Consider the following 57,671-nt stretch of genomic DNA (forward strand, 5'->3'; position numbering starts at 1 on the left):
ATGATGGCACTCTATCCCTAGAGTTGAACTCTAGAAGCCAACTCTAGTGAAATTGGTGGCGCTGATGCAGCCGATCGCCAACAAGCAGCAGGCACAGGCATGGAACGGCCCCGAGGGGGCCCACTGGGCCGATCACCACGACCGCTTCGACAGGCTGAACGGCGGTTTCGACGACGCCCTCTTCACCGCGGCGGCCATCAAGGAGCACGACCACGTTCTCGACATCGGCTGCGGAGCCGGTCAGACCACCCGCCACGCGGCCCGCCAGGCCACGTCCGGGCAGGTCGTCGGCATCGACATCTCCGCACCGATGCTGGAACGTGCCCGCGCCCTCTCCACCGAGGAAGGCGTCATCAACGCGGTCTTCGAACAGGGAGACGCGCAGGTGCACCCCTTCCCGCCCGGCGGTTCCGACGTGGTGATCAGCCGGGGCGGAGTCATGTTCTTCGCCGATCACGCCGCCGCGTTCGCCAACATCGGCCGCGCTCTGCGCCCCGGCGGCCGGCTCGCCTTCATCTGCCCCCGCATGCCCGACCCCCACGGGGAATCCGCTCAGGCGCTCGCGCCGGTGAACGCCCTCATGCGCGAGTCCTCCCCGGCCGCGCGAGGCATGATGTCGCTCTCCGACCCCGCCCACGTCCACGAGGTGCTCACCGCGGCCGGGTTCGCCGACGTGACGACGACGTCCGTCGAGGGGCCTGTCCACTGGGGGCGGGACGCCGGCGACGCCGCCGACTTCTTCTTCGCGATGAGCCCGGTCCGCTTCAACCTCGACAGCCTCCCCGAACAGGTCACCGCACAAGCCCGTGAGCAGGTGACCGCGGCGCTCCGGCGGTACGAGACCCCGGAGGGAGTCCGCCTGCGCGGCGCGGTCTGGCTGGTCACGGCCGCTCGCCCCTGACCCCACGACCCCGGACGGCGCGGCGGAGCGCCGAACCCGAGGTGAAGAGGTGGCTCTCCGCCCCGGCGCCTGCACCGGGCGCCGGGCGGACAGCGCCGAACTACGTCCGGTGACACGCCCGGGCCCGGCTCCGACGGGGGGAGGGGTCGTGACAGGGTGGATCGAACAGCGCACGAGTGTGCCGGAGACAAGGAGGAACGGAGTGGACGAGCGACTTCACGCGCACGCCGAGCGGTACGCCGCGGGCCACCAGGGCAGGCATCCGTTCACGGACTGCCGGATCCCGGCCGGCGGCATCGTCATCTGGGGCGCGGACGAGGACTGGCACATCGAGCACGCGATCACCGCGCTGACCGAGTCGATGCGCCTGTGCATGGCGCGCTACGACGTGGAGTGGCCCGACCTCGGCATCGACGCGGTACGCGACGAACTCGCCTACTGGATCACACCCGGGTTCCCGGCCGAGGAACCGGTGCCCGGCTCCTCGGTGTGGCCCGCCCCCACCGGCCCCTACGCCGCATCCTGGCACCGCCTCTTCCGGGAAGCGGACACCGACGCGGTGCTCCTGGCCGCGGCCAGGGTCGAGGAGGTTCTGGGCCTGTTGCTCGGCGAGGCCGACTGCCGCCATCCCGAGTCCCCGACGGTCTTCGGATGTGTGCTCAGGGAGTTCCGTCCGGCGGGCAGCCCGGCGTTCTTCGGGGTCGTCGTCGACCAGTGCCGCAACCGGGCCTCCTGACCGGGCCGTCGCTCCGTCGGTGACCCAGGGGCCCGGCCGCCCCCCTGCCCCGATGCGGCTGCCGCCGGTGCGGCTGAGGGCGCACCCCGTCATGGGGTGGAAGGTCCGGTCGTCACGGCCCGCCGGCTTCCGCCGTCCACCCGGTACACCGTCAGTCGGCGGTCGGCGATGTCCCCGCCGTCGAAGGCGACGCCGTCCGTGACGCCGTCGACGGCCGGCTGCTCGACGGCTCCTGGCAGCTTCGCCCGGACGCCGGCGGAGAGTGTGCCGTCCTCCGCCTCCGCGACGGCCTTCACCGCTTCGATGAGGGCCAAGGTCGCGTCATAGGCGTAGGGGCCGTACCAGCCGGGCGGCTGGGAGTAGCCCGCTGCGCCGTACCGGGTCAGGAAGTCCCGTCCCGCCGCCGACTCCGTCGCCGGTGCGCCGAGCTGGGTCGCGAGGTCGCCGTCGGCCTGAGGGTTCCCCGTGAGGTACTGCTGGCCGAAGAGGCCGTCGCCGCCCATCAGGGGGATCGTCACTCCCGCCTGCTCGAGCTGCTGGGACACCCGTGCCGCGGTGTCGTAGTAGCCGCCGAAGTAGACGGCCTCGGCGCCCGAGGACCGCACCCTGACGGCGAGGCCCGCGAAGGAGCGTTCGTCGGGATCCACCTGCTCGGTGCCGACGACGGCCCCCCCGAGCTTCTTCCACTCGGCCGTGAGGCCGGAGGCGAGGGCGATGCCGTGGCCGCTCGCGTCGTCGACGACGTAGAGCTTCGTCTTCCCGCCCTCGTGCAGGTACCGGGCGGAGAACGGCCCCTGGTCGTCCGTGCCGATCGTCCGGAACAACCAGAACACGAAGCCGAAGAGCAACCACCGGGCCGGAAGACCGATACTCAGGGGAACCCGAGCCCCGTCACCGTTTAAGGAGTAGGCGACGAGGGACCGAGAATCACGATCGGTTCCTCGGCTCGGGCCCGGGCGAGGGCAGTGGCGGCCTCCACCTCCTCGCGGGTGACCTCTTTGTAGAACCGTTCCCCGTCCGCGCCGGTGACGTCGATGACCATCTTGGTCCACTCCGCGGCGGGCGCCTCCGGAACATGTCCGAGGTGGTACTCGGCATTCTGGAGAAGTTCCTCTGTGAGCCGTACGCCCGTCAGACGCTCGGTGAGGGCAAGCACCGCTGCCTTGGTATCGGTACTCGGGCCTGTGCCGTCCTCGTCCTCGGTCAGGACGAAGCCGATCTCACGCATCATCGGTACCAGCTCGTCCGGGGCGCTGCCGTATCTGTTCGCGGGCCATTCGAAGCCGGTCCGCAGCTCACCGTCCTCGAACCAGTCGAAAAGGTCGATCGGTGCGCCCCCGTTGGTGGAATGCGACACGGCTCGCCCGTTCTGCGACAGGGACGGCATGAACCGTGACATCCCCACGCCCCCGTTGAAGTCGAAGACGAGCGTCCAGTCACCTTCCGTGCCCGGCACGACGAAAGCGCCCGCGATGAAGGAGTCGTCCCAGTAGTCCGTCGCAGAGCGATGTTCCAGATGCTCCTCGACCAGAGCGTCCAGTCCCTCACCCGTGCCCTTCGGCTCGGCCTCCATCAGACGCAGCACGTCGGTGGGGGCGATGCCGCGGACAAGGGCCAGGCCGTATCCGCCCGCCATCGCGTCGCCGAACATCCGGGAGGAACGTATCCAGGCGTAATCCCGTGCAGTCACCAAAGTCATGCACAGCAGTCTGCCTCCCAGCACTGACAGACCTGCGGCCCGAGGCCCCCACGACGGCACCGAGGGACGCAGCGCTTCAAGACTGCGGGCTCAGGTCAGCCGATCCAGTCTCGGAATCGGGCGCGTGATGGTCCGCACGCGCCGTCGGCCAGGGCATCCTCGTAAGCCTGCCGGGCTACGGCTTCCCTCTCTTCCGCCGAAGCGCCGGCGGACGTGAGGGACCCTGAGCCGACTGCGTAGGTCTTGCATCGTGGATGGACCGGCTGAACGGCGTACCACCCGAAGGCGATGACGGCAGCCAGCGTGGCCAGGGTGATGAAGCGGCGTCTGGGCGTGTGGAAGAACGGGTTGATCATCTCTGGATGGTACGGAGGGTGTCTGACCTACCGGCCCGCGCCCTGCTCCGTCACAGACAGGGCGACGATCCCCCGCAACTCAAAGGCAACTGCCGTGGCCCGCGTCGGCACCGGCCGGTCGGGGACCGTGGGGGTCGCCACGGACGGTGCCGAAGAGGGAGCCTGCTCCGGCATCATCGGGCGGAGGAGGGCTCCACCGCCACGTCCGGTGCCGTTCGGCTCTCGGACCGGGGGCGGGAACCGGCCGGCTGTCCGGCTCGGATTCCCGTACGGCGCCGTGCCCGTGGGTCGCGTCGGGGCTCGGCCAGGCGGACGTCAGTACGCCCCTGAGCATGTCAGCCGCTTCGGCGGCGCCCACGCGCCGTGCCGGGGACGGAAAGTCGGCTTGATCATGCCCTTTGAGGCGTAGGCGACGTCTGCACCGGCGCCGGCACCGCGCCATGGTCCGTGACCACCGGGCCGGCTACGCCCTCCGGCGCCCGGCGCCGCGGATCGCCGTCACGCGTCCGTCCCGGACATTGGAGTGGCCCGGGGGAGGACGGGCGGCGTGGTTCCCGTATCTTCCAGCGCCGCTTCCTATGGTCGGCGCAGGTACGGCGGTGGGCCGGCCACTCTGACCCGATGGGGAATCATGGTACGTACGACGGCCAGGTCCGGAACGGTGACGCTCGTGTCCTCGAGAGGGCGTGCCGCGTGGCGGAGGGCCCGTCGGCTCGCTGTCGCGATGGGCCTCGCGGCGCTGTGCGCGCTGCCCCCGACGACGGCAGGCGCGACCCCGCCGCAGGACGGCCGGCCCTCCGCGCACGCACTCCTTTACGTGTCCGACTACGGCAACAACCGGGTTGTCGCCGTGCCCACGAGAGACGGAGACCAGACACCCGTGCCCTTCGAGGGCCTCGTCCGGCCGACGGGCATGGCCGGGGACGCGTCGGGCCGCCTCTACGTGTCGGACACCGGCAACAACCGCGTGGTCGTGAGGGCGGCGGACGGAGGTGGCCAGTCCACCGTCCCCACCGACGGTCTGTCGCGCCCCTTGGGGCTCGCCCTCGACCGGGCCGGGAACCTCTACGTCGCCGACAGCTTCAACGACCGGGTCGTGAAGGTGTCCGTGGCGAGCGGCACCCAGACGACCGTCCCGACCACGGGACTGCTCCACCCCTGGGGGCTGGCGCTGGACGTCGCCGGGAACCTGTACGTCTCCGACTTCGTCAACGACCGCGTCGTCAAGGTGGCCGCCGACGGGAGCGGCCAGTCCACGATCCCCGTCCTCGGCCTCTCGCAGCCGACCGGCCTGGCGCTCGGCGCCACGGGGGACCTCTACATCGCCGACAGCGGCAACAACCGCGTGGTGAAGATCGCGGAGGGCGGCGGCCAGACCACCGTCCCCACCACCGGTCTCAGCGATCCGCTCGGCCTCGCGCTCGACGGCTGCGGCGGCCTGTACATCGCCGACGGCTTCAACAACCGGGTGATCCGCGTCCAGGAGACGGGCGGTGGACAGACCACCCTCCCGGCCACCGGCCTGAACACGCCGACGGGCCTCGCCTTCCCCCCGACGGGCACCCGCCCCTGAAACACGCAGGGCGAGCGCCGCTGGTCGTTCCGCCCGAACATTGACACCACTTCACTCGTAGTACTACGTTCAAACCACTTCGATCGGAGTGCTACGCAAAGGGGATCATGGTGCGCAAGCTCGTGTACTACATCGGTGTCTCGCTCGACGGCCGTATCGCCGGCCCCCGCGGTGAGTTCGACTTCTTCCCGCAGGGCGACGACCAGCAGGCCGCCGCCTACTCGGCCTGGATGAACGCGCTCTACCCGGAGACCGTCCCGACCGCGTACCGCGCGGCCGCCGGGGTCGCCGACGCGCCCAACCGGCGTTTCGACACCATGGTCATGGGCCTCGGCACGTACCGCCCAGCCCTCGACCAGGGGATCACCAGTCCCTACGCGCACCTGCGGCAGTACGTCGTGTCCAGCACCCTCGAGCCGGACACCGACCCGGCCGTCACCGTCGTGCCGGATGACCCGCTCGCCCTGGTCCGCGAACTCAAGGGCGAGACGGGCGCCGCCCTGGACATCTGGCTCTGCGGGGGCGGCCGGCTCGCGGGCGCACTGCTCCCCGAGATCGACGAACTGCTCATCAAGACGTACCCGGTCGTCGCCGGGGCCGGGGCGGTGGCGTTCGACGGTTCCTACGACCCCACCGTCTTCGACGTCGCGGATCGCACGGCCTTCCCCAACGGAGTCACCTTCACCCGCCTCACGCGACGCCACTGAAGGGAACGGAAGGGCGCGCCGTCAGTTCATCGCTTCGGCAAGGACCTTCACGCGGGCGCAGGAATGGCCGCCCCCGGACGCGCCGCCCGTACTCCTCGTCCTGGAAGGCCGGACGAGAGGGAGCTGCGGACGATCAAGTAGAAGGGTCTTCTAGAAAATCCATCTAGTATCAAATATCGTGGGCTCACCGAACCGGCCCCTCATGTGCGCGTCCTGAACGGGGTGGCCCCGGCCGCCCGTGGCGGCCGTGAGAGTACGGGGGAGCGATGACTGGCAGGTTCGCCGCGCTCGACGCCGACGATCCGGACACGGTCGGTGGATACGCGTTGAGGGCCCGTATCGGCGGCGGCGGCATGGGGCGCGTGTATCTGGCCTTCACCCCGGGCGGCAGGCCGCTCGCCGTGAAGGTCGTCCGGCCCGACTATGCCCACGATCCGGAGTTCCGGCGCCGATTCAAACGGGAGATCAAAGCGGCCCGCAGCGTCCAGGGCCTCTACACCGCCCCCGTGGTGGACGCGGACAGCGAGGCGCCTCTGCCGTGGCTCGCCACGGCCTATGTGCAAGGCCCCTCCCTCTCGCAGGCGGTCGCCGAGCACGGCCCGCTCCCGCAGTCCACCGTCTTCCGTCTGATCGCCGGCGTCGCGGAGGGCCTCATGGCCGTGCACGCCTGCGGGCTGGTCCACCGCGACCTCAAACCGGCGAACATCCTGCTCGCCGACGACGGCCCACGCGTCATCGACTTCGGCATCGCCCACGCCGCGAGCGCGACCGCGGCCACCGTCACCGGGCTACGGATCGGGACCCCCGCGTACATGGCACCGGAACAGGTGCGCGGCCGCTCCGCCGGACCGCCCGCCGACGTCTTCGCCCTCGGCAACCTCGCGGTGTACGCGGCGACCGGCCAGGCCGCCTTCGGCGAGGGCAACAACGAGGCGCTCTTCTACCGCATCCTGCACGAGACCCCCGAACTCGACGCCTGCCCGAAGCCACTGCGCGGCCTCGTCCGCCGCTGCCTGGCCAAGGACCCCACCGACCGCCCCGACCTCGCCCGCATCATGTCGTACGCCGCCGACCGCGCCGGGCGCGATCCCGCGGATCTCGCCCGCGGATGGCTCCCCGATCCCTTGGTCGGCACGCTGTCGGCGTACGACACGGCGAGGTACCTGGACTCCAAGGGATCGAAGGCGTCTCGGGGGTCCAAGGCCCCTGGGAAGTACGCGAAGCACAGCGCGACGGCCGCGACGGAGGATCTCCCCGCGCCGAAGCCGACGAAACACCTCCCTGACGACAGGAAGCCGCCGGAGACCGATACGAGCGCGAGGTCGGCCGGCCTCGTGCTCGTATCGGTCGCTCTCGTCGTGTCCCTCGCGATACTCATCGCGGTCGCGTGGAAAACCGGCAGGGGTACGGACGGAACCGAAGGGTCCTCCGGCTCCACGACCGCGGCCTCCACCGCCCCCACCAGCGAGCCCGCCGCCCCCTCCTTCGACGACCCGACGGACCGGCCCGGGGAGACCACCGAACCCACACCCGCTCCGCCGAGCCCCGAGGACGAGGCGTTCTCAGCCGTCGAGGTCGACGACTGCCTGAGCAACCACACGGGCGCCGGTGAGTGGAACTCCACCACGCCCCGGGTGTCCTCCTGCTCGGACCCCGGCTCGTACTACCGGGTGATCGCCGTCGCCGACACGGTCGACGAATGCGGCTCGGACGACATGACCTGGTGGCACGACAACGACGACGGCAGCGAGACCAACCTCTGCCTGAACCGGAACTACCTCGCCGGGCAGTGCATGTTCGCGGAGCGCAACGGCGAAAGGCTGTCGCTCTACTGGAACCGGGTGACAGGCTGCAAGGAGCCCATACCTGACGAGTACGGGTACATCGTGCAGATCACCAAGGTGTACCCGGACGGCGCGCCCGACGACGCCTGCGTCGACGAACGCGAATGGAGCACCGACAACGGCGGGGACATCTGCGGCGACTGGGTGAGGCGGCGCTCCGAGATGCCGGAGATCTGACCTCGGCACACAGAAGTCAGAGGGCACGGCGGAAGCGTCGCGTCGGACAGCGTCCGCGGGCGGTGTCCGGCCGAAACGCGCTGTTGCGAAGTCGTGGCTGATTCATGGCTTGCACCGAGGGGTGTCGCGGAGCGGACACAGCGTGCGGATGCCCGTGCTCATGGCCGGAAACGGCCGTTGTGTGCACATGGAGAAGCAACCGCGCGAACATGACGAGTACGTCTCCGGAGTCCGTTCCGAGCTTCTCGGCGACTGCTGGAACGAGACCCCGGGCGGCCGAGCCGCCGTCTGTCCCTTCTGCCGGCCCGGCAGTCCCGGTGACGGCGATGAGCCGCTGTGGTGGGGACAGGGCGCCGAGTAGTGGAGACCGCGGGCAAGGCCGCCGCGCATGCTCGACGGGTCGAGGCGCGTCGACGGAGGCTGCCGGTGCCGCGTGAGGCGGCGAGTTCCGCCCAGCGGCGCGGCGTCGTGACCGTGCCGGCCGGCCTCGGCGGACCGTCGGTGTGACGAGCCCGGTTCGGGAGTGCTCTCCGAGGTCGGCGCGGGAGAGGCGGGAAGCCCTGTGCCGCGCCCATTGCCGAGGGGCCGGAGCCTCGCTATGTTAATCGAAAATCACATCCGTGTGACGGGGGTACGCAGCACGTGCGCTGCTCGAACGGTAAGTCCACCTCGGCATCTTGAACCATCCGAGTCCTCAGGGAAGCAGGTAAGTCAATGGACAACCTCAGCAGGCGAAAGGCGCTGTCGCTCGGCGTGGCCCTCGGCCTCGTGAGTGCGGCGAACCCCCTCCAGGCGTGGGCCGCGACGGGCTCGGCGGCTCCGGCCGCGACGGGCACCGGCCCCGAGTGGATCTGGGACGAGGCGGCGGACCCGCTGATGGTCTCGATGCTCGAACAGGGCAAGGTGCCGGGGATCAACTCCGCCTGGGCGTCCTGGGTGAACAACGACGACCCGCTGCCCGCCGGCCTGCCGTCCGAGTTCGCCGCGTACCTGGGACGGGTCAATAGGCTTCCCTCCTGGGCCGATCCGGCCAAACTCGCCCGCGCCGCCGACTTCAACCGGCGCCGGGACACCTATCTCTTCATGCTGTACGGCCTCGGCAGCGGCATCATGAGCACGGTCATTCCCCGCGAGGCCAAGAGCGTCTACTGGTCCGCGGGAGGCGCGGACATGCAGGACCGCGCGGCCAAGACGTTCACCTTCGGCTACGACCTGGCGGAGCTGAACGCCTTCGAGCCGTCCGGACAGTTCGTCGTCACGGCCAACAAGACGCGCGTGGTGCACTCGGCCGTGCGCCACCTGCTGCCGCAGTCGCCGCACTGGCGGGCGGTGGCGGACGAGACCATCCCGATCAGCGCCGCCGACATCCTCGTCACCTTCCACAGCCTGGGCACGTACGTGTACCGGAAGCTGCGTGACTGGCGGATCCCCTTCCCGGCCGCCGACCAGGAGGCGTTCCTGCACTCGTGGCAGGTCGCCATCCATCTGCTCGGCGTGCCCGACGAGCACATCCCCCGGACCTGGGCCGAGGCCGAGCGGCAGTCGGCGCAGGTCCTCACCCCGATCCTCACTCCGTCGACCGAGGGCATCGCCCTGGCCGAGGAACTCCTCGGCCTGACCGCCCAGATCGACCTCGGCGTCACCCGCGGCTTCCTGAACGAGTTCGTGCGCTACGTCCTCAGCGACCAGGTCGGCGACTGGCTGGGGCTGCGGCGCGACTACGCGGCCGCGGCGCTGGTCCGCACCGCCTGGCCGGCCTTCATCCTCTTCCGCGAGGGGCTGTCGCCGATCATGCCGACCAGCTTCTACATGCTCGACCAGTTCGTGCGGGCCCTGGCCATGCTCTTCCTCAACAAGGGCTCCTCGGGCAGGACGACCCCCATCACGATCCCCACGGGGAACCGCGCGGCCTGAGCCCGGCCCGCCGGGTCCGTCCTTCCGGCGGCGCCGGCCGGGGCGCTCACAGACCCAGCGCCGCCATGGCCAGGCCGGTCGCGGCCGCCCGCTCGGCGGGGCCGTCCTGCCACCGCAGATGGCGGCCCGCCTCCACCACCACGCCGAACGCGGCGTGCGCCAGCGCCCTGGCCTGGCGCGAGTCCAGTTCCGGGCGGACCAGGCGCAGCTGCTGCTCCCAGACGCCGACGTGCCGCCGCTGTGCGAGGACCAGGGGGCCCCGCAGCCCGTCCGGAAGGCCGGGCAGCTCGGCCTCGGCGACGCTGTTGAGGTCGGTGTACTCGAAGCTGTAGGCGACGTACGTCGCCGCCAGCGCGACGAGGGCCTCCCGCGGCTCCGTCACCCCGTGGAGACCGCGCTCCACGCCCTGGGAGAGCAGCTCCGCCGCCTGGAGACACGCCGCGGACAGGATGTCGATCTTTCCGGGGTAGTGACGGTAGAGCGCCGACGGGGTCAGCCCCACCGCTTCCGCGATCTGTCCGTTCGTGACGTTGGCGAACCCGTCCCGGGCGAACAGGGGGACGGAGGCCGCGAGGATCTCCTCGCGGCGTGTGCGCGGCACCGGCCGCACCGGCAGCGCGACGGCGGGCGCGTCGCGCAGGCCGGCCTCCGGGTCGGTGGCGGCCACGCGCAGCGCGGACGCCACCAGCAGCTCCTCGGCCCGCCGGGGGGCGATCGAGGTGTGGTGCATCGTGATGGACCCGATCGCGCCGAGGGCCGCCGTGGCCCGCAGGCGCCCGTCGGACAGGGGGCGCTCGTGCTGCACGGCCGCGTCCACCCGCTCGACGAGGCGGTCGAACTTCACCCCGAGCCGTCGGCGGTCCTCGCGGTGGAGGTAGCGCGCCTCCCACCGGTACACCCCGCCCGACGCGCGATGGGCGACGGTGATGCGGGCGGCGGCGGCCAGGACCTCGGCCAGGGGCGCCTCGGGAGCCACCTCGTCGAGTGCCTCCACCAGCCCGTCCACCATGACGTCGGCGCACTCCGCGAACAGCGCGTACTTGTTCGGGAAGTGCCGGTACAGCGCGGTCGCGGTGATGCCCACGCCGACGGCGACCTCCTCCATGGAGGCGGCGTGGTACCCCCGCTCGCTGAACACCCGCCCGGCCGCGTCGAGGATCAGCTGTCTGCGGTTGCGCGGCCGGGTGGCCGCTACGGGGCGGGCGGACGGGGAGGCGGGAACCATGCCGATCAGTGAATCACACGCCACCGGACGGCAGGGAACCTTCCGCCGCGCCCCCCGTGACCTGCCCGCGCGCCCCTGCTGCCTGCCCCGTCGTCCGCCCGCGCCCGTCGTCCGCCCGCGGCCCCGGCACCGGTCCGTCCCTGAAGGCCGGCGGCGGACCGGTGACGGGCGCGGGGTCCAGGGCGTGGCTCACACGTCCTCTTCGGCCTCCGGTGCGCGTTCGAGGAAGAAGTAGAAGAAGGGGCCCTCGGCCGGCACCCCCTTGGCGTTCATGATCCCCATCAGGGTGGTGCCGTCCACCCGCTTGAAGTGGTCGAGGACCGGCTGCCCGTCGTAGACCATGGTGGCCGTCGTCTCCCCGCGGAACTCGACGCTCCACAGGCTGGCCTCGCCCTTGCCGAGCGCGCGGTCGGAGTAGAACGCCCCCTCGGCGTCCCGGCAGATCAGGGGTTTCGCGTCGTGCGGGGAGACGAACGTCTTGCCGTACCAGCCGGCCTTCGCCAGAGTGCCGTTCAGGGGATGGCCGGTGCGGAACTCGCCGCCCTTCCACGCACCGAGTATGTCCTCGGGGCGGACGGCGGCCAGCGCGGCCCAGATCGCGTCGAGCACGGCCGGGTCGACCGGTCCGTCCTCCTCCCGGAGCCTCTGCAGCTCCCGGAACCGGGCGCGGGCCTCGTGTACGTCCATGCGGGTGTCCTCTCGTCGGTGTCGGTGTCGGTGTCGGTGTCGGTGTCGGTGTCGGTGTCGTGTCGGCGTTGTGCCGGCGTCGGCGTCGGCGTCGGTCGATCAGGACCGCCCGGTGGCCGGCCCGGGGCCCCGCCCCCGCGGGTCGTGCGCGGTGGTGCGGAAGACGCGGAAGAGCGAGTGCCTGTACGGGAGTCGGGTCCCACCGCACCCAGATCAGGGCGGGGGGTGCGCCGGTATCGTGAGCGCCATGAGCACTGACACGGGCCACCCGGGGGGACCTGTCCGGGCGGAGGCGGAGGACCGCACGGCGCTGAGGATCCTCGACGCCGCCCTGGAGCAGTTCACCCTGCTGGGCCTGCGCCGCTCCTCCGTGGACGACGTGGCCAAGCGCGCCGGGGTCTCCCGCGTCACCGTCTTCCGGCGCTTCCGGACCAAGGACAGGCTCGTCGAGGCCACTCTGCTGCGCGAACTCGACCGGTTCTACCAGGTGCTGGACGCGACGGTGGCGCCGCTGCCGACCATGGAGGAGCGGGTCGTCGAGGGCTTCGTCGTCGCCCTGCGCCACACCCGCGTCCACCCCCTCTTCGGCGGGCTGCTGCGCCTCGAACCCGAACTGGTCCTGCCCCACCTCACCGTGCGGGGCAGCTCCACGCTCTCCTCGACCGTCGACTACCTGACCGTCCACCTGCGTCGCGCTCAGAAGGCCGAGGGCCGCCCCGACGAGGACCCCCGCCCGCTGGCCGAACTGATGGTGCGGGTCGCCGTGTCCTTCCTGCTCAACCCGGCCGGCTGCGTCGCGATGGACGAGGAGGACCAGGCACGGGCCTTCGCCCGTCGCTACCTGGCCCCGCTCCTGGACGCCTGAGCGGCCTGCCTGTCCCACCGGCGGGGGCCGGACACGCCGGCCCAGGGCTCAGCGGCGCCGGTGCAGGGACCGGGCCAGCCGCACCGCCCTTTCCCGGGCCGCGGCCGCGACCGTGAACGACGTCAGGGACAGGGGCGGGGCGAACCGCTGCACCGTCGTCGACTGCACGGAGCTGAAGGCCCGCAGGCCCTCCTGTCCGTGGATCCGCCCGAAGCCGGACTCCCGCGAGCCGCCGAACGGAAGCGCCGGCACGGCCGCGAAGCCCAGCACCGAGTTCACCGAGACCGCCCCCGCGCTCAGCCGAGCGGCGATCTCCGCACCGGCCCGCCCGCTGCCGCAGAACACCGCGGCCCCCAGGGCGTAGCGGGAGGCGTTGGCCCTGGCCACCGCCTCCTCCACGTCGGCCACCGGATTGATCGCCACGACCGGCCCGAAGGTCTCCTCCGTCATCGCGGCCGAGTCCTCCGGCACTTCGGTCAGCACCACCGGTGAGACGTACGGCGCGCGCACCGACGTGGGCCCGCCCAGCAGCGTCCGCGCCCCCTGGGCGACCGCCTCGGTCACGTGCCGCTCGACGACCGCGAGCTGCGCCGGAAGCGTCATCGGACCGTACGGGGAGTCCGCTCCGGAGCCCGGACGCAGCGTCCCCGCCCGCTCCACGACCCGCTCGCACAGCGCCGCGTGGATCTCCCGCACGGCGTAGACGCGCTCCACCCCCGCGCAGGTCTGCCCGGCGTTGCTCAGGGCACCCCACACGATCGCGTCGGCGGCGGCGTCCAGGTCCGCGTCCGCGGTGACGATCACCGGGTCCTTCCCGCCGCACTCGGCGAGGAACGGTGTCAGCGTCCGCGCGCACACCTCCATGACCTTGCGCGCGGTCCCCGGCGATCCGGTGAAGGCCAGCTTGTCCACCCCCGACCGGGCCAGGGCGTCCCCGGTGGACGCCGGACCGGTGACGGTGGTGAGCAGCCCGGCGTGCTCGGGTACGGCACCGTCGAAGAGCCGGGCCAGCAGGACCCCGGTGCCCGGGGTCAGCTCGGACGGCTTGAAGACCACCGCGTTGCCCGCGGCCAGGGCGTAGCCGATGGATCCCATGGGTGTGTAGAGGGGATAGTTCCAGGGGCCGATCACTCCGACCACGCCCAGCGGCCGGTGCACCAGGGAGGCCCGCTGGTGGATGGTGAAGAGGCCGGTGCCCACCTTCCGGCGGCGCAGCACGCGCCCGGCGTTGCGGGCGGCCCAGGCCAGGTGCTCCAGGGTGAGCACGACCTCCAGCGCCGCGTCCCCGGCGGGCTTGCCGGTCTCCTCGGCGATGACGCCCGCCACCGCGTCCAGTTCGGTGGCGAGCGCCCGCTTCCAGCGCAGCAGGTGGTCGCGGCGCCGGGCGGCGGGCAGCGCCGCCCACCCGGTCTGGACGGTCCTGGCCCGCTCCACGGCGCGGGCGACCTCCTCCGGACCGGCCAGCGTGTGCTCGGCGATCGGCTCACCGGTCGAGGGGGAGTGGACGGCGAAGACCGCGGCGGCCGCGGCGGTGTCGGTCATCAGGGCTCCTGACGGGAGGCACGGGAAGCACGGGAGGGGGACGGCGGTACGGGGGAGGGGGCGGGGGCCTGCCGCGGCGGGGCCTCGCCGGCGAGCGGTTCGGGCGCGCGGGAGTGCGCCCAGTGCGGGCCGAGGTCGTCGAGGGTCCAGCCGAAGGGGTAGGTGCGCGCCACGGGTTTGCGGGGCAGCCACTCCGGCCGGCCGGGCAGCAGCCGGATCAGCGCGGCCCGGACGCGGAAGGCGCGGTGGACCACGGCCCTCAGCCAGGGCGGCTCCGGGCGGAAGCCGAGCGCCTCCAGCAGCGGTTCGTCCAGGACGGCGAGCACGATCCGGGACGCCACCCGCCGCACCGGGGCCGGGTACCAGGAGGCCATGATCCGCAGCGTCGCCGCCGCGACCCTGCGGTTGGCGGGGTCGTACGCGAACATCTCGCGCTCGTAGTCGTCGTGGAGGCGCTCGAAGGCGGCGTAGGTGTCGGGCACCCCGGTGATGCCCATCATCTCGCCCATCCGCCGTCCCACCAGCGCCAGGCTCTCGGTCTCCTGCCGGGACAGCCGTCGCCATCCGTACCGGTCGATCCACCGCTTCGGTCCCACCACCGTGGTGGCCAGGACGTAGAGGAAGTCCTCGTTGGGGATGCGGTAGCGCCCGTGGATGCGGTTCAGGTGGCGGGCGGCCGACCTGCCGTGGTCCGAGTCCATCCCCTCGCGGACCATCTCGTAGGCGAGCAGCACCGTGTCGTCGTACCGCTTCTGGCCGGCCCGCTCGAACTCCTGGGTGCGGTCCAGGAGCCGGGAGACGCGCGGGACGCCGTAGTCGCGGAGGAAGGCGATCGACGTCCCGTGGAGGTAGTCGCGGGGGAACTCGTACTGGGTGATCCACCGGAAGATCAGCTCGTGGTCCTGCCGCGGGTCCATCCGCCGGATGCGGCGGAGCCGGCTGTAGCGGCCCATGGGTGGTCCCTCCTGTCGGCACCGCCGCCACCGGCGCGCGGTGCGAGTGAACGTGGGGAAGGGGCTTGTGTGGCGGTGTCGGGACGGCGACATCGGCGCGTGGGGCCGTCACGTGGTGCCGCGCGGGTCGTGGGCGGCGTGCCTGGGGCGGTGCGGGCCGTGCGGGGGCCGTGGGGAGCACCCCCTGAGAGTCGATGATACGGAAACTATTGACCCGTATCACGAGGCGTCAAGACTCCCGACGCGGCGGCGAGACTGAGCATCGGATGGGTTCGATGGCGTTAACTCTGTTTACAGAAAGCAGATTTGATGGATCGTCAATTTATTCTGATCTTGAACCGGGCCACGCTCCGCACCGGCGTCACCCGCCCGTCCCGGCGAACGCCGGTGCCGGACCGGTGCCGCCTGCGAACGCCCCCGACATCCGCTCGATCACCTCCCGCGCCTCGCGCACGATCCGCTCCACGAGCAGCCCGGCCGGGGCGATGTCCCGTACCAGCCCCTGGGAGAGGCCGACGGACCAGATCCCGGCGTCGAGGTCGCCGTCCTCGAAGACCCGGCGACCGCGCGCCCCCGCCACCAGCGGCCGGACGTCCGTGAACGCCCCGCCGGCCGCCAGGATCCGGACGACCTCCTCGCTGACCGCGTTGCGGGCCACCCGGGCCGTGTTGCGCAGCTCGCGGAAGATGAGCCGGGTGTCGAGCTCGGACGCCTCGACGATCCTCCGCTTGACGGCCTCCGCCACCGGCGCCTCCTCGGAACAGAGGAAACGCGTACCCATGTTGACCCCGTCCGCGCCCAGGGCCAGCGCTGCCGCCAGACCGCGCCCGTCGGTGAACCCGCCCGAAGCGATGAAGGGGACGGTAAGCGCGTCGGCGGCGGCGGGGATCAGCACCAGGCCCGGCACGTCGTCCTCGCCGGGATGGCCCGCGCACTCGAACCCGTCGATCGACACCGCCGCCACCCCGAGCCGCTCGGCCTTCACGGCGTGCCGGACGCTCGTGCACTTGTGGAGGACCCGCACACCGTGGTGCGCGAAGAACTCCATGTGCGGTTCGGGGCTGGAGCCCGCCATCTCGACGATCGTCACCCCGGAGTCGACGATCGCCCGCCGGTACGCGTCGTAGGGCGGCGGCGTGATCGCCGGCAGGATCGTGAGGTTGACGCCGAACGGCTTGTCGGTGAGCGCGCGCGTCTTCTCGATCTCCCGCACCAGATCGGCAGGGGTGGGCTGGGTGAGGGCCGTGACGATACCGAGCCCGCCGGCCTCCGAGACGGCGGCGGCCAGTTCGGCCCGCCCCACCCACATCATCCCGCCCTGTACGACGGGGTGCTCGATCCCCAGCAGTTCCGTGAACCGGGTACGCAGGCGCGGAGTGGCGGCGGCCTCAGGCATAGGTCTCGCCCCGCTCGGCGCGCTCCACGAGCGACGCGGGCGGCAGGAACCGGTCGCCGTAGGCCGCGGCCAGCTCGCGCGCCCGGGCGACGAAGCCCTCCAGGCCGCCCTCGTACTGGTTGACGTACTGCAGGACGCCGCCGGTCCAGGCCGGGAAGCCGATGCCCTGGATCGAGCCCACGTTCGCGTCCGCCACGCTGGTCAGCACGCCCGTGTCGAGACAGTCGATGGCGTCGAGGGCCTCCGCGAACAGCATGCGCTCCTGGAGGTCCCGCAGCGGCAGGACGAGCCGCCCCGACCCGTACCGCTCGCGCACGCCCGGCCAGATGCCGGTCCGCCTGCCGGAGGCGTCGTAGTCGTACCAGCCCGCGCGCTCGCGCCGTCCGACGCGGCCCTGCTCCAGCATCCAGTCGACGACGTCCTCGGAGGGATGCGCCACCCATGCCTTGCCCTCGGCCTCCTCGGCGGCCCGGGTCTCGACGCGGATCTTCTGCGTCAGGGAGAGGGTCAGCTCGTCCAGCAGCTGGAGCGCGCCCGCCGGGTAGCCCGCCTGGAGCGCGGCCTGCTCGACGCTGGCGGGTTCGACGCCCTCGCCGACGGCGGCGACGGCCTCGGCGATGAAGCGGCCGATCACCCGGGAGGTGAAGAAGCCCCGGGAGTCGTTGACGACGATCGGGGTCTTGCCGATCTGCAGGACGTAGTCGAAGACCTTGGCCAGTGTCTCGTCGGAGGTGTGCTCGCCCCGGACGATCTCGACCAGGGACATCTTGTCGACCGGACTGAAGAAGTGGATGCCGATGAAGTCGCGCTCGCGCGCCACTCCCTTGGCCAGCAGGCTGATCGGCAGGGTGGAGGTGTTGGACCCGAGCACGGCGTCGGGTTCCACGACGTCCTGGACCTCCTGGAAGACCTGCTGCTTCACGGGCATCGACTCGAAGACGGCCTCGACGACGAAGTCCACCCCGGCGAGATCGGCGGCCTCCGCCGTGGTGCGGATCCGTGCCAGCAGCGCGTCGGAGCGCTCCCGGGAGGTCCGGCCCGAGGCCAGGGCCTTCGCCTCCAGGGTCCGGGAGTAGTCCTTGCCCCGTTCCGCGGCCTCGGGTGTGACGTCCTTGAGGACGACGTCGATGCCGGCCCTGGCGCTCACGTAGGCGATGCCGGCGCCCATCATGCCCGCGCCGACGACGCCGACCTTCCGCGCGGTGAAGCGCGCGCATCCGTCCGGGCGGCCGGCACCGGAGTTGATCTGCTGCAGATCGAAGAAGAACGCCTTGATCATGTTCTTGGTGACCTGCCCGCCGAGCAGATGGACCAGGTACCGGGTCTCCACCAGCGAGGCGGTGTCGAAGTCGACGTGGGCGCCCTCGACGGCGGCGGCCAGCGCGGCGCGGGGCGCCGGCACTGGCGCTCCGCGGGTCCGCTTGCGCAGCAGCCCCGACAGCGCCGGCAGGGTCCCCGCGACCTCCGCGCCGCTCACCTCGCCGCCCGGAAGCCGGAAGCCCTTCACGTCCCACGGCTGCGTCGCGTCCGGATGCCCGGCGATCCAGGCCCTCGCCCGGGTCTCGGCCGCCTCGGCGTCCGGGGCCAGCTCGTCGACGAGACCGGCGGCCAGCGCCTCCCGGGGGTCGAACTTCCGCGCGGACAGGATGATGTCGGACAGAGCCTTGTGCAGGCCGAACATCCGCACCGTACGGGTGATGCCGCCGCCACCGGGCAGCAGACCGAGGCCGACCTCGGGCAGGCCGAAGCGGCTGCCGGGCAGGTCGACGGCGATCCGGCGGTGGGCGCAGAGGGCGACCTCCAGGCCGCCGCCCAGGGCCGTGCCGTTCAGCACCGCGACGACCGGCCGGCCGAGCTTCTCCAGCCGGCGCATCCAGTCCTTCATGCGGTCGATGTAGGCGGTCTCCTCCGCCGCCCTGTCGGCGCTGCCCGCGCGCAGCCGGTTCAGGTCGCCGCCCGCGAAGAAGGTCTTCTTGGCGGAGACGAGCAGGACGCCGGTGATCTCGTGGCGTTCGGCCTCCAGCCGGGGGACGCACTCCTCCAGACCGGCCATGAAGGCGTCGTTCATGGTGTTGACCGAGGAGTCGGGGTCGTCCAGGACGAGGGTGACGACGCCGTCGGCGTCGCGCGCGTAGGCGATGGCGGATGCGGTCATGTCGGTGGTTCCCTTTCGTCGCGCGGGGTCAGAGGCGTTCGATGACGGTGGCGATGCCCATCCCGGCGCCGACGCAGAGCGTCGCGAGTCCGCGGCGGCCGCCCGTCCGCTCCAGCTCGTCGAGGACGGTGCCGAGGATCATGGCCCCGGTGGCGCCCAGCGGGTGGCCCAGCGCGATGGCCCCGCCGTTCACGTTGACTCTCTCGTCGGGCACCTTCAGATCGCGCTGCCACTTCATGACGACCGCCGCGAACGCCTCGTTCAGCTCGAACAGGTCGATGTCGTCGGCCTCCAGGCCCGCTGCGGCGAGGACCTTCCTGGTGGCCGGCGTCGGACCGGTGAGCATGATCGTGGGCTCGGCGCCGGTGACGGCCGTCGCCACGATCCGGGCGCGCGGGACGAGTCCGAGGCGCTCGCCGATCTCCCTGCTGCCGACGAGGGTGAGCGCGGCGCCGTCGACGATGCCGGAGCTGTTGCCCGCGTGGTGCACGTGCTCGATCCGTTCGAGGTGGTGGTACTTCTGCAGCGCGACCGCGTCGAAACCGGCCGTCGCGCCGACGCCGGCGAAAGCGGCGGGCAGCGCGGCGAGGCTCTCCACCGTGGTGCCGGGCCGACGGTGCTCGTCGTGGTCGAGGAGCCTGACCCCGTTCATGTCGCGGACGGGCACGACGGACCTGCTGAAGCGCCCCTCGCGCCAGGCGGTCTCGGCACGCTCCTGCGAGCGGGCCGCGTAGGCGTCGACGTCCTCGCGGGTGAAGCCCTCCAGGGTCGCGATCAGGTCGGCGCCGATGCCCTGGGGCACGAAGTACGCGTCGTAGGCGGTGGTGGGGTCCTGCGCGTAGGCGCCGCCGTCCGAGCCGATGGGGACACGCGACATCGACTCGGCACCGCCCGCCAGGACGAGGCTCTCGTACCCGGAGCCCACCTTCTGCGCGGCGAGGTTGACCGCCTCCAGACCGGAGGCACAGAAACGGTTCACCTGCACGCCGGCCACCGTGTGCGGCAACCCCGCCACCAGCGCGGCGGTACGGGCGATGTCGCCGCCCTGCTCACCGACCGGCGACACCACGCCGAGCACGATGTCGTCGATCCGCTCCGGGTCGAGCGACGGATTGCGCTCCTGGATCGCGTGGATCAGCCCCACGACCAGGTCGACCGGCTTGGTGCCGTGCAGCGCGCCGCCGCGGTTCCTGCCGCGCGGCGTCCGCACGGCGTCGTAGATGTAGGCGTCGGACATGACGCTCCCTTTCCTGGGACGGGAAGGCTCCGGACGGGGTCCGGCCGGGTGTGTCCGGACGGGGCCCGGACACCGGGTGCTCGACAGGGACGGAACGCCCCGGAGCGGAGAAGAGGACCTAGAGGCCCAGGTCGCGGCCGACGATCTCTTTCATGATCTCGGTGGTGCCGCCGTAGATCGTGGTGATGCGCGAGTCGAGATAGTCGTGCGCGATGCGGTACTCCAGCATGTAGCCGTAGGCGCCGTGGAGCTGCAGGCAGCGCCCCACGATGTCCACGTACTGCTCGGTGGCCCAGAACTTCGCGGCGGCCGCGTCCACCGCGGTGAGCTCGCCCCGGGAGTGCCGGGCGAGCAGGCCGTCCAGGTGGGAGCGGCCCACCCGGGCCGTCGTGACCATCTCGGCCAGCTCGAAGCGGGTGTTCTGGAAGGAGCCGATCGGCCGGCCGAACGCCCTGCGCTCCTTCACGTACTCCAGGGTCCGTTCGAGCACGCCCTCGATGGACGCCATCGCGTTGGCGGCGATCGAGATCCGCTCCTGGGGGAGGTTGCGCATCAGCGCGGCGAAGCCCGAACCCTCCTCGCCGAGGAGGTTGGCCGCGGGCACCCGCACGTCCTGGAAGAACAGTTCGCTGGTGTCCTGGGCGTGCAGACCGACCTTCGCCAGGTTGCGCCCCCGGCTGAAGCCGGGCCGGTCCGCCTCGACGACCAGCAGGCTGATCCCGCCGTGCCGGTCGGGACCCGTGCGCACGGCCGTGACGACGAGGTCGGCGTTCTGGCCGTTGGAGATGAAGACCTTGCTGCCGTTGAGCACGTACGCGTCGCCGTCGCGGACGGCGGTGGTGGCGATGCCGGCCAGATCGCTGCCGGTGCCGGGCTCGGTCATCGCCACGGCGACGATCAGCTCCCCGGCGGCGATGCCGGGCAGCCACCGGGCCTTCTGCTCCTCGTCGGCCAGGTCGGTGAAGTAGGGCACCACGATGTCGTTGGAGAGCGTCACCCCGGCGAGCCCGTCGGACGCGGGGTGACGGGAGAACTCCTCGCCGATCACGGAGTTGAAGCGGTAGTCGGTCACCCCGCCGCCGCCGTACTCCTCGGGGATGTTGAAGCCCAGGATGCCCGCGCGGGCGGCCTCCTCGAAGAGGGCGCGGTCGACCCGCCCCGCGGAGCGCCACCGCTCGGCGTGCGGCGCGGCGTGCTTGTCGGCGAAGGCGCGGGCCGTCTCCCGCAGGAGTTCGTGCTCGTCCTCGTAGAGCGCGCGGCGGGCGGAGATCACGTCGGTCATGGGGGACCCCTGTCTCGGAACGTGTGGTGGGGCGGGTGCGGAGTCGTGCTCGGAGCGCGTCCGGGCTCGGCCGTCTCTTTCGGATCGAACCCGGCAGGATCCGGAAGAGACGGCTCAGGGACGGAGGGAGGGAACGGTGAAGGGGCGGGGGCGTCGGGCCCCGGGCAGGAGGACCGGCTTCAGCGTCCGCCCCGCCCGCTGGTCCGCCACCGCGCGCTCCATGTCGTCGAGGGCGTACGTGGTCACCAGCCGGTCGAGGGGCAGCAGCCCGTCGCGGTGGCGCCGGATCAGCTCGGGTATGAGCAGAGCCGGTTCGGCGTCGCCCTCGACGCAGCCGAGCAGCCGCAACCCGCGCATCGTGAGGGACCGGACGTCGAGAGGGATCCGGGCGGGGCCGAGCCCGACGAGCGCGAGCGCGCCGCGCGGCCGGAGCAGGGAGAGCGCGCGGGCGATCGCTTCGGGCCGTCCCGTGGTGTCCAGGGCGTGGGTCACCGGGGGGATCGGCTCGTCCAGCGAGGCGACGGCCGTGGCACCGTATGCGGTGAGCAGCGCGCCACGGGCCTCGACCGGCTCCGCCACGACGACCTCGACGCCCTCGGAGAGCGCCGTGAGCGCCGCGGCGGCCCCCACGCCGCCGGCGCCGACGACCAACAGCCGTTCGAGCGGCCGGGGCCGCAGCACGTTCAGCACCGCGCCCGCACCGGTCAGGAAGCCGCAGCCCAGGGGAGCGGCGATCTCCGGCGGCAGGTCTCCCACGGGGACGCAGGACCGGGCGGAGGCCAGGACCGCCGTCGCGAAGGACGACTGGCCGAAGAAGGAGCCGAACACGGGGTCGCCCCCGACGCGCAGCGTCGGAGAGCCGTCCCGCCGGCGTCCCGAACCGTTGAGCGCGGCCGAGCGGGCGCAGTACCCCGGGAAGCCGGACCGGCACGGGACGCACTCCCCGCAGGAGGCGAAGGAGATCACCACCCGGTCCCCGACCGCGAGCCCTTCCGCGCGCGGACCCAGGCGCTCCACGGTGCCGCACCCTTCGTGCCCCAGCACGGCCGCCCGGCTCCCGAGCCGCTTCCGCGCGAGGAGGTCCGTGTGGCACACCCCGACGGCCTCGACACGGACGACGACCTCGTCGTCGCGCGGCTCGTCCAGTTCTGCCTCGACGAGTTCGCCGAGCGCGGAGCCGCGGGAGAGCAGGACGGAGATCTTCGTGCCGGTCGCGTACCGGTGCGCCCCGGCGTGCCGTTCCTCGACCGGCCGGTCGGTCACCCGAGAGGGGCGGTGGCCGGACGCCCCCGGCGTCGGGGGGTGTTCGGTCTGTTCCTTCTCCGTGCGCATGGGGCTCCTCGATGGGCCGACGGACGCGGGACGGGCAGGCGGGCGGACGTGACGGGCTCCGCCCGTCCGTGGGGGCTCAGGCACGGACGCGGAGTGCGCCGACATGCCTGGGGAGAGCAGCGGTTCTTGGACCGCGCAGCGGTCTTCACCGACGACCGAACGCCTCTTGATGTTAATCAGAAATCACATCGGGCGACAACCTTGCCGTCGCAGCGTATCTCCTGCCCCCGGCGTGTCCGGCAACGTCTCTGACCCTCCGAAAGACTCCGTAAGTAAAGGAAGAATCTCTCGTCGGCACGGACCGCCTCTCGATCGATGCCGCCGCTCAGGAGTGCGCGAGCGCGGCGGAGGTGCCTGATGCCCGGGTAGAGGTGTCCCAGGCCCCTCGCACCGGTGAACGCGGCCACTGCCCCTTCTCCGTCCGGGGTCCGGAGGCCGACGCGTAGAGGGGGCCGAAGCATTTCGGCAAGGCCCCGGCCGGCCGGCGTGCCCGGCTGCCTGACCGGCTGTCAGGTGAGGGTCGACCAGCCCCGCGAGAGGCTGCCCGCGCTCCCCGCCGACGCGGCCACCTCCGGGAAGGCCGCTCGCCCGGTTCGCCGCCCGCGGAAACTCGCCGGTGGACGGAGCCCCGGGCGGCGAAGCGCCGCCGCTCCTCCCGGTGGCACCTGCTGGGGCCACGTCACCCGATGTGATTTCCGGTTAACAAAAATCTTCCTGGGCCGCTGCTTTTCATGCATAGTGGCCGCAGGTCCACCTCTGTCCGCCTGGAATCGAGGAGTGGCATGTCCCCCGGTACGGCTCCCGCATGGTCCTTCCGGCACCACTGGATGGCGCAGGCGGCCACGCACGCCATGATGCGCCCCGACAAGCCCGCACTGCGCTACGCGGGGGCCACCACGACCTGGGCTCAACTCTCGGAGCGTTCCCTCCGACTCGCCGCCGCGCTCGCCGACCGGGGCGTGCGGGCCGGTGACCGGGTGGCCATGCTCACCCTCAACCACCCGTGGTTCGTGGAGAGCGTCTTCGCGGTGAACAGCGTGGGGGCCATGGCCGTCCCGCTCAGTTTCCGGCTCGCGCCCCCGGAGCTCGGATACATCCTGGACGACTGCACCCCGGCCGCCGTGGTGGTCGACGCCCGCCTCCTCCCGCTGTTCCGGGCGACCCCGGCCGCCGCCTCCGTCGCCACGGTGATCGTCATCGGCGAGCCGGACGGGCCCGGGGGAGGAGCCGGCGAGGAGACCGGGTACGAGGATCTCCTGGCCGCGTACGAGCCGATGGAACTCCCCGACGTCAGCGAGGAGTCCACGGCGCTGATCATGTACACCTCGGGCACCACCGGTCGCCCCAAGGGCGTGATGCTCTCCCATCGCAACATGCAGGTGCAGGCCATCACCTGCATCCGGGCGATGGACATGTCCGACGACTCCGACGTCAGCTTCCTGACGGCTCCCTTCTTCCACATCGCCGGCCTGGGCTCGATCGTCGCCGCCTTCCTCCTCGGCGGCACGGTGGTGATCCACCCGCTCGGCGCCTTCGACCCGAAGGCCGTCCTCGACGCCTACGAACGCGAGGGCGCCACCATCGTCTTCAACGTGCCCCAGCAGTGGGACCTGATCTGCGCCCAGCCCGACATCGACAAGCGGGACCTCAGACTGCGCGTCATCAGCTGGGGCGCGGCACCGGCCACCGACACGACCCTGAGAGCCATGGAGCGGAGCTTCCCCGCCGCGCTCAACGTCGCGGTCTTCGGCCAGACGGAGACCTCGCCCATCACCTGCGTCCTGCGCGGCGAGGACTCCCTGCGCAAGCTGGGCTCGGTCGGCCGGCCGATCCCGAACGTCCAGTACCGCATCGTCGACGACTCCATGCACGACGTGCCGAAGGGCGAGGTCGGAGAGATCGTCTACCGCGGCCCGACGGTGACCCAGGGCTACTGGAACAAGCCCGAGGAGTCCGAACACGCCTTCCACGGCGGCTGGTTCCACTCCGGAGACCTGGTCCGGCAGGACGCGGAGGGGTTCATCTGGGTGGTCGACCGCAAGAAGGACATGATCATCAGCGGTGGGGAGAACATCTACTGCGCCGAACTGGAGAACGTCATCGCCGAGCACCCCTCGGTGCGCGAGGTGGCGGTGGTCGGGAGGTCCGACGAGCGCTGGGGCCAGATCCCCGTCGCGTTCGTCGCGGTCGCCCCGGAGGCGGGCCTGTCGCTTCCCGCGCTGCTCGGCTTCCTCGACGGGAAGCTCGCCTCCTTCAAGATGCCCAAGGACCTCGTGACGCTGCCCCAGCTCCCCCGCAACGCCGGCGGAAAGGTCACCAAGGGCGCCCTGCGCGCCCTCGCCGAAGCCCCTCGGTCGACCGAGGCGCCCTGACGGCCGCACGCCCGGCCCGTGCCAGCGCCGCCCGCGAGACCCCTGTGGGGGATCGGGGGCCCGCGTCAGGATGGTGCACGACGTTGGAGGGCGGCTCAGAACGAGCCGCCGCCCGACGAGGTAGTCGGACCCGGTCCCTCCGATGGACTGGTGAGGCGTGATGGAAGCAGCCCTCGGTGCCGTCCATCGTCCTCCGCCTCGTCTGGGTCTTCCTGGTTCGTCTGTGCCTCAGGCGTCCCTACCTGACGGGGCCTCGGCCCCAGGCTCATCGCCAGGAGCATCGTGCCGGCGGATCAGCGGGGACATCCGCCGAGAGCTACGCCACGGACCTCGTGTCAGCGTCTGCCGATCCATGGCCCCGTCCACACTCCACGCCCCTGTCCTGCTGCCCAACACACCGACCGCCGTGCTGACCCCGCCGTTGCCGTCCTTGTGGAACTCGACCCCAGCAACCTCTGAGATGGCCCGGCCGATCAACCGAGCGCCCGTTGGTTCCGCCGTCGGGTGCTTCATGTCCCGGTCTTCGCCGCGAGGACGGCCCGCCATTGTTCGAGCGCCACGAGCGTGCTTCGGACGTCAGCATGCTCCTGACTGCCGTAGACGCGGGCTTCGTCCTCGGCGAGTAGCCGCAACGCGTCCACTGCGCCCGCTGGATTGCCGCTCCCCCCGGTGTAGATCGCCCATTGGAAGCGTGCCAACAAGGTTTGGGGATGGTCGGGACCGAGGATCCGGAGGCGGTCGGTGAGGAGTTCGGCGGTGGCGTTCGCGGCGCCGGCCGGGTCACCGGCTTCGCCCCGCCAGTGGGCGAGGCTGCTGCGGGTGATCAGGGTGTAGGGGTGGTCGGGTCCGAGGACGCGGAGCTGGTCGGTGAGGAGTTCGGTGAAGTCGTCCGCGGCGCGGGTGGGGTCCCCGGCTTCGCCGCGCCAGTGGGCGAGGTTGTGGCGGGTGGCGAGGGTGTAGGGATGGTCGGGCCCGAGGATGCGGAGTCGGTCGGTCAGGAGTTCGGCCATGGCGTCTACGGCGCCGGTCGCGTCTCCGGACGTTCCTCGCCATCGGGCAAGGTTGTTGCGGGTGATAAGGGTGTTGGGGTGGTCGGGTCCGAGGACGCGGAGTTGGTCGGCGAGGAGTTCGGCCGTGGCGTCTGCGGCTCCGGTGGGGTCGCCGGTCTCGCCGCGCCAGTGGGCGAGGTTGTTGCGGGTGGTGAGGGTGTTGGGGTGGTCGGGTCCGAGGACGCGGAGTAGATCGGTGAGGACTTCTGTGAAGTCGTCCACGGCACGGGTGGGATCGCCGGCTTCGCCGCGCCAGTGGGCGAGGTTGTTGCGGGTGGCGAGGGTGTCGGGATGGTCGGGTCCGAGGACGCGGAGTTGATCGGCGAGGAGTTCTGCGTAGGCACCCGCGGCGCCACTGGGATCGCCGGCTCCGCCACGCCATTGGGCCAGGTTGTTGCGGGTGGTGAGGGTGTCGGGGTGGTCGGGTCCGAGGACGCGGAGTCGGTCGGTGAGGAGCTCGGCGTAGGCGTCCGCGGCTCCGGTGGGGTCACCGGCCTCACCGCGCCAGCCGGCGAGGTTGTTGCGGGCGGTGAGGGTGTCGGGGTGGTCGGGTCCGAGGACGCGGAGGCAGTCGCTGAGGAGTTCCTCGTAGGCACGTGCGGCGCCGTTGGGATCGCCGGCTTCGCCGCGCCATCGGGCGACGTTGCTGCGTGTGGTCAAGGCGTCAGCGTGATCGAGGCCGAGGAGCTGATCCGCCACGGTTTGGAGTTGATGGAAGTGGTCGCGCGCGGCGGCGGCTTGTCCGGCTTCGCCGAGGGTGCCGCCGGAGTGGAAGAGGACAGCGTGCAGACCGTCGCCGTCGGCGTCCCGTGGGACGGTGTGGCTGGCGAGGGACGAGGTAGCCGCGCGGTAGTTGCTGCTGGCAGCGTTCTCCCGTTCGGGCCAGGCTTGAAGGAGCGCGTCGGCGGCGACTGTTCCGAGCCGGTCGATCTCCCCGAAGGCGTGCGACTCCCAGAGCGTGCGCTGGAGGAGCTGATGGGTGCGCAGGGTGTCGTCGGCGGTGATGTCGGTCAGATGAAGCCGGTGAAGAACCCGCAGCGCCCGCTTCACATCCCGTTCGGTCACCGGTCTGCCCGGAGACGACAGCTCGGAGTCCCGCGTCTGCTGGAGGTGCCGCTGGAGTGCGGGTGCAGCGGTGATGCCGTGGGGCGTGTTGTTGGGGTCGAGGAGTGCCAGGACGTGGAGGAGTGGTCGGGCGAGTCCGGGGGGTGTGAGGGTGTTGGCGTAGTCGATGGACAGGGTCCAGGCGGCGGTGACGGTGTGGGATTGCCGGTCGGGGAGACCTTCGATCCCTGGCAGGGCCTCGTCCAGCGGCACTTCGGCGAGTTCGGTGCGGTACTCGTCGAGAGTGAGGGCGTTCTCGCGGATGTAGCTGGCGGCCTGGGCGAGGGCGAGCGGGAGGTGGCCGAAGTCGGCGGCCAGCTGCCGGATCTCGGCGTCGGCGAGGTCGACACCGGTACCGGACAGGCGCTGACGGAGGTATCGGGTCGCTTCGTCGGGGGTGAAGAGCCCGACGCTGATCTGACTGCGCCCCTCTATGAGCGAGGCGTCCCGGTTTCGCGTGGTGATGAGAGTGCGTCCGGTGGGTGTCGCCGGTGGCCACAGCCCGCGCAGTACCCCGGCGTCGGGAACGTCGTCGAGGACCACGAGCCAGCGCCGGCTGGTCGTCTGAAGCCAGGTGAGGAACCCCTGGGCTGCCTGGTCGGCGTTCTCACCGGCGGAGACGGGCGCACCGGCCTTGCTGAGTTCCTGGCCTGCTTGGGCGTAGGCGGCCGTGATGGTGGCGGTGTCGCTGGCGGTGGTCCAGAGCAGCAGGTCCACGGCCGGGACAGCATCTGTGGGGGAGACGAGCACACTGCCGGCGGGGACAGGGAGTCCGCTGGCGTGGCGGATTTGCTGGATGTGGTGGACGGCGAGCTGGGTCTTGCCGACGCCGCCGAGTCCCGTGACGACAGCCGCCGCATCGCCGGGGACGGTGGTGGGTGCTTTGGCCTGGATGGTGGTGTCGCCGTTGGCGAGCGCTGCGGCGAGTTGGTCGACAGCATCACGGTGTTGATAGGCGGTGGCGAGCTCGGGGACGGTGCCGAACTGCCGCGGCCACACCACTCCGATCGCGTCACTGGCGGGAGCAGTGATGTCGTCGGCGATGGACCGCGTACCGGGGAAGGCGTGCTCGGCCAGCAGGGAACCGAATCCCGGGTCGCCGAGGAGCCGGTGCACGGGTTCGGCGGTGAGGCGTCGCTCTCCCATCCCGGTGCCGTACTCGACGGCGACGCCGACCAGGTGTCCGCCGGAGAAGATGGCGGCGCCGGAGGCGCCCGCCCAGGGACGATCCTTCTGCTGCGCGGCGGCGGGCCAGACGCGGCAGTCGAGGACCCAGCGTCGGCCCGCTGTCGTCAGGGGAGCCAGTTCCCCGCGGAGGTTCTCGTACTGGACGGCGCCGCCCGCGAGGGTGGAGAACGCCGGAATCCCGATTCCCGCGTAGGTCAGTGGCGAGATGCCCTGGGGTCTGCCCCACCGCACGGCCGGGGTGAGACCTTCGTCGGCGTCCTGGTCCAGAAGCAGGAGCGCGACGTCCGCGATTCCCGGACTGTCGGGGCCGGCGTCGGTGTCGGGCCAGATGACCGTCGCCGAACGCTGGTGGAGGCCGGCGTCGGTGCGAGGGTGTCCGACCCAGACGGTCGCACCGGGTGCCCGGACGCCGTCATGGTGGACGACGTGAAGAGCGGTCAGTACGAGCCTGGGCCCGATGAGGTAGCCCGACCCCGAGCCTCCGACAGGCTGGTCGGGCTTGATGTAGGCCGTCCGTTGAGCGTCCACCGTCGTCCCTCGCTACCCCGCTGCGTATCGACTTCTGGCTCGTCGGCCTGTCAGGCGTCGCCACCGGGCGGGGTGTCGCCTCCAGGCTCCCCTCCAGGCTTCCCTCCGGGCACTTCCTTCCGGCGGATGCGAGGGGGTCGTCCACCGAGGGCCTCGTCGCGGACGTTCAGGGTGAGCGTCAGGGTCTGCCGATGTGTGACCCCGCTCCCGCCTCCGGCTTCCACCGCGCCCTTGGTGCCGAAGGCGCCGATCTCCACGTTGACCTTGCCGTTGCCGTCCTTGCGGAACTCGACCTCAAGGCACAGTTCGGCCTGTTCGACCTCGAACGTGAACTGCTCGTCGGGACTGGCGTCCGCGGCCTCGTACAGCTCCGCGCGGAGCTCTGCCAGCGCCTCGGACAGCGTCACCTTCGCCACGGTTCCCCCTCCGTCACCGCACGCAGGCGGTGCTCGATCGATCCGACTGGCAGTTTTCCTGACGGTGTCCACCCGCGCAGGGGAAACATGAAACTCCGGCGCGCACCGCTGGAGCAGTTCAGCCGTCGTCCTGCGGTACCGATGCGCGGTGTGGCAGGAGATGGTGCCGGTGGCCCGGCCCCGTCGTTGCCCCGACGACACCACCATGGCCACGCCTGGGGCTGACCCTCGACGCGGACGTGCCGAACACCCAGCGGGCGGCGGCCGGGCAGACGGCGCAACGACCCGGAGACCGTGCGGGTGTGCCTGCGATACGGAGGTGCGTTCCGTCAACGACGCTGCGTCGCGCACCCGGCGGCGCTACCGTGCCGGGGAGGTCCACGATGAGGGGGCAGGGGTGCTGGAACAGGCGTGGGTGCTGCTTGCGGCAGCCGGCGGTACAGCGGTGGTGCAGGCCGCCGGCACGGACGCGTGGGCCGGATTGCGGCAGGCGGTGGCGCGATGGTTCGGCCGGGGCGATGCGCAGCGAGCGGAGGCCGAGCTGGAGCGCCTGGACCAGACCGCGGCCGCCGTGCAGGTCACCGACCCGGCTGAGGCGGAGCGGTCGCGAAGCCGCCAGGAGGTCGTCTGGCAGACCCGCATCGAGACCTTGCTCGAGAGCCTGGACGGCATCGAGCGGCAGCGGGCGGCCGAGCAACTGCGCAGCCTGCTCTCGGAGTGCGCCCCGCGGTCCGGCGTGACCGCCGGACCCGGCGGGCTGGTCGCGAACACGGTGGACGTCCATGCCGAACAGGGCTCGATCGCGGCCGGTGTGATCCATGGAGGCGCACAGATCGTCCCCCCTCCGGTGCCGGATCCGTCCCAGGGCTGAGCGGACCGGCCGGCGCAAGCCCACCCCCCTCCGACGCGCCCCCGGCGGCGCCCCGACCGGCAGGGGTGACCGCCCGAGCACACGGCGGAAGCCTGGCGGTCGGCTACGTGGCCGACGGCGGCCGGGTCGCTTACCACGCCGCGCCCCGGCCCCAGGCGTCATGGCCGCACCAGGTCGGGGTCATCCCCTCCCGGGCGCAGTCCTTCCAGCGCCGTGCCGAGGCGGAGCGGCTGCGCGCGGCGTTCGATGGCAGCGGCACGGCGACCCTGGGCCACGTGCTCACCGGGATGGGCGGGGTGGGCAAGACCCAGCTGGCCGCCGACTACGATCGCACCGCCTGGGACGCCGGCGGCCTGGATGTCCTGGTCTGGGTCACAGCCGGCGCCCGCTCGGCCGTGGTGACCGGGTACGCGCAGGCCGGCGTCGAGCTGTGCCGAGCCGACCCCGACGATCCGGAACAGGCGGCCCGCTCCTTCCTGGCCTGGCTGACGCCCAAGGACGGCCGGCAGCAGTGCCGTTGGCTGATCGTCCTGGACGACGTCGCCGACCCCGAGGACCTGTACGGCCTGTGGCCCCCCGACAGCCCGTCCGGCCGGACGCTGGTCACCACCCGCCGCCGTGACGCCGCCCTGACAGGAGAAGGCCGCGGCCTGGTCGAGGTCGGCCTGTTCACCGAGGCCGAAGCCGTCGCCTACCTCACCGGGTCCCTGGCCGTGCACGGACGAGCCGATCCCACCGACCAGATCAGCGCCCTGGCCGCTGATCTGGGGCATCTGGCCCTCGCCCTCGCGCAGGCCGCCGCCTACCTCGTCGCCTCCGGCGAGACCATGGCCGCCTACCGCGGCCTGTTGGCCGACCGCGCCACCACGCTCGCCGATCTCGCTCCCGACGCCCTCCCCGACGAGCAGGCCGTCGCCCTCGCCGCGGCCTGGTCCCTGTCCATCGACCATGCCGACCGGCTTCGCCCCGCGGGCACGGCCCGGCCGATGCTCCACCTGGCCGCCGTGCTCGACGCCAACGGCATCCCCCACAGCGTGCTGACCGGTGAGGTGGCCCGCGGATACCTCGCCGCGCACCGCACCGGCCGGCATCCCACCGAGGAACCGACCCCTCTCGCCCGCCGGGACGCGGTGCGCGCCCTGCGGGCCTTGAACCGGCTCAGCCTCATCGACCACACCCCTGACACCCCTCACCAGGCGGTCCGTGTCCACCAGCTCATCCAGCGCGCCACCCGCGACACCCTCACCCTCGAGCAGCGAGAGCTGTGCGCCCGCACCGCCGCCGACGCCCTCAACGCCGCCTGGCCCGCCATCGAACGCGATACCGCTCTTGCCCAGGCCCTGCGCGCCAACACCACCGCCGTCACTCGCGTCGTCGAGGACGCCCTGTACCGGCCCGCCCCGCACACCGTGCTCTTCCGCGCCGGGGAAAGTCTCGGCCAGAGTCACCAGTTCGGCGCGGCCGCCCACTACTACCGACACCTCATGGAAGCCGCCCACCGCCGCCTCGGCCCAGGCCACCCGGACACGCTCAGAGCCGGTATGGAACTCGCCCACGGGCGGGGACAGGCCGGCGATACCACCGGTGCCGTCGCCGCCGCGGCAGGATTGCGCGCTGCCCACGAACGTGTGCACGGCCCGGACCACCCGGGCACGCTGGACGCCCGGTACCTCCTGGCCAACTGGCAGGGGGAGGCGGGGGACGCGGCCGGGGGAGTGGCTTCCTTCGCCGGGCTGCTGGAGGACATGGTGCGGGTAAATGGTCCGGACCACCCCAAGGTCCTGAACACGCGGGCCCAGATCGCGTTCTGGAGAGGAAAGGCGGGGGGCGCGGCTGGGGCGGTGGCCGCGTTCGCCGAGCTGTTGGAGGACATGGTGCGGGTACACGGCCCGGACCACGCCGGCACGCTCACCGCCCGGCACGACCTGGCCCGGTGGCTGGGCGAGTCGGGGGATGTGGCCGGAGCTGTTCATGCCCTGACCGAGTTGCTGGTCGACCAGAGTCGGGTGCTGGGCCCGGATCATCCTGGCACCCTCAGTACCCGGCACAGTCTCGCGACCGGGCGGGGGCTGGTGGGGGCGCGGCCGGGGCGGTGGCCGCGTTCGCCGAGCTGTTGGAGGACATGGTGCGGGTACACGGCCCGGACCACCCTGGCACCCTCGCCGCCCGGCACGACCTCGCCCGGTGGCGGGCCGGGCAGAGGGCCTCCTCAGGTCCGCCCTCGCATGGGCCGGCGTGACAGGTCGTGGAGGGGCAGGCGCTGCCGAAGAGGTGGTCGCGCGGAGTTCACCGGCCACCGGGCTCGGTGGCCGTAGCCGGATTCCACGTCAGGTGGGCGAGGTCGGCGCCGTAGGCGATCATGAACCCCTCGGGGGTGCCGGCGACCGCGTGCCCCTCGGCGGGCAGATGCTGGGGTACGTACTGCTGCGCGCCGGTTTCCAGGTTCCAGACGATGGCGGTGCGGTCCTCGCCGGTGGTGACGGCGACGAGCGTGTCGTCGGGGAGTCGCGTGGTGGCGACCGCGGTCAGAGCCCCCTGATGTCCCACCAGCGTGTGGAGCCGTTCGCCGGTTGTCAGATCCCAGACGACGGCGGTGCTGTCCCCGCCCGCCGTGACGGCGATGGCCCCGCCGCCGGGCAGTTCCGTGGCGGCGATCGCGGTCACCTTGCCGTCGTGCGCCACCAGCGTGTGCAGACGCTCTCCGGAGTCCACGTCCGAGACCGTCACCGTGCCGTCGGCGGCTGCGGTCACCACGACGGTCACCCCGTCGACGAGCGTCGCTCCCGCCACGGCGTCCGACCCGGTGATCGCCGTGTGGGTGCGGGCGCCGGTGGCGGGGTCGAGCACGCTGAGGGGCCCCAGGTAGTCGCTGCCGACGAAGCTCCGGCCGTCCGCGAGGGCGCAGACCGTCGGAGCCGGCCACCAGGCGTAGTCGTCGGTCGGGAAGGAGTGCAGAGGTTCCCGCAGGACCAGCGGCTGCCCCTCGGGGGTGAGGTCCCAGATCATGATGCTGCTTTCCGCGCTGCTGGTGATGCCCAGCACTCGTCCGTCGTCCAGCACAGCGAGGGCCACGGAATGGACCGGGAGACCGTGGTTCGCCAGAATGTGCAGGGTGCTTCCGGTCGCCGCGTCCCAGAGGATCGCGAGGGCGTCGTCGCCCCCGGAGAGCGCGAGTGTTCTTCCTCCGGGGAGCACTGCGGTCGCCACCGTTCGGATGTCTCCCGTGTGTCCCGCCCACGCGCCGGGAGCGTCCTGCGTCAGGTGCCAGCTTCGTGCCGTGCCCTGGTCGTCGCCGGTGACCACGAACGCCCGGCCGTCCGGCGTGTTCGCGAGGGCCATCGCGTCGATCCGTCCGCGATGGCCGGTGAGGGCCTGCACCTCCTGGCCGTCGGAGATGTCCCGTACAGAGGCGTGCGTCTCGGTCCCGCCGAAGACCGCCACGGTACTTCCGTCAGGCATCCGGCCCGAAGCGACCACCTCGACGCCGTACATTCCCGCCGGCACGGACGGCCGTTTCTCCCCCGTGACGAGATCCCAGACGCGAGCCCTTTCCGCCGTTCGGCCGACGACGGCGAGGGTGTGCCGGTCGGGCAGTACGGCCACCGAAGCCACACCGATCCAGAAACCGTCCGCGGTCAGCGTACGCAGGTGGTCTCCGGTGGTGAGGTCCCAGAGGACCGTGTCCGGGCCCGCGGTGCCGACGACGGCGACGGGGACTCCGTCGGGAAGCGTCGAGAGAGCCGCGCACGTCACCCCCTCGGTGTTCCCGGTGAGCGTGTGCAGGCGCTCACCGGACAGGAGGTCCCAGACCAGCGCCTCGCCGTTCGCGCAGCCCGTGACCGCCACCGTCCGGCCGTCGGCCAACGCCGTCGCGGCCACCGCTTGTACTTCATCCTCGTGGCCGGTGAGGGTGTGGAGGCGCTCGCCCGTGAGGGCGTCCCACACCACCGCCGTACCGTCCGCGCCGGCCGTGACCGCCAGCACGGTGCCCTGGGGGGTCACCGTCGCCGCCACTGCCCGCACCCTGCCCTCGTGCCCGGTGAGGATGTTCAGGCGTTGGCCGGTCACCGCGTCCCACACCACCGTCCTGCCGTCGGCGCCACCGGTGACCGCCACCACTCGGCCGTCGCACGTCACCGTCGCGGCCACCCCCAGCACCCCGCCCTTGTGGCCGGCCACGGTGTGCAGGATCCCTGTGTCCGCGGCCCGGCCGCTGACCCAGCGCGGAAGGAGCGGGACGTCGTCCGGATCCGTGGCGGTGACCGCGTGGGCCAAGGCAGGAGCCGCCCAGGTCAAGGAGTCGAGCAGGAGCAGGTGACGGCGGACCTGGAGTTCGGCGCGGCGCGGGTGGAAGGTGGTGCTGTGGCGGTACGCCCGCACGAGGTTGACCGCCGCGGGGGACACGGCGTGGTGCAGCTGTGGTGTCAGATGGTCCGGTGCGGCGTGGAGGAGGTAGGCAGGATCCTCCAGGAGTCGGTCGAGTGCGCCGCCGCCGGCGGCGACAGCGTGTTCAGCGGCATGCCGGACGAGGTAGGGGCGAGCGTGCCGCCAGTCGGGGGCGTCGTGCTCGGTGCGCGGCACCGCCTCCATCAGGGCCCTGTGGAGGTCCGCGGCGTCGGTTTTCGAGGCCATGTGGTCGGCGAGGGCCCGGTGGAAGTAGCGGTAGAGCAGCCGTTCGTCGGTGTCCGGGACGCTGCGCAGATAGAAGGCGGCCTTGGCGAGGGCACGCCGGGTGTCCTGGATCTGCGGCGTGGGGTGGTTCTCGGAGTACGCGGGCGCGTGGGCGAGGGCGGCTGCGTGGAGGAGGTCCAGGGGCATGCCCTGGCCCTGTGCCCGGCCGAGGACGGCGAGGACAGGTTCGATCCATGGCTCCGCGCGGGCGAGGTCCGCCCGGTTGAGGTCGAAGGCTTCGGTGAGGTCGCGAGGCGGTCGGCCGGGGGAGCTCATGCGGTGACTGCGGAGATGGTCGGCGTAGAGGGCGGCGACGAGGAACGCGCCGCTGTCCGTGACCTGGGCCAGGCTGTCCGCGATCTGGCGGACGTCGTCCTCGGGGAGGAGGCCGTCGAGGGCTTGGTCCAGGTACTGGCCGAGGTCCTGGGCGAGCGTCCGGCGCTCTTCATCGCTGGAGGGGTCGAGGTCCAGAACCGCGTCGGGACGTGCGGCGAGGTACGGGGCGAGGGCGGCCAAGGTCTCCGGCCAGGGCCGGGTGCCCAGGAGGACTCGGCAGGCTGCCCCCTCGCCGCCAGGTGCCCCGTCGGACAGCGGCAGGAGCACTTCGGAGAGGACGGCGGCGGGGTCGGCCGCTTCGTCCAGAGCGTCCACGACGACGAGAAGGTCTTCGCTCTGCGCGAGTTGTCGCAGGGTGTCCCATGACCCGTCCTCCCCATCGGTCTGTCGCCCTCCCACCGGTTCCGTGCCGCGTACGGCGCCGGGGTCGGCTCCTGCGGCGTGTGAGCGGCGCAGCTGGTGGACGAGCGAGCTGATGATCTGCGGGACCGTGAGCCCGCGGGCGTGCACGGCGACGACTCCGCCCCGCGGGGAGGGCCGGAAGCCGCGGAGCACCGCACGGACGCGCGTTCGCAGAGGCGCGAGCTCCGGGTGGGCCATGCACACGGTGACGCCGAGCAGGGCCGACTTGCCGGCCCCAGGACTCCCGGTGACGACGAGCAGCCGCCCCTGTGACCGGTCGGTGTCGTTCACCCACGCCTCGATGCGGGCGAGTTGTGCGGTGCGTCCTGAGAACTGGACCGCATCCGCGGTGGGGTTGCCCGCGGCACGGGTCGCGAAGTGGAGCGGGTCCAGGCCGGGAGCGCACCCGAGCGCGAAGTCGCGCAGCCTGCGGTCCATGCCGGAGAGCAGGTGGGCCTGGGGGTCGTCGTTGTGCGCCGGGTTGCGGAGGAACGGCTGCGGATCGACCACGGCGTGAGTGTGGGGGGTGCGCACGACGCTCTGGCGTGGCTGGCCGGCGGCGCGGTCGATGGAGTCCATCTCCGCGTGGATCGCTTCGGCCAGCGTGTCGAGCGGGATGTGGGCGAGGGCGGGGGAGACGTCCATCGTTCCGTCGGCGATCCGGCCGACGACCGTGGCGGTCGCGGTGCTGAAGCGGGCCCCGTACGTGACCTTCTCCGCGGTGCAGGCCCCGATGACCCAGGCATTGCGGGGCGCGCCCTGGGGCCGGCGGGCGAGCAGGTCCGAGAGAAGCTGCTGCGTGACGGCCTGGCCCGCGCCGCACACGTCGAGCAGGAACAGGACCGGGCGGCCGCCGTTCTCCGCCGCGGTCAGCAACTGGTCGAAGCTGACGCAGGTGTCGTCGAGTTCGTCGTCCGCCGGATCACCGTACCGAGGGGCGAGGTAGAGGGGGCCGCCCTGCGAGGGCTGGACGCCGTGGCCCGCGAAGTGCATCACGAGCGGCTCGTCCGCCGCGGACCGCTTGCGCAGGTTCCGCCACGCGGTCAGCAGCGTCTCGCGGTCGGGCTCCAGCAGCGGATCGCCACCGGTGACGACCCCCGCCCGGTTCATGGCGGAGGCCACGGCGCGGACGGCGCCCTCGACGGAAGGGAGCGGGACGAAGGCGACACGGCCCGCGAGCCGGTCCTTCTCACTGAGATACGTATCCGGGAAGTCGCCGACTCCCACCACCAGCACCCTGGTCACGGTTCCCCGCCTCCGAGTTCACGTCGTACGTCACGAGAGGTAGGGAGCGAGGGCCGAGGCGGTCAGACCGTTCGCGAGGTACCCGCCCAGTCCGTGGATGCCGAGGCCGATGTCCGTGACCTCGTCCTGGTCCACCGGGAACACCTTGGCGAGCTTCGGCGGAATCGCCACCAGGTCCCCGACGTCGGCGATGTTCACCCAACGCCCGACACCGGCCGGCCGCGCTCCCCGCCCGCCGCGCAGGCCCGGGTCGAGCCGTCGCGCGAGAGTGGGGAGCCGCAGCGGTGAGCCGACGGTGACCAACAGCTCGACCTCCAGGTCGGGGAAGGCGAGCAGGGTCTCGTAGGTGGCCACGGAGCCGAGGGAGTGCGCCACCACCACGGTCGGCCGCGCGGTACCGATCGTGTTCGCGATCCGCTCGCGCACCGCCCGCCGCCGGTCGGGCCACGTCGTGTACGCCTCCACGTCCAGCAGCAGTCCCACCACGACCCGTTCCAGGGGCCGGACGGTCCTCTCGAGCACCCACTCCGCCACCGGGCCGGTACGCTCCTGGACCAGCCATCCCAGCATCTGGCGCAGCGGCGCGAACCCCACGTTCTGCAGGTCCGACGGAGCGGGAGCGCCCGCCGCCATCAGCCACTCCGCCGCCGCGGACCGTTCCGCTTTCGACAGCAGCTCGAAGTACAGGTCCTCACCCGCGGCCTGCTCCTGCTCCTGCGACGGAGGGCGCAGGAGATCCGCGTAGTAGGCCATCACGAGATCCGGCTCCGGCACGTCCAAGCCGGTCTTGCCGAGTCCTTCGAGAAGATCAGGGCGGTACTCCTCGGCCTTGCTCAGAGCCGCCTCTTCCGGCCCTGCCCCTCGCACATGGTTGAGAATCCCGTGCACCAGCACCACCGACGCCATGTCACAGCCTCCTTGACGGACCAGCTCCCCACTGGCGCCGCCGGACAGCTACCTACCCACGCAGGACGACCCGCCACACCGCGTCTTCCCAGCGGGGAGTGGAAGGGGGCGCGGGCGCTGCCTTGCGGACGATGCGAGAGCAGGGCACCTCGGCGAGCTGCGCGGCTCTCTCCCTGGGAGAGCCGGCCGATCAGGGGGAGGGCCACGCGTATTCGCTGTAGGGCGTGCCGTCGGCGATGTGCCGGAGGGCCTCACGGAGATAGGGGGCGGCCGGCTCGGGGACATCCGTACGCCACGACCAGCCCTCGCACTTGTCGGGTTCAGGGTTCGTGACCCCGGTGCCAGGGTCGTCCGCCTCGAAGAAGAAGGCGACGCGGCGGCTGCCCGAGTGCGTGGAGACGTGGTGCATGAGGTGCACGAAGCGCAGCTCCTCCGGCGGGATGTCGAGTCCGGTCTCCTCGCGGAGTTCGCGGGCGGCGGCCGCGCTGGCCGGCTCGTGGTCCTCCATGAGCCCGGCGGGGACCTGGTGGAGGCCGGGGAACACCGGTACGGTCTCGACGCGTCGTCCGACGAGGAGCTCGTCGCCCCGGCGGACGAGGACGTGGACGTCGGCGTAGTGGGTGGCGTCGGTGCGGCCGGACGCGGCGGTCTTCTCGGGCATGAGGGTCCTCTCGGTGGCCACGGCCAGGTGGCGGGCGGAGTCTGCGGGAACGTGCCGGGTGAACCGGCGGGCGCGCCGGCGGGCGGTGGGCGCCCGGCGGAGGATCCCGCGAGCCGAGCCCGGTGCGCACCCGATTTGTTCCGGCCATACGGCCGAGTTCGCGCGCGGTCCCCGCGGGAGCGGCCGGCGGCGCTGGGATGCGGGTCCTGCCCACTCATGGGCCTGACGGAAGCGGACCTGATCGTTTCCTTAAGCCTTCCTGATGGGCGTCATTAGGCCGGTCCGTGGGCCGCTTTCGGCTCCTAGGCTCGCTGTCGGTCAGGACGATCACTCTGGCCCCGCTCCGGCACCGGCCGCTTCCAGGCCCCGGAGAGCACACCGACACAAAGGGTTGATCCGCCATGGCCGCACACCGGCGCAGACAGCGCACCGCAGGCATCCAGGGCCTCTTCCGTTTCTCCGCCGTCTCCCTCACGGTCGCGGCGGCCGCCGTCGCCACAGCGCATGGTGGCCCGAAGGACGAGAGGGTGGACCTGGCGTCCACGGCCGTGGCTCCGGACTCGCCCCCCGACCGGGACACCTCCGTCGCGCCGCCCACCGGGGCACCGACCGCGTCCGCGTCCCCCACCGCCGCCGCGCAGCCGGTTCCACCGGCAACCCGTCCGAGCCCCACCGCGACCTCACCCACGGCCAGGCGCACCACAGCGCTCAGGACCTCGCCCCGGCCCGCCCGGACGACGACGGCCCCCCGGCCGGTCCGGCCGACGGCACCGGCCGCTCCGACCGCGCCAGCCTCGAAAGGGAAGCAGGAGAAGCAGAAGGAGCAGGAGAAAAGCAGGTCGGCCCGTGGCTCGTCGGGCTTCACCACCGGCTACCCGACGGGTGTCGACGCCCGCGCGGCGGTCGCGTCCGCGGTCGCCGCCGCCAAGGCGGACGGCAAGAAGGTGCTGATCGACTTCGGCGCCAACTGGTGCGGCAACTGCAGAGCCGCCGACGAGGTCCTCGCCACGAGCGGCATCGGCGCGCTGCTCGACGCCTCGTACCACGTGGTCAAGGTGGACATCGGCGGCCAGGACTCCGCCGCCTACAGCCTCCTCGGCCGCTACGCCTCCGGCGAGGGCGCGTACAAGATGCCCGTCCTGGTCGTCCTCGACGGCAACGGCGGCGTCGTGACCGAGACGCACTCGACGGGCAACCCCGAACTGACCGACGCCGGCCTCGGCGCCTTCCTGCGGAAGTGGGCCTGATGCCGACCCTTGGCCTTGGACGCGACGGTCCGACAGCGGGCGCACCTCTCCTCACCCCCACCGAAGGCTCCCCGCCCCTCCACACGAGAAGGACGCTGAACGACGACATGAACCGGCACATGGCATCCCCGCACCCGGCCGCGGGCCTCCCCCGCGCCGCCCACGAGCGCCTCGCCCGCGCCTCGGCCGCGCTCCTGGCGGCCGTGGCGCTGACCGCCTGCGGACAGCAGACCGCACCCGGGCACGTCGCCTCGGTGACGGAGTTCAGCGAGAACGGGGTGGTCGTCCGGATGAGCGTGGCCGACTGGAAGGCTTCCGCGGGCACCCTGGTCACCACGTTCACCCCCGACGAGCCCGGATTCCACCTCTACAGCACCACCCTGCCCGCCCAGGGCGTCGACGGCGTGGGGCGGCCCACCGAGGTCCGGCCCGCCGGCTCGATCACCGTCGCCGGCGGGATGACGGTGGACAAGCCCGTCACGACCATCGACGTGCCGGGTGTGCTCAGCGTCGTACCCGTGTACCCCGACGGTCCGGTCACGGTCACCCTCCCGATCCGGGCCACCGCCCCGGGCGAGGCGAAGGTGCTCGTCACCTACGCGAGCTGCAGCTCGACCGAAGGGTGCACGATTCCCGTTCTCGGCCGGGCGGTGACCCTGCGCACTGACGAGGACGTCCTGTCCTTTGACGCCCCTGGATGATCCGCGCTCCCGGCCGGCGCTCGGCACGGTGAGCCGCAGAGTCTCCGTGCACAGCACGGCCAGGACGAGAGCTCCGAACCTTGTCATGGGAGCGGACGGTGCGCGGAGGGAAGGCCGCCTCGGAGCACGAGCTCGCGGACTGCCCGTGGCCGGTGATCGTCCTGTCCCGCCTCTGCGGGGTCGACCTGGAAGAGGCGTTCCGGCGCACCGTGACGGAGCTGGAACAGACGATCGTCTCCAAGCTCCAGGACGCGGATATGTAGGTGCTCGATAGGCCGGCGAGCAGAAAGCGGAGTGCTTCCTGCTCGCGCGGGTGTTGCCGCCGCTCGTGCGGTGCACGGGCGGCGGCAACCGGTGGGTCGTGTCAGAGACGGTTGACGTAGAGGCCGGCGTCGATGGCGTGGTCGACGGTTCCCGGCGCGCCGGTGGTCACCTCGGCCGTGGCGTACTGGCCCTTGTCGTCGGTGTCGGGGACGGCGTCGGAGTCGAGGTCCGCGGGTGCGCCGTTGGCCTGCACGGGCGACCAGACGAGACCGCTGGCGGCGGGAGGCCGCCGGGGGTTGATGACGCTGGTGTCCGCGGTGGACTTGTCGAAGCGGACCTTGTACGTGGTGTTCGGGCGGACGCCGTGCTCGGGGCCGAAGTAGTAGGCGCCGTCGGCTCCCGTGCGGACGGTGGCCATCACGGTGCCGTCCTCGGCCAGGAGCTGGACGGTGACTCCGGGGATGCCGGGCTCGTCGTCGTCGACGCTCTGCGCGCCGCCCTTGTTGCGGTCGTACCAGACGCGGCTGCCGATCTGGACGGCCGGTTCGTCGCAGAGGACTTCGAGGTCGCCGAGGCCGTTGGCCTTGCCGAAGCCGCCGTCGAGCGGGTCGTTGAGCTTCTGGAGGGTGAAGCCGTGCTCGCCGGGGTTGGCTCCGCGGCCGCCGTTCTGGCGGTCGAAGTAGGCGGTGCCGCCGGTGAAGAACTGGCTGGCCGGGTCCATGGCGGTGGAGGCGATCCGCTGCTCGCGCAGGTGGAGGCCGATGGCGCCCTGGGCGGTCTCCAGGTGGGCGTTGGGAACGAAGTCGCCGGGGTAGAACTCGACGACGTTGGCGGGCTGGCCGCCGTTGGGGCGGGTGGGGGCGTTGTTCGGGCAGGCGCCCGTGCCCTCCCACTCGAAGGTGCCGTCGGACTTGCGGCAGGCGCGGTTGAGATCGCCGCCGGAGTCGGTGACGCTGCTGTTGCTGTACGAGGGGTTGGGGTTGGGCATCTGGTGGCCGGTCATGTCGGCGAACCGGTCGCGGAAGCCGAGGACCATGTCGCCGTTGCTCTCGATGGCGATGTCACTGAGCTCGGGCTCGGGGTGGGCGATGAGCTGCTGCGGGAAGGTGGAGGCGCCGACCGTCCACGGGAACCAGCGGTTGAAGCCGGGGACGTTGACGTTGACCTCGCCGCGGGGGAAGGTCAGCGGCTGCTGGAGGATCGGAGCCGGTCCGAACGTGGCGGTGACGGGGTTGTACGTCCAGACGACCGCCCTGAGGTCGGCGGCGGACTGGGAGGACTCCGCCGAGCAGACTCCGCCGACGTAGACGACACCGTCCCGCACGCCGAGGCCGAAGGGGCGCCAGTCGCCGGCAGCACGACAGCCCGGGTTGGGGATGGCCACGGACGTGACCGGTGCGGTGGCGGTGGGCTGGGTGGCGTTGTAGGTGTACAGCCTGCGGTCGTTGAGGTTGACGGCGAACAGCTGGCGGTTGTTCTCGGAGATGTCGATGTCTCCGAGAGATTCCTTGCCGACCACGCCGACGAAGGGGCCGTCGAAGCGGACCGAGTCCTGGTGCGCGGTGGTGCCGGCGCTCGGGACGGTGGTGAAGAGGGTGGTCGCCCCGCCGTTCCGGGGGGTGACGTAGATCGCGCCCTGTCCGCCGGGTCCGTAGACGGTGTGCCGCTTGGCGTGGGCGCCGGTGAAGATGCGGCGCTGTTCCTTGTGGTAGGCGACGCCGTAGGTGTTTCCGGTGTCGTTGCGGGTGGAGAGGGTGGTGGTGTTGCCCGTGTTGCTGTCGCCGCGCTCGCGGAACGGGAACGTGACGGTCGTGCGGACGCCGCCGGACTTGGTGGCGGCGACCTGGCAGACCGTGCTCAGGCGGGCGTCGTCCTCGCACCAGTCCGCCGGGTTGCGCACGCCCATGGTGAGCTCGGCGTCGCCGTCGATCACGTCGACGATGCTGGCGTTGGAGGCGAGGCCCCCCGCGGCGCCGAAGGTGGGCTGGAGGAAGGACCCGTTGGGCATCCTCGTACGGACGTAGTACCTGCCCCCGGTGAGGACGGTGTTGGGCGGAAAGACCGCGTAACCGTCGGGTCCGGTGACTCCGGTGACGACGTTGCCGTCGACGTCGGTCAGCTCGACGGTGATACCGGCGGCCGGCGGCTCGGAAGCGGCGTCGTGACGGCCGTTGGTGTTGGAGTCACGGATGACTTTGATGCGGACGGTGCCGTCGCTCGGGTCCGCTCCGGCCGCGGGCTGCTGCAGGACTCCGGCGGTCAGGGCAAGGCCGGCGGCAACTGCCACCATGGCCTTCCTCAGGGCTTTCAAGGGTCTCCTCCATGTCACGCAAAGTAGCGATGAACACGCTGCGTGACATGGTCGCGAGTCCTCGATCGCTCCCGAAAGGTCTGGGGGAGAGGTTCGCACGATTGAGTGATACGCCCCACGGTCGTGTGGGGCGTGAAGAACGGATTCAGCTCTGACCTGCCAAGAGACCTGCGCCAAGGGGCCGTTTGGCGTCGAAGCCGGGCAGGACGAGGAAGGCCCCGGACGCGGTGGCGGTGACGAACCGCATCAGGTCGTCGCCGTCGTCCAGCCGGCGCTGGGTGGCGGTGAAGGTGCGCAGTCGCCGCTGGAAGCTCACGAACAACAACCCCTGGTCGTCGGGCCCGTTGTAGTAGCTGTAGCCCCGGCGGAGCATCCGCCCGCTGCCGGTCGCGTTCGGATTGGCCCGCCGGGCGTGTGCCATGGCGGGCACCAGGTACCGGCCCCGCGCGGACTTCGCCGACAGGTCGAGACGGTCGAGCGGACCGCCGCCGCTCAGCGGCGCGCCGTCCGCCTTGCGCCGCCCGATCGCCTCCTCCTGCCGGGCCTCGGACTGGGAGAGAAACCCGGGCACATCGATGCGCAGCCGCCTCACGACGGCGACCGTGCAGCCCGCGAGCGGTCCGGGCCCGGGCAGCCACACCTCCTGCTCGACCTCGGCGGGCGTGCGGGGGTTCTCGATGCCGTCCGGGAAGCCCAGCAGATTGCGGACCGCTCCGCCGCCCGGCGGCCGGAAACCCGTCTGCGACCAGCGCCGGGATGCCCCGTCGGCCGTCAGGGCCGCCGCCAGGCGGGTGTCGGCGAGGACGGTCACGACGGGATCGCTCGCGCACGCCTGCACCAGCAGGTCACCGCCCCATGCGCGGGCCGTACGCTCCTCCCGCGCGAAGGCCGGCAGTTCCAGCCCCCCGGGAACGCGCCGGGCCAGTGAGGCCAGGCGCGGCCCCACGCCCACGGTCACGGTCAGGTCCCCGGCCTCCACGCCGAGGGCCGTCCGCGCCTTCCCGGTCAGCTCCAGGACCACGCTCCCGAGCCGCGCGAGAACCGGCGCCGGATCCGTGTCCGGAGGGACGTCGTACACGGACGCCAGGGTGTGGGCCTGCGGCTGCGCCGGCCGGTCGACCCCTGTCTGGCGCCGCCCCGCCGCCCCGCCCGTACCTTCGTGAGGCTGATCCGCCGTGGCATGCGGTCCGGGGGAGCCGGAGGGCGGGCCGGACCGGCAGGCGCTCAGCGCCGCCAGGGCGGGCGCGGCTCCCAGCAGCGTACGGCGAACCACAGAACGGTTGTCACTCTGCGTGGTCATGTGAGTACTCTACGCAGGAATGATCGGCCGTCGGATTCCAGCGGTCGCCCACCCCCGCCTGCCCGGACGAGGACGTCACGTGTCCGCTCCCCCCTCCCCGCTCCGACTTCTCGCCGCGCTGCTCGTGTGCGCGGCGGCGACCGCCTGCACCACGGCACCCGCCGGCCCCCGCGACGACGCTCCGCGCGGCCCGGTCACGATCCGGGTGCCCGCGGAGGCGCCGACCATCACCGCCGCACTGGAACGGGCCCGCCCGCACGACCTGGTCCTGATCTCACCCGGCCGATACCGCGAGACCGTCCGCGTCCGTACCGACCGGGTCACCCTGCGCGGCACCGACCGCAACCGCGTGGTCATCGACGGCGAAGGCCGGCGCGGCAACGGCATCGTGGTCACCGCGCCCGGCGTCTCCGTCGAGAACCTCACCGTCCGCAGCCACCTCCAGAACGGCGTCCTCGTCACCGGCCTCAAGAGCGGCGACGAGGGCGTGGGCCGCGGCAGCGACGGCTACCACCGGCTCGACCCCACGACCGACCCGCCCCTGAACGGCTTCCGCGTCCGCTACGTCACCGCCGCGAACAACGGCCTCTACGGCATCTACGCCTTCAACGCCCGCCGCGGCACCATCGAACACAACTACGCCTCCGGAAGTGCCGACTCCGGCATCTACGTCGGCCAGTGCAAACCCTGCGAGATCCTCGTGCGGGACAACCTCGCCGAACGCAACGCCGTCGGCTACGAGAACACCAACGCCAGCGGCCCCCTGTGGATCGTCGCCAACCGCTTCACCGGCAACCGCGTCGGGATGGCCGTGGGATCCGACTACCTCGAAGCCCTCACGCCCCAGACGGGCGCCACCATCGCCGGCAATCTCGTCGCCGACAACACCGCGCACGACACCCCCGAACAAGCCGACGGCGGCTTCGGCATCGGGATCGGCATTTCCGGCGGCCGGAACAACGCCGTCCTGCGCAACCGCGTCACCGGCCACGCCCGCGCCGCCCTGATCCTCTCCTCCTCCGAGGACATGCCCCCCATGGGAAACCGGGTCAGCGGCAACCACTTCGCAGGCAACGCCCTCGACGCCGCGTACCTCGCGTCACCGCACGCCCCCGGCAGCGGCAACTGCCTCGACGCACCGCACGCCCGCACCCTGCCCGCAGACCTCGCGGACACGATGGCCTGCCCCGGCGACCGCACCCCCGTGGCAGGTCCCCGGACCGCCCTGGACACCCCGACGGCCCCCATCGGCCTGCCCTTCCTCGACATCCCGCTTCCCCCGGCCCAGCCCCAACTCCCACAGGCCGCGACGACCGGAGCCACGCCCGCCACCGCCGGGCCGGAACCCATCGACCCGGCGGCCATCCACCTCCCCGGCGCGACCCTGCTCGCCCAGGCCAGCAGGGACGGCCGATGACTCGCCTCCGCCGGGCGACGGTGGCCGCCCTCACCTGCTGGCTCGCCCTCACCTCCTGCTCCGGGCCCGCAGCACCCGACGCCAGGAACAGCGGCCCCCGGCCCCTCACCGCCGACGAGGCCGACCGCGTCGCGCTCGCCCGCTTCACGACGTACCGGCTCGGCACCGGGAACGTCACCACCACGATTCCCTCGCAGGGCCGGACGATCACACTCACCGGCCGCATCGACTGGCGCCACCACCTGGGCTACGCCGAACTCCGCGACGACGCCGAGCCCCCCACCCGTGAACTCGTCCAGTGGACGATCACCCACGTCACCACCCGCCCCCGCTGGACCGGCGGACTCCCGAAACGCCCCCCGGCCACCGGCTGGGAGACCCACCGGCTCACCCCCCACCGCTCCCCCCTCGACACCGCCCTGATCCTGCTGCTGAACCTGGGCACCGACCGCCCGGACAACGCCCAGCTCCTTGCCCGCAGCAGCGCCCGCCTGGTCAGGCAGGACCGGATCGCAGGGACACCGGTCATCGTCGTCGCGGGCCCCGCCGCCCCGACCGCCGCTTCCCAGCCCGGATCCGACCGACCCGCACTCGGCAACACCCGGTACTGGATCGACCGCGACGGCCGGCTGCTCCGCTTCCAGGCACGCGCCGGTGGGGAGAGCGCGTGGATGACCACCGAACTGGCCCAGACCAGGGCGGACCCTCTGCCTTCACCGCCACCCGCCGACACCGTGCCCGCCCCGCCGAGCCGCTGACCTGAGCTCAGAGGATGGATCCCATGGCCCTGGAGGATGTGGTGATCAGCCAGAGCGCCGCCTGGTCCGGCCTCCTTGTGGCGCCGAAGGCTCGGCCGCCACGAAGCGGACTGACGGGAACGGGGCGATACGCCGGCTACGCGATGCCTTCCGCGGTCAACAGGGCGTCCATCCATTCCACGGGCATACGGGCCGAGGCGCCCGCCTCCTCAGCCACGTTGCGATGCTCGTCGGCGAGAAGCGGAGGAAGGCAGCGCAGGGGCAGGCCGGGATTGCCGGCTGCCGCGGCTCGGACCGCCGGCTCGACGTCAGCGGCGAGCTTCTCCAGGATGTCGTCCGGCAGAGCGGCCGCGGCCGCTGCCGCCCGCAGCTGCGCCCGCTCCGACGTCGCGAACCGAGGGTAAGCCTGCGTCGGGAAGTCGGGCCGTCCCAGGATCCCGGGGCGGATCTTGCGATGATCTCCGTGCTCCCGGACGATCCGCTCGAGGTCCGCCGCCGGCGGGGACGCCGCGCAGAGGGCGGCGACCCTCTGCACGCGGGGGTCCGGATCGTTGAGCAGGCGGTCGACGGCCGTTTCAGGGAGGTCGCCGGGACAGGAGGCCACGCCGAGACGCAGGAATGCCAGCGGGGAGTCCACCAGAGCCAGCCGCTCCTCGACAGATGCCCGTCGCAGCCAGCGCAGATCATGGCCCATCCAGGCTGCCGAGAGAAGCTGGTTGACGATGAACCATTCGTCGTCGCCCTCCGCGCCGGCCAGCACCTCCTCGTGAAGCCGCGCCCGAGTTTCGGCGAGGGTGTGCGGTGACACCAGGAGCGAGTACCGCACCAGGGCGTTGTGCTCGGCGGCGAGCTCGTCGTGCAGCTCCTGCGGGAGACGGGGGTTGCCCGCCACACCGGCGCGTACCTCCTCCTCGGGATCGCGGGCCAGTTCCACCGCGAGCGCGGACGTGAGACTGACGTGGGGTGCCACGAGCGGCCGCGTCTCCGTCCCGGCCAGCAGCGCCGGATGGAGGTCCGCGGGCGGTACGGGATGCCAGGGGGAGCACGCGGCCTTGCGGACCGCAGGTTCAGGATCTGACAGCAGAGCCCGGTGGACGTCTGCTGTCGGCGTCTTCCACCAGGTCGCTACGGCGACCCGCACCTCCACCGCTGCATCGGAGGCCAGCCGGGTGCGTACGTCATCCGGTGTGTCGTGGTGGGCGGCCACCTCGGACCGGACCTGAGGATCGCCGTCGGCCGCGAGACGGGTCAGCAGGGTGATGGGTGTCTCGCAGCCCGGCCCGGTCGGGGGCCGCGCGAACCGTCTGGCGGCTGTCATGCGCACCTCGGCGTTGGCGTGGGTGGCGAGCCGCCGCCGGATCGCGACGGGAAGGTGTCTGTTACGGCCGAGCGCGAGCGCCAGCTCGTCGTCGCCCGACTCCAGGAGGGCGGTGGCGAGTCGCGCGGTCAGCCGCTCACGCCGCCCGGCGATTTCCGTCGCTCCCCAAGGTGTCCGCATGAGGCGCTGCAGGACGTGCTCGGGTGCGGCCCCATTGCGCGCCACCCCCTTGAGGACGCGTCGACGGGCCTCGGCTGTGATGGTCGGGAGCTCCATGGAGCCAGACATTATCGGCCGCTGATTCTGTCGTCCGAGGCGAGCTCAGCACAGAAAGATGCCCGGTGTGAACGACTCGTCGACGAGGGCAGGTCAGGCTCTGTCCCGCCGATCATGTTCGGAGCCAGATGATGGTTGCTGCGACGGTGACCGTGTCCAGGTAGACGTATGCGCGCTTGTCGTACCTCGTGGACACAGCTCGGTAGTGCTTGAGCTTGCTGATCGCCCGGGCCACGGTGTTGCGCTTCTTGTACCGCTCCTTGTCGAAGCCGGGTCGGCGCCCTCCTGCCGGGCCCCGGCGTACGCGGTTCACGGCTTGGTCGCTCTTCTCGGGAATGACGTGGCGGATGCCTCGTCGCCGCAGGTAGCGGCGGGTCCGGCGATTGCTGTACGCCTTATCGGCGCTCACGCTGTCCGGTGTGGTGCGTGCACGGCCCGGTCCGAATCGAGGCACCCGAATGCGTTCCACGACTGGCTCGAACTGTGTGCAGTCCGCCCACTGACCTGCCGTCAGCAACAGTGAAAGCACGCGGCAGCGCCCGTCCGCGCTCAGGTGAATCTTGGTGGTGAAGCCGCAGCGGCTGTCGCCCGTGGGCAGGAGCGGCTTCAGGCGTCGTCATTCCGCCTCTGTCAGATCCCCCCGACCAGTCACGCAAGGGCCAACGAACCAGTGGGCGGCATGGGTACGGTCAGCACCTGCGATGCCACCACGCCAACTCCGGGTCTTCTGTCGGCTCGTGATGCGTGCGCCTGAGGAGCACCGCGTCCAGGCGCTCGACCTGTACCCGGAGCTCGCCGGCGGCCCTCGGCGGAAGCATGAACAGAGCATCCTGCAGCTTGTCCCGGGCCCAACCCTCGCCGCAGCAGAAGCAGGTGAACTCCTCCTCCCACGGCCTCCACCGGCGCCTCGTGCCGTGGACGCGCACGGACCACACGCTCAGCGCCGCCGCCACGATGCCCGGACATGATTGATCCCGTTCGAACACGCGGATAGCCGCATTCGCCGCTCCCGACAGACCCGGGACATCGCGATACCGCAACCAGGGGCCCGGCCAGCCGCGTCCCCGAGGCCGAAGCAAAGCTGGTGGTCTACGAGGCACGGCCCCTTCGCATACAAGTCATGGGAGACATCTTCCCACACCCAAGATCGGCCGGATAGAAGCTGGTAGGGGGAGACCATCTCCGTGTACCTGCCCGGCCGCTGGAACGAAACACCACCGAGTGCCCAGAACGGGCATCACCTGAACGGGACGGACGTGCTGGGACATGCCGCGTCCGGAGGCAGAACGACTTGTACGCGGGGTAAAAGCTCTCGCCTGTTCTACGGCGGCGTCGGCACTCGGCCTCTCCAGCCATTCACCCTCACCCGCCCCAGCCTGCCAGGCCACGACAACCTGGACGGGCGGTTCGGCACACATGCAACCGCCGCCCACCACGGTGCTCCGCGGCGCCCGTACGACGATGGGGCGCCCACCGAGGGGGAGCCCGTGGCGGCCGCACGGTGCGGGCCTCGCGACACTGTCCGCCGAGCGCCGGCAGCGGGACGGTGGGACGATCGAGGTGCTCGGACGTGCGGCCCTGGTCAGGGCAACCCGGCCGGGGCAGGATGCGCGATGAGCCCGGAGGTCGCCATGCACATGCGCCGGACCCTCGCCCTCCTGCCGCTGGCCCTGCTCGTTGTCGCCGGGTGCTCATCCGGGCCCTCGTACGAGGAGTCGGCCGACCGATGCGGGAAGATCTTGCTCCAACGTCCCGACGGCGAGACCGGCAAACCCAGGGAATGCGAGCCGCTCACGCAGGACGACTATGTAGCCCTCGTGCTCTTCGTCGAATCGCGGCAACGGGGATGGGCCGACGAGAACGGGGAGATCGACTGGTCCGAGCTGTTGGGGGACCTCCCCTCCGGCAGCAGCACTGGCGGCTGACGTGCTCGGCCCCTCATCGCAGCTGAGCGATGCCCACGTGCCGATCCTGGATCGGGCAGCCGTGACTGGTGACAGGACCGAGGGGCGCTGATCAAGGGATACGGCATCGTCCCACGGCGGCGGGCGCGAGCGCCGGTTCCTCGCCGGGGGCGGCGCCGACGTGCGGGGTGTTTCCCCGATGCCGGAGGTCCGCAGAGGCATCCACGGGCGCCAGTCCGTACCGTCCGGTGCGCGAGACCGCGCCGTGCGTACGGCACCGCTGAGGACGTTCCTGGATCGATTCGTACCGTGTCCACGGCGACGAGGTGGCCCGCGGCGTCGCACCGCTGACCTTCCTGTACGCCGCAGTCCGGCTGCTCTCGGACGCCACTTACCCCTGCGGCTCGCCCGTGCGGCAGGAGATCCCCCGGCCGACCGGAGCCATGACCACTCACCGGGTCCCGTCGTGTTGTCGGCCGAGCGTGGTCGAATGGCTGAGCAGCAGCACCTCCCCTCGGAGGGCCGGCACCGCCGACCGTCCGGCAGACAAACTGTCTGATCGACCCAGGAGGACTCAGATGCACAGCCTGCCTTTCGGCCCGCCGGGCCGCTTCTGGCGAGGCAATCTCCACACGCACTCCGACCGCTCCGACGGCGCACTGTCCCCGGAGGCGACCGTGCGGTACTACCGGGACGCCGGATACGACTTCCTGGCCGTCACGGACCACTTCCGATCCGAGTACGGGTTTCCGCTGACGGACACCACGTCCTCGCGTACGGAAGAGTTCACCACCTTGCTCGGTGCCGAGCTGCACGCGCCGCGTACGGAGGCCGGTCCGTCGTGGCACATCGTGGCCGTCGGCCTCCCGCTCGACTTCGTACCGCCCGCGCCGGAGGAGACCGGGCCCCAGCTGGCCCGCAGGGCCCGAGCCGCCGGCGCGTATGTGGGGATGGCCCACCCGGCCGCCTCTCTCCTGAGCATCGCGGACGCCGAGAGCCTGGACGCCGCACACGCGGTGGAGGTCTACAACGCGCTCGCCGCCCGAGAGGACCGCGGAGACAGCTGGCACCTGACCGACGTCCTCCTCAACCGCGGCTACCGGCTGCATGCCTACGCGGCCGACGACGCCCACCTCCAGCCCCAGGACCCGCCCGGCTGCGCCGCCTGGGTCCATGTCCGCGCCGAATCCCTCGCCCCTGACGAGCTCCTGGCCGCGCTCAAGGCCGGGCACTACTACTCGTCCACCGGCCCCGAGCTGCTCGACATCAGCCTGACCAGTGAGCACATCACCGTCCGCTGTTCCCCTGCCCGCCAGATCCTGATCACCGGCGGCGCTCCCGGAGCGCAGGTCGTGCAAGGCGCGGACCTGACAGATTGCACCCTGCCCCTGGCGATGTTCGGCAGCGGATTCTGCCGGGTCACGGTCGAGGACGAGGCCGGCGGACGGGCCTGGAGCAACCCCATCCACCTTCCGCCCACCACGGACGCGGGCGAGCTCTGACTCCCGCCATCCCCTCTCCCACCCCACCCGACGAGGGGGACCCCGGCCATGCTCCACCCCGCCCCGCGCGCGCTCGCCTGTGGACCACCGAGATCGGCCGACTGACCTGACCGCTCGACGGCATCACCCAGAACGTCCGCACCGAGGGCGGCCCCGGAGCCGAACAGGGCATCGCCCACCGCCCCTCGGCGACGACGAAGGCCCCCTGGTCCTCGACCTCACCCGGACCGGGGGCTCCGGCTCGGCACGCCGAACGGCGCGTCCCGGACGGCGTGCGGCGCCGGCAGCACCCCCTCGCCCAGCAGTACCACCTCGCCCAGCACGCCATCGACCGGCGGTCGCTCGACGAAGGTTTCGGCACGGTCGTTCGGGTCACCCCGAAGCCGTGACCTGGGGCGACGCGCCCCCACCGGTAGCCTTCCCGGCCGGCTGACCCGGTTCCATGGACCGGGAGGCCATCCCGTACCATCCGACTCGTCTGGTCAGCCTGTCTATTGACGGATAATCAGTTAATCGCACAGTGGTACGATCTCGGCGCAAGCGGGGCGGGCGGATGAGCGCGGAACGACACCTCTCACTTCAGGGGTGTTCCGCGCAGGCGTCCCGACGCGGACGGTTCGCCGGGGCACCGCATCGACAGGAATTCAGTCACTGGCCACCGGCCGCCTGAAGAGAGTCTTATGACGGAATACATACAGAACCCGGCACTGTGGGCTCTGTTGGCCCTCGTTCTTGCCGCCATCGCCGTTATCGTCCGCCAGCGCAAGGCGGCCAAGGCTTTGAAGCAGCAGATCGACGGGCTCCGGAGCCACTACTCCGACCTGGAGAACCAGTACACGCAGTCCGTCGAGGCGGCGCAGGAGCAGGCCGAGGAAGCGACGAAGACGGTCCTGAAGTCCGCGATGCGGACGCTCCAGGGCCTCGCCGCCGAACAGCAGCTGGTCGTCTCACGGCTGCAGAGCAAGTACGGCGAGTCCTCCATGCTCCAGGACCTGCTCGAGATCGACCACACCAACTCGCAGTTCGGCCGACGGGCGCAGTCCATCGCCGTGCTGTGCGACGGATGGCTCGGCCGCCACCGCGACGTGGCGTCCGTGTACGACGTGATCCGCAGCGCCCAGGGGCGAGTCCGGCACTACCGCCGCGTGGAGATCCTCTCCCGCGTCGACTTCGGCCTCACCAGCCGAGTCGTCGAACCGGTCGCGCTCGCGCTCGCCGAGCTCCTCGACAACGCCACGAGCTACTCCAGCCCGGACACCGTCGTCGAGATCAACACCCGCACCGTGCCCAAGGGCGTCTGCATCGTCGTCGACGACGCCGGTGTCGGCATGAGCGACGAGGAACGGCTGCGCGCCGAGCGACTGCTCACCAGCAACCGCGTCACCGGCGTCTCCGGACTCGGCAACCCGCCGCAGTTCGGCTTCGCGGTGATCGGCGTCCTCGCCGAGCGCTTCGGCTTCGAGGTGGCCGTGGACTCCTCCTCCCCCTACGGCGGAGTCCGCGCGGTCGTCCTGCTGCCGCACGAACTGCTCACCAGCGTGCCGGTGCAGAAGCCCGCGGCGCCACCCGTGATCACTCCCAGCGCACCGAACCCGAACGGGCCCGAATCCGTGCTCCCGAACTCCTCGACCGCCGACGGCCTGCCCAAGCGGCGCCGCAAGCGGCCCATGGCCATCGTGCCCAGCAGTACACCCGCACAGGCTCCGAGCCGCTCCGACGCCGAAGCGGCGGCGATCATGGGTGCCTTCCAGCGAGGCACGGAGTCCGGCCGGGCCGCCTTCCCGGAGACACCGGACCGCACGAGCGGCACATATCGTGCAAGCAGCGAAGGACATGAGGACTCGTGAACGACGATCTGTCATGGATGCTCGACAGCGCCCTGGAGATTCCCGGGGCCCTGCACGCGGTCCTGATATCCGCCGACGGCCTGCTGATGGCCAGGTCGAACGGCTACGGCAAGGACAACGCCGACCGTGTCGCGGCCGCGATGAGCGGCGTGCAGTCGCTGAGCCGCTCGCTCGCCTTCTTCTGCGAGGACCCGAGTGCGCGGTGGCGGCAGACCCTGGTCGAGTTCGACGGCGGCTGGGTCTTCCTGATCTCCGCCGGTGAGGGCGCCTACCTCGGCCTCTCCGCGTCCCCGGACGTCGACATGGCAGACATCACCTTCCGGATGCAGCAGCTCGTGGGCCAGCTCGGCAAGGTGCTCATGACGCCGCCGCGCGAGAACCTCGGCACGCGCTCATGACGGGACAGGAGTGGGAGCCCGAGGCCGCCGAGCTGGTCCGGCCGTACGTCATCACCAAGGGACGCGGCCTGCCCGACGAGGAGCAGCTCTCCCTGATCACGCTGGTGACGGTGGCACCGGAGGAGGGCCAGCGGCCCACCCGGCTCTCCCCCGAGGAGCAGCGGCTGATCGACATGTGCTCCGCCGGCTACCTGTCGGTCGCCGAGATCGCCGGCCACACCCGGCTGCCGCTCGGCGTGGTGAAGATCCTCCTCGCCGCCCTGGCCGAGGGCGGCTACCTCATCACCCGCTCCCCGGTGCGCCGAGCCGCCCTCGCCGACCGGGAGATCCTGGAGGAGGTGCTGCATGGTCTCCGCGCCAAGTTTGGGTAAGCAGGACTACGTACGCGACGGCGCTTCGCAGATCCCGGTGAAGATCCTCGTCGTCGGACACTTCGCGGTGGGCAAGACCACGTTCATCGGCTCGATCTCGGAGATCGAGCCGCTGACCACCGAGGAGCGGATGACGCAGGCCGCCGAGCACGTCGACGACCTCAAGGGCGTCCGGAGCAAGACCACCACCACGGTGGCCATGGACTTCGGCCGGCTGACCATCAGCGACCGCATCGTGCTGTACCTGTTCGGCACCCCCGGCCAGCAGCGATTCGTACAGATGTGGGAGGACCTCGCGCGCGGAGCCCTCGGCGCGCTGGTCCTCGTCGACCCCGAGCGGCTCGCGGACTCCTTCGCGGTCATCGATCTGATCGAGCAGTACGGGCTGGAATACGCCATCGCCGTCAACCACTTCGACGGCACGCCCCTGCGGGACGAAGCGGCGCTGCGCGAGGCGTTGGACCTGCTCGACGACACCCCCGTCGTCACCTGCGACGCGCGCGACGAGAAGTCGTCCGCCGGCGCACTCACCACCCTGGTCCGCTTCCTGCTGGACCGCGCCCGACAGGAGCAGTAGCCGACATGGACACCCACACCCCCGCCCCGGTGCCCCCGCCCGGCTGCCCCGCCCACGGCTCCGGCGCACGCATCCCGCTGCACGGACCGGAGTTCGCCGCGGACCCGCAGGCGTACTACGCGTACATGCGCCACTACGGGCCCACCGCGCCGGTGGAACTCGCCCCCGGGGTGGACGCCACCCTCGTCACCGACTACCCCACCGCGCTCCAGCTGCTCCAGGACTCCGCGTCCTTCCGCAAGGACGCGCGGCTGTGGCGGGACTTCAACGAGGGCCGGATCCCGCACGACAGCCCCGTCGTGCCCCTCCTCGCCTACCGGCAGAACTGCATGTTCAGCGACGGCGGCGAGCACCTGCGGCTGCGCCAGGCGATCACGGACAGCATGGCCCGGATCGACACGCAGCGGCTGGCCCGGAACACCGAGCGGATCTCGGACTACCTGATCTCCCAGTTCGGCTCCCGCGGGTCGGCCGACCTGCTCGGCGACTACGCCAAGCAGCTCCCGCTGTTCGTCTTCAACGAACTCTTCGGCTGCCCGGCCGGCATCGGCGACCGGGTGCTCTTCGGCATCACCGGGATGTTCGACGGAGTGAACGCCGAGAAGGCCACCGCGGTGCTGTTCGGGGCCGTGCAGGAACTGGTCACGCTCAAGCGGAGCCGGCCGGGCGACGACGTCACGTCCTGGCTGATGCAGCACCACGCCAAGCTGAGCGACGAGGAGATGGTCCACCAGCTCGCCCTCCTCCTCGGCGCCGGCGCCGAACCGCTGCGCAACCTCCTCGGCAACACCCTGCACCGGCTGCTCACCGACGACCGCTACGCCGACGGCGGCGGCCTGATCGACGAGGCGCTCGACGACACGCTGTGGGACAACCCGCCCATGTCGAACTACGCGCCCCACTACCCGGCCAGGGACATGGAGTTCGCGGGCGAGAAGGTGCAGGCGGGGGAACTGATGCTGGTGAGCTTCGCCGCCGCCAACTCCAGCCCCGCCCTCAAGGCCGCCCGTACGACCGGCAGCAACCGGTCCCACCTGGCGTGGAGCGCGGGCCTGCACGGCTGCCCGTCCAAGGAGCCGGCCCGGCACATCACCGTCACGGCCATCGAGCACCTGCTCAACCGGCTGCCGGACGTCGAACTCGCCGTACCGGAAGACAGCCTGATCTGGCGTCCCGGACCCTTCAACCGGGCCCTGTCCACGCTGCCCGCCAAGTTCACCCCCGTCCCGACACCGGGACATGGCGACACGAGGTCCGACGCGAGCGGCACCGCGTCCGGCGCTCAGTTCGGCGACCGGACCGGCGGGGAGGGCAAGGGAGAACGGAAGGGCCGCTGGAGCCAGTTCCTGTCCTGGCTCACCAGCTGATCCACAAGTTCTCCATAGGCTCCCTACCTCTGCATGACTATTCGATCTCGAGGGTAGTGATCGACGTGGCACCAATGTTGCGTATGAGGTAGAGGAGATGTCGTGGACCACATATCCACCGACACCGCTGTGGCAGAGCCACCGACCCGTGTCGGTGCGCACCGGGATACCCGCCCTCGTCGGCGGGTATCTTCTTGCGCACCCGTATTTCTGGTGGGGTGCTGGTGACCGGCTTGCCGCACGACATCCTCCCGGATCCTCGGTCCGGCACTCTCGGCGCTCTCACCCGGGCCCAGTTGGTACGCCTCTGCGGCGTCGCAGGGCTTTCTCCGGCCGATACGGAGACGTACGCGCAGACTCTGGTCGAGGCGCTGGGCCCGTCCGCCGAGCGGTCGTTGGCCCTGCCGCCCCCGTCGCGGACCTTCCTCTCGGACGACCACACCCCCGTCGAGTACTCGCTCTCCTTCAGCCCCGGCCGGGCCCCGGCGCTGCGTGTGCTGGTGGAGCCGGGCTGCGGCGCGGACACCCGGTCGGAGAACGGCCGGATCGGTCTGGACGTCGTCCGCACCATGGCCCGGCGCTGGGACTTCTCCACCGAGCAGCTCGACAGGATCGAGGACCTCTTCTTCCCCTCCCAGCCGAAGGGTCCGCTGGCGCTATGGATCGCGCTGGAACTGCTGCCCGGCGGCGTGCCCAAGATGAAGGTGTACCTGAACCCGGCAGCGTCAGGGGTGAAACGTTCCGCCAAGACCGTGCGGAAGGCCCTGCGAAGACTCGGGCACAAGAAGGCGCACAGGGCGCTGCCGAAGGCGGACGGCCACCCCTTCCTCGCCCTGGACCTGGGCCACTGGGAGACACCGCGGGTGAAGGTGTACACCCGGCACCTCGACCTGTCGGCCGCCGAGGCGGGCAGCCTGTCCCGTACCGGCTCCGGCCCGGGGCCGGCGGAGATCCAGGAGTTCTTCCGGGCCGCCGCCGCCACCGACGACCTCGACCGGCGGCCCGGCCTGTCCTGCCACTCCTTCACCGAGACGGAGACCGGCCGCCCCAGCGGCTTCACCCTCCACATCCCGGTCCGTGACTACGCCCGCGACGACAAGGAGGTCCTCGACCGAGCCGTGGACGTGCTGCGGAGCCACGGCATGGACCCCCTCCCGCTGGTCCGCTCGCTGCCCGCCCTCACCGCGAGGCGACCCAAGGACGGCGTGGGCCTCATCGCCTACCTCGCGCTCGTCCACCAGCAGGGCCATCCGCCCCGGGTGACCGCGTACCTCTCGTCGGAGGCTTACGCCGTCAGACCGCCGGCGAAACTGCCGCGCCGCGCGGCGGCGGGCGTCTAGCGACGCCCCACGACGGGCTCCCGGTGGATCTCCACCGGGAGCCCCTGTCGTAGGGGCCGGGCACGGAGCCCGGCCACGTCGTCAGACGGTCTGGAGCCCTCGCATCTCCTTGAGGTAAGGACCGACGTCGACCTGGATGGAGGAGCCGCCCGCCGCCGTGCCGTACCGCGCGGCGATGCCGCTCAGGTACGCGTCGACCTCCTCGCCCATCACGTCCGCGTCCGGCAGGACGACCTCGCCACCGATGATGCGGGCGACCCAATGGGTCTGGGCCTCCACGAGCCGCGTGATCGCGCCCATCGGACGGACCAGGCCGACGAAGTACAGACCGGGGCGGCCGGGAGCGACGACCCGCCGGTACAGCTCGACCGACCCGCCCGGCCCCGCCGGGCATCCCTCGGGAAGGAACGGGAAGTCCATCTCGTAGCCGGTGCAGTAGACGA

General features: G+C 71.7%; 45 protein-coding genes and 1 pseudogene (2 of these 46 running past the window's edge). 23 read left to right on the top strand and 23 right to left on the bottom strand.

The window, feature by feature from the left end; all coding sequences use genetic code 11:
* On the bottom strand, nucleotides 1–2 hold a 2-nt sliver of the coding sequence (locus ACFVU3_RS26855) for a TetR/AcrR family transcriptional regulator (protein ID WP_390070078.1). It extends 631 nt beyond the left edge of the window; a 2-nt sliver of its 633-nt coding sequence is all that appears in the window; the start codon is cut by the window's left edge — 2 of its three bases fall inside, at nucleotides 1–2; its stop codon lies beyond the left edge, outside the window.
* Between the two features lie 62 nt (nucleotides 3–64).
* Between ACFVU3_RS26855 and ACFVU3_RS26860 the strand changes: the two genes are divergently transcribed.
* A complete protein-coding gene (locus tag ACFVU3_RS26860; RefSeq protein ID WP_390070208.1) occupies nucleotides 65–901 on the top strand; it encodes a class I SAM-dependent methyltransferase in 837 nt (278 codons plus the stop codon).
* A gap of 202 nt (nucleotides 902–1,103) precedes the next feature.
* A complete protein-coding gene (locus ACFVU3_RS26865; RefSeq protein ID WP_390070080.1) occupies nucleotides 1,104–1,637 on the top strand; it encodes a hypothetical protein in 534 nt (177 codons plus the stop codon).
* 89 nt (nucleotides 1,638–1,726) lie between these two features.
* Here the strand turns inward: ACFVU3_RS26865 and ACFVU3_RS26870 are convergent, their stop codons facing one another.
* The 3 genes from ACFVU3_RS26870 to ACFVU3_RS26880 form a co-directional block, all read right to left on the bottom strand.
* On the bottom strand, nucleotides 1,727–2,470 hold the full coding sequence (locus tag ACFVU3_RS26870; RefSeq protein WP_390070082.1) for a branched-chain amino acid ABC transporter substrate-binding protein: 744 nt from the start codon (nucleotides 2,468–2,470) through the stop codon (nucleotides 1,727–1,729).
* A gap of 65 nt (nucleotides 2,471–2,535) precedes the next feature.
* Nucleotides 2,536–3,336, bottom strand: a complete 801-nt coding sequence (locus ACFVU3_RS26875; RefSeq protein ID WP_390070083.1) for a DUF6461 domain-containing protein — start codon at nucleotides 3,334–3,336, stop codon at nucleotides 2,536–2,538.
* Between the two features lie 95 nt (nucleotides 3,337–3,431).
* Nucleotides 3,432–3,692 (bottom strand): hypothetical protein, encoded by a 261-nt coding sequence (locus ACFVU3_RS26880; RefSeq protein WP_390070085.1) that lies wholly within the window; start codon nucleotides 3,690–3,692, stop codon nucleotides 3,432–3,434.
* A gap of 880 nt (nucleotides 3,693–4,572) precedes the next feature.
* On the opposite strand from ACFVU3_RS26880, the gene ACFVU3_RS26885 reads away from it, so the two are divergent.
* The 4 genes from ACFVU3_RS26885 to ACFVU3_RS26900 all read left to right on the top strand — a co-directional run bounded on the left by ACFVU3_RS26885 (nucleotide 4,573) and on the right by ACFVU3_RS26900 (nucleotide 9,907).
* Nucleotides 4,573–5,265 (top strand): SMP-30/gluconolactonase/LRE family protein, encoded by a 693-nt coding sequence (locus tag ACFVU3_RS26885; protein WP_390070087.1) that lies wholly within the window; start codon nucleotides 4,573–4,575, stop codon nucleotides 5,263–5,265.
* Between the two features lie 110 nt (nucleotides 5,266–5,375).
* Complete coding sequence (locus tag ACFVU3_RS26890) at nucleotides 5,376–5,972, top strand: dihydrofolate reductase family protein (RefSeq protein ID WP_390070209.1); 597 nt, start codon at nucleotides 5,376–5,378, stop codon at nucleotides 5,970–5,972.
* Nucleotides 5,973–6,238: 266 nt separating this feature from the next.
* Nucleotides 6,239–7,993, top strand: coding sequence for a serine/threonine protein kinase (locus ACFVU3_RS26895; protein WP_390070089.1), 1,755 nt, complete (start codon nucleotides 6,239–6,241; stop codon nucleotides 7,991–7,993).
* A gap of 714 nt (nucleotides 7,994–8,707) precedes the next feature.
* Nucleotides 8,708–9,907, top strand: a complete 1,200-nt coding sequence (locus ACFVU3_RS26900; RefSeq protein WP_390070091.1) for an oxygenase MpaB family protein — start codon at nucleotides 8,708–8,710, stop codon at nucleotides 9,905–9,907.
* 46 nt (nucleotides 9,908–9,953) lie between these two features.
* On the opposite strand, the gene ACFVU3_RS26905 is transcribed toward ACFVU3_RS26900, so the two are convergent.
* Both ACFVU3_RS26905 and ACFVU3_RS26910 read right to left on the bottom strand, forming a co-directional pair.
* Nucleotides 9,954–11,132 carry a TetR/AcrR family transcriptional regulator gene (locus tag ACFVU3_RS26905; RefSeq protein WP_390070093.1) on the bottom strand — a complete coding sequence of 393 codons (1,179 nt, stop codon included), beginning with the start codon at nucleotides 11,130–11,132 and terminating at the stop codon, nucleotides 9,954–9,956.
* A gap of 189 nt (nucleotides 11,133–11,321) precedes the next feature.
* Nucleotides 11,322–11,819, bottom strand: coding sequence for a DUF4334 domain-containing protein (locus ACFVU3_RS26910; protein ID WP_390070094.1), 498 nt, complete (start codon nucleotides 11,817–11,819; stop codon nucleotides 11,322–11,324).
* A 247-nt stretch (nucleotides 11,820–12,066) separates the two neighbouring features.
* Here ACFVU3_RS26910 and ACFVU3_RS26915 point away from each other — a divergent pair, with 247 nt between their 5' ends.
* On the top strand, nucleotides 12,067–12,684 hold the full coding sequence (locus ACFVU3_RS26915) for a TetR/AcrR family transcriptional regulator (RefSeq protein WP_390070095.1): 618 nt from the start codon (nucleotides 12,067–12,069) through the stop codon (nucleotides 12,682–12,684).
* 48 nt (nucleotides 12,685–12,732) lie between these two features.
* Here the strand turns inward: ACFVU3_RS26915 and ACFVU3_RS26920 are convergent, their stop codons facing one another.
* From ACFVU3_RS26920 to ACFVU3_RS26950, 7 genes are all read right to left on the bottom strand, one after another.
* Entirely contained in the window at nucleotides 12,733–14,226 is a 1,494-nt protein-coding gene (locus ACFVU3_RS26920; RefSeq protein WP_390070097.1) for an aldehyde dehydrogenase family protein, read from the bottom strand.
* The gene (locus ACFVU3_RS26925; RefSeq protein ID WP_390070098.1) at nucleotides 14,226–15,179 is read right to left on the bottom strand and encodes an oxygenase MpaB family protein; all 954 of its coding nucleotides are present in this window, start codon (nucleotides 15,177–15,179) and stop codon (nucleotides 14,226–14,228) included. The genes ACFVU3_RS26920 and ACFVU3_RS26925 overlap by 1 nt, the downstream gene beginning before the upstream one ends.
* A 361-nt stretch (nucleotides 15,180–15,540) precedes the next feature.
* Nucleotides 15,541–16,575, bottom strand: a complete 1,035-nt coding sequence (locus ACFVU3_RS26930; RefSeq protein WP_390070100.1) for an NAD(P)H-dependent flavin oxidoreductase — start codon at nucleotides 16,573–16,575, stop codon at nucleotides 15,541–15,543.
* A complete protein-coding gene (locus ACFVU3_RS26935) occupies nucleotides 16,568–18,730 on the bottom strand; it encodes a 3-hydroxyacyl-CoA dehydrogenase NAD-binding domain-containing protein (RefSeq protein WP_390070102.1) in 2,163 nt (720 codons plus the stop codon). Before ACFVU3_RS26935 ends, ACFVU3_RS26930 begins: the two co-directional genes overlap by 8 nt.
* A 28-nt stretch (nucleotides 18,731–18,758) precedes the next feature.
* The gene (locus tag ACFVU3_RS26940) at nucleotides 18,759–19,967 is read right to left on the bottom strand and encodes an acetyl-CoA C-acetyltransferase (protein ID WP_390070104.1); all 1,209 of its coding nucleotides are present in this window, start codon (nucleotides 19,965–19,967) and stop codon (nucleotides 18,759–18,761) included.
* Between the two features lie 118 nt (nucleotides 19,968–20,085).
* Entirely contained in the window at nucleotides 20,086–21,249 is a 1,164-nt protein-coding gene (locus ACFVU3_RS26945) for an acyl-CoA dehydrogenase family protein (protein WP_390070106.1), read from the bottom strand.
* Between the two features lie 114 nt (nucleotides 21,250–21,363).
* On the bottom strand, nucleotides 21,364–22,581 hold the full coding sequence (locus ACFVU3_RS26950) for an alcohol dehydrogenase catalytic domain-containing protein (protein ID WP_390070108.1): 1,218 nt from the start codon (nucleotides 22,579–22,581) through the stop codon (nucleotides 21,364–21,366).
* 782 nt (nucleotides 22,582–23,363) lie between these two features.
* Between ACFVU3_RS26950 and ACFVU3_RS26955 the strand changes: the two genes are divergently transcribed.
* Entirely contained in the window at nucleotides 23,364–24,953 is a 1,590-nt protein-coding gene (locus ACFVU3_RS26955; protein ID WP_390070110.1) for a long-chain-fatty-acid--CoA ligase, read from the top strand.
* Nucleotides 24,954–25,462: 509 nt separating this feature from the next.
* Here the strand turns inward: ACFVU3_RS26955 and ACFVU3_RS26960 are convergent.
* Nucleotides 25,463–28,822, bottom strand: a complete 3,360-nt coding sequence (locus tag ACFVU3_RS26960; RefSeq protein WP_390070112.1) for a tetratricopeptide repeat protein — start codon at nucleotides 28,820–28,822, stop codon at nucleotides 25,463–25,465.
* 50 nt (nucleotides 28,823–28,872) lie between these two features.
* Nucleotides 28,873–29,238 carry a trypco2 family protein gene (locus ACFVU3_RS26965; RefSeq protein ID WP_390070113.1) on the bottom strand — a complete coding sequence of 122 codons (366 nt, stop codon included), beginning with the start codon at nucleotides 29,236–29,238 and terminating at the stop codon, nucleotides 28,873–28,875.
* Nucleotides 29,239–29,557: 319 nt separating this feature from the next.
* Here ACFVU3_RS26965 and ACFVU3_RS26970 point away from each other — a divergent pair, with 319 nt between their 5' ends.
* Together ACFVU3_RS26970 and ACFVU3_RS26975 are read left to right on the top strand one after the other, a co-directional pair.
* A complete protein-coding gene (locus ACFVU3_RS26970) occupies nucleotides 29,558–30,109 on the top strand; it encodes a hypothetical protein (RefSeq protein ID WP_390070115.1) in 552 nt (183 codons plus the stop codon).
* A 65-nt stretch (nucleotides 30,110–30,174) separates the two neighbouring features.
* Nucleotides 30,175–32,424 (top strand): tetratricopeptide repeat protein, encoded by a 2,250-nt coding sequence (locus tag ACFVU3_RS26975; protein WP_390070117.1) that lies wholly within the window; start codon nucleotides 30,175–30,177, stop codon nucleotides 32,422–32,424.
* Here ACFVU3_RS26975 and ACFVU3_RS26980 read toward each other — a convergent pair.
* The 3 genes from ACFVU3_RS26980 to ACFVU3_RS26990 all read right to left on the bottom strand — a co-directional run bounded on the left by ACFVU3_RS26980 (nucleotide 32,396) and on the right by ACFVU3_RS26990 (nucleotide 38,330).
* The gene (locus ACFVU3_RS26980; RefSeq protein ID WP_390070119.1) at nucleotides 32,396–36,763 is read right to left on the bottom strand and encodes an AAA family ATPase; all 4,368 of its coding nucleotides are present in this window, start codon (nucleotides 36,761–36,763) and stop codon (nucleotides 32,396–32,398) included. The two genes, ACFVU3_RS26975 and ACFVU3_RS26980, sit on opposite strands and share 29 nt — an antisense overlap.
* Nucleotides 36,764–36,793: 30 nt before the next feature.
* Nucleotides 36,794–37,669 (bottom strand): hypothetical protein, encoded by an 876-nt coding sequence (locus ACFVU3_RS26985; RefSeq protein ID WP_390070121.1) that lies wholly within the window; start codon nucleotides 37,667–37,669, stop codon nucleotides 36,794–36,796.
* Nucleotides 37,670–37,859: 190 nt separating this feature from the next.
* The gene (locus ACFVU3_RS26990; RefSeq protein ID WP_390070123.1) at nucleotides 37,860–38,330 is read right to left on the bottom strand and encodes an NUDIX domain-containing protein; all 471 of its coding nucleotides are present in this window, start codon (nucleotides 38,328–38,330) and stop codon (nucleotides 37,860–37,862) included.
* A 401-nt stretch (nucleotides 38,331–38,731) separates the two neighbouring features.
* Between ACFVU3_RS26990 and ACFVU3_RS26995 the strand changes: the two genes are divergently transcribed.
* From ACFVU3_RS26995 to ACFVU3_RS27005, 3 genes are all read left to right on the top strand, one after another.
* Nucleotides 38,732–39,577, top strand: a complete 846-nt coding sequence (locus tag ACFVU3_RS26995) for a thioredoxin family protein (protein ID WP_390070125.1) — start codon at nucleotides 38,732–38,734, stop codon at nucleotides 39,575–39,577.
* 119 nt (nucleotides 39,578–39,696) lie between these two features.
* The gene (locus tag ACFVU3_RS27000) at nucleotides 39,697–40,278 is read left to right on the top strand and encodes a hypothetical protein (RefSeq protein ID WP_390070127.1); all 582 of its coding nucleotides are present in this window, start codon (nucleotides 39,697–39,699) and stop codon (nucleotides 40,276–40,278) included.
* Between the two features lie 98 nt (nucleotides 40,279–40,376).
* On the top strand, nucleotides 40,377–40,541 hold the full coding sequence (locus tag ACFVU3_RS27005; RefSeq protein ID WP_390070129.1) for a hypothetical protein: 165 nt from the start codon (nucleotides 40,377–40,379) through the stop codon (nucleotides 40,539–40,541).
* A gap of 101 nt (nucleotides 40,542–40,642) precedes the next feature.
* Here ACFVU3_RS27005 and ACFVU3_RS27010 read toward each other — a convergent pair whose 3' ends face one another.
* Both ACFVU3_RS27010 and ACFVU3_RS27015 read right to left on the bottom strand, forming a co-directional pair.
* A complete protein-coding gene (locus ACFVU3_RS27010; RefSeq protein ID WP_390070131.1) occupies nucleotides 40,643–42,832 on the bottom strand; it encodes an SdrD B-like domain-containing protein in 2,190 nt (729 codons plus the stop codon).
* 166 nt (nucleotides 42,833–42,998) lie between these two features.
* A complete protein-coding gene (locus ACFVU3_RS27015; RefSeq protein WP_390070133.1) occupies nucleotides 42,999–44,153 on the bottom strand; it encodes a Dyp-type peroxidase in 1,155 nt (384 codons plus the stop codon).
* Between the two features lie 79 nt (nucleotides 44,154–44,232).
* Here ACFVU3_RS27015 and ACFVU3_RS27020 point away from each other — a divergent pair, with 79 nt between their 5' ends.
* Nucleotides 44,233–45,570, top strand: coding sequence for a nitrous oxide reductase family maturation protein NosD (locus ACFVU3_RS27020; RefSeq protein ID WP_390070135.1), 1,338 nt, complete (start codon nucleotides 44,233–44,235; stop codon nucleotides 45,568–45,570).
* Nucleotides 45,567–46,328, top strand: coding sequence for a hypothetical protein (locus ACFVU3_RS27025; RefSeq protein ID WP_390070137.1), 762 nt, complete (start codon nucleotides 45,567–45,569; stop codon nucleotides 46,326–46,328). Before ACFVU3_RS27020 ends, ACFVU3_RS27025 begins: the two co-directional genes overlap by 4 nt.
* 136 nt (nucleotides 46,329–46,464) lie before the next feature.
* On the opposite strand, the gene ACFVU3_RS27030 is transcribed toward ACFVU3_RS27025, so the two are convergent.
* Both ACFVU3_RS27030 and ACFVU3_RS27035 read right to left on the bottom strand, forming a co-directional pair.
* Nucleotides 46,465–47,922 carry a hypothetical protein gene (locus ACFVU3_RS27030; protein WP_390070139.1) on the bottom strand — a complete coding sequence of 486 codons (1,458 nt, stop codon included), beginning with the start codon at nucleotides 47,920–47,922 and terminating at the stop codon, nucleotides 46,465–46,467.
* A 112-nt stretch (nucleotides 47,923–48,034) separates the two neighbouring features.
* Nucleotides 48,035–48,511, bottom strand: a pseudogene (locus tag ACFVU3_RS27035) (IS5 family transposase); the annotation flags it as partial.
* 1,024 nt (nucleotides 48,512–49,535) lie between these two features.
* On the opposite strand from ACFVU3_RS27035, the gene ACFVU3_RS27040 reads away from it, so the two are divergent.
* The 8 genes from ACFVU3_RS27040 (at nucleotide 49,536) to ACFVU3_RS27075 (ending at nucleotide 57,228) form a co-directional block, all read left to right on the top strand.
* On the top strand, nucleotides 49,536–49,847 hold the full coding sequence (locus tag ACFVU3_RS27040) for a hypothetical protein (RefSeq protein WP_390070141.1): 312 nt from the start codon (nucleotides 49,536–49,538) through the stop codon (nucleotides 49,845–49,847).
* A gap of 557 nt (nucleotides 49,848–50,404) precedes the next feature.
* Entirely contained in the window at nucleotides 50,405–51,328 is a 924-nt protein-coding gene (locus ACFVU3_RS27045) for a CehA/McbA family metallohydrolase (RefSeq protein ID WP_390070143.1), read from the top strand.
* 680 nt (nucleotides 51,329–52,008) lie between these two features.
* Nucleotides 52,009–53,175, top strand: coding sequence for a sensor histidine kinase (locus ACFVU3_RS27050; protein ID WP_390070145.1), 1,167 nt, complete (start codon nucleotides 52,009–52,011; stop codon nucleotides 53,173–53,175).
* Nucleotides 53,172–53,573 (top strand): roadblock/LC7 domain-containing protein, encoded by a 402-nt coding sequence (locus ACFVU3_RS27055; RefSeq protein ID WP_390070147.1) that lies wholly within the window; start codon nucleotides 53,172–53,174, stop codon nucleotides 53,571–53,573. Before ACFVU3_RS27050 ends, ACFVU3_RS27055 begins: the two co-directional genes overlap by 4 nt.
* The gene (locus ACFVU3_RS27060) at nucleotides 53,570–53,944 is read left to right on the top strand and encodes a DUF742 domain-containing protein (protein ID WP_390070149.1); all 375 of its coding nucleotides are present in this window, start codon (nucleotides 53,570–53,572) and stop codon (nucleotides 53,942–53,944) included. The genes ACFVU3_RS27055 and ACFVU3_RS27060 overlap by 4 nt, the downstream gene beginning before the upstream one ends.
* On the top strand, nucleotides 53,919–54,521 hold the full coding sequence (locus ACFVU3_RS27065; protein ID WP_390070151.1) for an ATP/GTP-binding protein: 603 nt from the start codon (nucleotides 53,919–53,921) through the stop codon (nucleotides 54,519–54,521). The genes ACFVU3_RS27060 and ACFVU3_RS27065 overlap by 26 nt, the downstream gene beginning before the upstream one ends.
* A 5-nt stretch (nucleotides 54,522–54,526) precedes the next feature.
* Entirely contained in the window at nucleotides 54,527–55,888 is a 1,362-nt protein-coding gene (locus tag ACFVU3_RS27070; RefSeq protein ID WP_390070153.1) for a cytochrome P450, read from the top strand.
* A 224-nt stretch (nucleotides 55,889–56,112) separates the two neighbouring features.
* Nucleotides 56,113–57,228: a tryptophan dimethylallyltransferase family protein gene (locus ACFVU3_RS27075; RefSeq protein WP_390070155.1), complete on the top strand. Its 1,116-nt coding sequence runs from the start codon at nucleotides 56,113–56,115 to the stop codon at nucleotides 57,226–57,228.
* A gap of 81 nt (nucleotides 57,229–57,309) precedes the next feature.
* Here ACFVU3_RS27075 and ACFVU3_RS27080 read toward each other — a convergent pair whose 3' ends face one another.
* Nucleotides 57,310–57,671 carry the end of a flavin-containing monooxygenase gene (locus tag ACFVU3_RS27080; protein ID WP_390070156.1) on the bottom strand. It continues 946 nt past the right edge of the window, so the window shows 362 of its 1,308 coding nt (coding positions 947–1,308); its start codon lies off the right edge, out of view; it ends in the stop codon at nucleotides 57,310–57,312.

The organism is Streptomyces sp. NPDC058052, from assembly GCF_042885515.1.
GTDB lineage: Bacteria > Actinomycetota > Actinomycetes > Streptomycetales > Streptomycetaceae > Streptomyces.

Coding starts and splice junctions, on each gene's coding strand:
- ACFVU3_RS26900 (WP_390070091.1), top strand. CDS start 8,708: ATGGACAACCTCAGCAGGCGAAAGGCGCTGTCGCTCGGCGTGGCCCTC.
- ACFVU3_RS27050 (WP_390070145.1), top strand. CDS start 52,009: ATGACGGAATACATACAGAACCCGGCACTGTGGGCTCTGTTGGCCCTC.
- ACFVU3_RS26910 (WP_390070094.1), bottom strand. CDS start 11,819: ATGGACGTACACGAGGCCCGCGCCCGGTTCCGGGAGCTGCAGAGGCTC.
- ACFVU3_RS27025 (WP_390070137.1), top strand. CDS start 45,567: ATGACTCGCCTCCGCCGGGCGACGGTGGCCGCCCTCACCTGCTGGCTC.
- ACFVU3_RS27040 (WP_390070141.1), top strand. CDS start 49,536: ATGAGCCCGGAGGTCGCCATGCACATGCGCCGGACCCTCGCCCTCCTG.
- ACFVU3_RS27010 (WP_390070131.1), bottom strand. CDS start 42,832: ATGGTGGCAGTTGCCGCCGGCCTTGCCCTGACCGCCGGAGTCCTGCAG.
- ACFVU3_RS26880 (WP_390070085.1), bottom strand. CDS start 3,692: ATGATCAACCCGTTCTTCCACACGCCCAGACGCCGCTTCATCACCCTG.
- ACFVU3_RS26895 (WP_390070089.1), top strand. CDS start 6,239: ATGACTGGCAGGTTCGCCGCGCTCGACGCCGACGATCCGGACACGGTC.
- ACFVU3_RS26915 (WP_390070095.1), top strand. CDS start 12,067: ATGAGCACTGACACGGGCCACCCGGGGGGACCTGTCCGGGCGGAGGCG.
- ACFVU3_RS27060 (WP_390070149.1), top strand. CDS start 53,570: ATGACGGGACAGGAGTGGGAGCCCGAGGCCGCCGAGCTGGTCCGGCCG.
- ACFVU3_RS26930 (WP_390070100.1), bottom strand. CDS start 16,575: ATGCCTGAGGCCGCCGCCACTCCGCGCCTGCGTACCCGGTTCACGGAA.
- ACFVU3_RS26905 (WP_390070093.1), bottom strand. CDS start 11,132: ATGGTTCCCGCCTCCCCGTCCGCCCGCCCCGTAGCGGCCACCCGGCCG.
- ACFVU3_RS27065 (WP_390070151.1), top strand. CDS start 53,919: ATGGTCTCCGCGCCAAGTTTGGGTAAGCAGGACTACGTACGCGACGGC.
- ACFVU3_RS26995 (WP_390070125.1), top strand. CDS start 38,732: ATGGCCGCACACCGGCGCAGACAGCGCACCGCAGGCATCCAGGGCCTC.
- ACFVU3_RS27030 (WP_390070139.1), bottom strand. CDS start 47,922: ATGGAGCTCCCGACCATCACAGCCGAGGCCCGTCGACGCGTCCTCAAG.
- ACFVU3_RS26860 (WP_390070208.1), top strand. CDS start 65: ATGCAGCCGATCGCCAACAAGCAGCAGGCACAGGCATGGAACGGCCCC.
- ACFVU3_RS26940 (WP_390070104.1), bottom strand. CDS start 19,967: ATGTCCGACGCCTACATCTACGACGCCGTGCGGACGCCGCGCGGCAGG.
- ACFVU3_RS27070 (WP_390070153.1), top strand. CDS start 54,527: ATGGACACCCACACCCCCGCCCCGGTGCCCCCGCCCGGCTGCCCCGCC.
- ACFVU3_RS26875 (WP_390070083.1), bottom strand. CDS start 3,336: ATGACTTTGGTGACTGCACGGGATTACGCCTGGATACGTTCCTCCCGG.
- ACFVU3_RS27045 (WP_390070143.1), top strand. CDS start 50,405: ATGCACAGCCTGCCTTTCGGCCCGCCGGGCCGCTTCTGGCGAGGCAAT.
- ACFVU3_RS26925 (WP_390070098.1), bottom strand. CDS start 15,179: ATGGGCCGCTACAGCCGGCTCCGCCGCATCCGGCGGATGGACCCGCGG.
- ACFVU3_RS26945 (WP_390070106.1), bottom strand. CDS start 21,249: ATGACCGACGTGATCTCCGCCCGCCGCGCGCTCTACGAGGACGAGCAC.
- ACFVU3_RS26950 (WP_390070108.1), bottom strand. CDS start 22,581: ATGCGCACGGAGAAGGAACAGACCGAACACCCCCCGACGCCGGGGGCG.
- ACFVU3_RS26985 (WP_390070121.1), bottom strand. CDS start 37,669: ATGGCGTCGGTGGTGCTGGTGCACGGGATTCTCAACCATGTGCGAGGG.
- ACFVU3_RS26990 (WP_390070123.1), bottom strand. CDS start 38,330: ATGCCCGAGAAGACCGCCGCGTCCGGCCGCACCGACGCCACCCACTAC.
- ACFVU3_RS26955 (WP_390070110.1), top strand. CDS start 23,364: ATGTCCCCCGGTACGGCTCCCGCATGGTCCTTCCGGCACCACTGGATG.
- ACFVU3_RS26920 (WP_390070097.1), bottom strand. CDS start 14,226: ATGACCGACACCGCCGCGGCCGCCGCGGTCTTCGCCGTCCACTCCCCC.
- ACFVU3_RS27015 (WP_390070133.1), bottom strand. CDS start 44,153: ATGACCACGCAGAGTGACAACCGTTCTGTGGTTCGCCGTACGCTGCTG.
- ACFVU3_RS26935 (WP_390070102.1), bottom strand. CDS start 18,730: ATGACCGCATCCGCCATCGCCTACGCGCGCGACGCCGACGGCGTCGTC.
- ACFVU3_RS27000 (WP_390070127.1), top strand. CDS start 39,697: ATGGCATCCCCGCACCCGGCCGCGGGCCTCCCCCGCGCCGCCCACGAG.